The following is a 56,796-nucleotide window of genomic DNA, read 5'->3' as shown; positions in this document are numbered from 1 at the left end:
CAGCGCCTTGAAGCGTTGTGCCAGCCGGACCCGGTGCAGCAACTGCCGCGTCGGCGTTTCGTGCGTCAGGCCCTGGCTGCCTGTGTCGCGGTGTTGGCGTTGGGCCTGGGCTGGGGCGGCTGGCACTACCAGCAACTGAATCACCAAGGTAGCGTGCAGACCGCCTTCAATGAACGCCGCCAGGTCGAACTGCCGGATGGCTCCTTGCTCGATCTCAATGGCAGCACACAGCTGCAGGTCGATTTCAGCGCCGGCCAGCGGCATATCCGCCTGAGTGCCGGCGAGGTGATGTTCAACGTCGCCCACGACAGTGCCCGGCCGTTCGTGGTCGACACCGCCCAAGGCAGCGTGACGGTAACCGGTACCCGTTTTGACGTGCGCCAGGACCTGGCCAGCACCCGGGTGGCGGTGGAGCAGGGTTCGGTGCGTGTGCAAGGCAAGGGCGAGGCGCTGGCGCAGCTGACGGCCGGCCAGGGTTCGCATATAGATGCGCAAGGCCTGGTGACCGCCCCCTACGCCGTCAATACCGCTGCCGTTACTGCCTGGCGCCAGGGCAAGCTGGTGTTCGACAACGCCACCCTCGCCGAGGTGGTGGCCGAAGCCTCGCGTTACCGCAGCCAGCCGTTGCGGGTTGCCGCGGGCAAAGTCGCCCAGATGCGCCTGTCCAGCACCTTCAGTACCGATGACACCGACGCACTGTTGCGGGCCTTGCCGAGCATCCTGCCGGTGGCCATCAAGGCCCATGAAGACGGCTCTCGCGAAATAATTGCGAAATAGATTCAGGTTTTTTTTCGCTCGTTCGTCTTCCTCGCCAGCTGCAACTGCCAAGCATTTCCATTTGCACGCGGTTGGCGTTTATTCTGCATTCAGGAAGTTTCGACTACGTGAACAACAACAAGCCTTTCCCACCCTTGCGCGCCCTGGCGCTGGCCCTGGCGGTCAGTGCCCTGGCCATCGACAGCCAGGCCGCACAGGCCGGTAACGCCATCCAGATCCAGGCCCAACCGCTGGCTTCGGCACTGAACCAGCTGGGTCAGCAGACCAACCTGCAGCTGTTCTTCAGCCCCGAGCTGGTGGCTGGCAAACAGGCCCCGGCGGTGTCCGGCAACCTGGCGCCGGTGCAGGCGTTGCAACAGTTGCTGCAAGGCAGCGGGCTGACTTTCGAGATGTCCCAGGACACCGTCGTGGTAAAGCCGCTGCCGACTACCCTGGACCTGGGCAGCGGCAGCCTGGAGCTGGCGCCCACTGACATCAAGGTGGTCGGTGACTGGTTGGGCGATGCCCAGCAGAGCGTGGTGCAGAACCACCCCGGCGCGCGCACCGTCGTGCGCCGCGAGGCGATGGTGGAGAAGGGCGCGATGAACGTGCGCGACGTACTGCGCGGCATCCCGGGTGTGCAGGTGCAGGACTCCAACGGCACCGGCGGCAGTGACCTGTCGCTGAACGTGGGCGTGCGCGGCCTGACCTCGCGCCTGTCGCCGCGCTCCACCGTATTGATCGACGGCATCCCGGCCGCCTTCGCGCCGTATGGCCAGCCACAGCTGTCGATGGCGCCGATCTCGTCGGGCAACCTCGACAGCATCGACGTGGTGCGTGGGGCCGGCTCGGTGCGCTATGGCCCACAGAACGTGGGTGGGGTGATCAACTTCGTCACCCGGGCCATTCCGGAAAAGGCATCAGCGGAGCTGTCCACCACCCTGGAAACCTCCCAGCGCGGCGGCTGGAAGCACACCGAGTCGGCCTTCGTCGGCGGCACGGCAGACAACGGCATGGGGGTGGCGCTGCTGTACACCGGGGTGAACGGCAACGGTTACCGTGAAAGCAACAACGGCAACGACATCGACGACGTCATCCTCAAGACCCACTGGGCACCCACCGACGTCGATGAGTTCTGGCTGAATTTCCATTATTACGATGGCCGTGCCGACATGCCCGGTGGCCTGACTCAGGCGCAGTACGACAGCAATCCGTACCAGTCGCTGCGCGACTACGACTACTTCGCCGGTCGGCGCAAGGACGTGTCGTTCAAGTGGCAACGCCAACTCGACGATGCCACCCAGTTCGAAGTGCTGACCTACTACACCGACAGCTTCCGCGGCAGCGCCATCGCCTCGCGTGACATGAAGACCCTGTCGTCGTACCCGCGCAACTACCACACCTTCGCCATCGAACCACGGGTGTCGCGCATCTTCTTTGCCGGCCCCACCACCCAGGAAGTCAGCGTGGGTTATCGCTACCTGAAGGAAGCGATGCGCGAACAGTCGACCCGCCTGGCGCTGATCGACAACGTGCCGACCGTGACCCCGACCTCTGACGGCCACGTATTCCAGGACCGCAGCGGCGGTACCGAGGCCAGCGCCTACTACATTGACGACAAGATTGATGTCGGCAACTGGACCATCACCCCGGGCGTGCGCTTCGAGCACATCAATACCGACTGGCGCGACCGCCCGGTGCTGGACGCCAACAATCGCCCGGTGGCGGAGAAGAAGCGCAGCATCACCAGCAACGAGCCGCTGCCGGCGCTGAGCGTGATGTACCACCTCTCCGACGCGTGGAAAGTGTTCGCCAACTACGAAACCTCGTTTGGCAGCCTGCAGTACTTCCAGCTGGGCCAGGGCGGTACCGGCAACAGCACGGCCAACGGCCTGGAGCCGGAAAAGGCCAAGACTTACGAAATCGGCACGCGCTATGACGATGGCGGCTTTGCCGGTGAGCTGACCGCGTTCTACATCGACTTCGATGACGAGTTGCAGTACATCAGCAACGATGTGGGCTGGACCAACCTCGGGGCGACCAAGCACCAGGGCATCGAGGCCTCGGTGCGCTACGACCTGGCCGGGCTGGACCCGCGCCTGCAAGGGCTGTCGGTGAGTGGTGGGTACACCTTTACCCGCGCCACGTATGAAGGTGAGATTCCGGGCTTCAAGGGCCGTGACCTGCCGTTCTATTCACGTCAGGTGGCCACTGCCGGCGTGCGTTACGCGGTCAACCGCTGGACCTGGAACCTGGATGCCTACGCCCAATCCAAGCAGCGCGCGCCGGGCACCGGGATCAATGCCGATGGCAGCTTCAACGGCGACTACATCACCGAGCCTAGTGCGGATGGGCAGTATGGTGATATTCCGGGTTACGTGACCTGGCATGCCCGTGGCGGGTATGAGTTCGGGCCAGAAATGTCCAACCTGAAGCTGGCGGCGGGGGTGAAGAACCTGTTCGACAAGCAGTACTTTACCCGCTCCAGCGACAACAATGCCGGCATTTATGTGGGTGAACCGCGGACCTTCTATGTACAGGCCAGTGTAGGGTTCTGATCCCGCGTCGCCTGATTCGCGGGCAAGCCCGCTCCCACAGGATCGCGCAAAGCCTAGGGTAAGCGCGAACCCTGTGGGAGCGGGCTTGCCCGCGAAGAGGCCGGTTCAGGAAATCGCTGCCTCGGCCGGCGACACGATCGAGGTCTTGGCCCCGCGCGACCTACCCGAGCTCAGGTACGCCGCAATCGACTCCTGCGTCACCTCGCCCAAAAACACCTGCTCGGCATCCAGCACCGGCAACCACGCCCGGTTGAACTCGTACATGCGCGACAGCAGGATGCGCAAATGCTCATCGTGCGACGCCGTGGCATTGAACGGCCGCAGGAAGTCGCCACAGGTGCCTTGCTGGCGGTGCATGTCGCGCCGGCGCACATAGCCCAGCGCCTTGTTCTGTGCATCGGTCACCACTACATAGCGGCGGTCGTGCTCATCCAGCAGCTCCAGTGCATCGCTCACAGGCGTTTCCGGGCTCACCGACGGCGCGTTGTCCGCTGCATCCTCGGCACGCACCAGCAGCAGGCGCTTGAGGGTGCTGTCCTGGCCAACGAAGTTGCTGACAAAGTCATCCGCCGGGTGAGCCAGCAGCGTGTCCGGGTGGTCCAGCTGCAACAGTTTGCCGGCACGGAAGATGGCAATCTTGTCGCCCAGCTTGATGGCTTCGTCGATGTCGTGGCTGACCATGATCACGGTCTTGTTCAGCGCCCGCTGCATCTCGAAGAACTCGTTCTGGATCATTTCGCGGTTGATCGGGTCGACCGCGCCGAACGGCTCGTCCATCAGCAATACCGGTGCTTCGGCGGCAAGGGCACGGATCACGCCGATGCGCTGCTGCTGGCCACCGGACAGCTCGCGCGGGTAGCGCTGCAGGTACTGCTTGGGTTCGAGCTTGATCATGTGCATCAGCTCGCGGGCACGCTCGTGGCACTTTTGCTTGTCCCAGCCGAGCAGGCGCGGGACCACGGTGATGTTCTCTTCGATGGTCATGTTGGGGAACAGGCCGATCTGCTGGATCACATAGCCGATATGGCGGCGCAGGGTGACTTCGTCCAGCCCGGTGGTGTCCTCGCCATTGATGAACACCTGGCCCGAGGTAGGCGTGATCAGGCGGTTGATCATTTTCAGCGTGGTGCTCTTGCCGCAGCCCGAGGGGCCGAGGAACACGCAGATTTCCCCTTCGTTGACGGTGAGGTTTACCGCGTCGACGGCTTTCACGTCCTTGCCGTTGACGGTGAAGGTTTTGCTGAGGTTCTTGAGTTCGATCATGAGCGCAGTCCTTCTGGAGTCAGGGCACGTTGCAGGGTTTGCAGGAGCAGGTCGGCAATGATGGCCAGCAGGCTGACCAGCACGGCGCCGACCAGCAGCATCGACATGTCGCTGCGGCTGATGGAGGTGAGGATGAGCACGCCCAGGCCGCCGGCGCCGATGGTGGCGGCGATGGTCATGACGCCGATGTTCATGACCACGGCAGTGCGCACACCGGCGAGGATCACCGGTACCGCGATGGGCAGCTCGACCATGCGCAGGCGCTGGCCGAAGGTCATGCCGATGCCGCGTGCGGCTTCACGGATGCCGGGCTCGACATTGGTCAGGGCCAGGTAGGTGTTGCGCAGGATTGGCAGCAGCGAGTACAGGAATACCGCCGTGATCGCGGGTAGTGGGCCGAGGCCTTGGCCGAACTTGGAATAGAACGGCAGCAGCAGGCCGAACAGGGCGATCGACGGGATGGTCAGCAGCACCGTGGCGCTGGCTTGCAGCGGGCCGGCGAGGGCCGGGAAGCGGGTCATCAGGATGCCCAGCGGCACGCCAACAAGGATGGCCAGGCTCACGGCAATGCCCACCAGCATGATGTGCTGCCAGGTCAGTTGCAGCACCTGTGCCCAGTCCAGGTGGTTGAAGGTATCGATCAGGTTCATGGCTGGCCCTCGCTGTTCAGTGGGTGCTCACGCAGGAAGGCGGCGGCCACGGCGGTCGGGTTCTGGTGTTCGACGTCGACCTTGGCGTTGAGCTGGCGCATGGTTTCGTCATCCAGCTGCTCGGCCAGTGGCTTGAGCAGGCCGGCCAGTTGCGGGTTGGCGTCGAGCACGGCTTTGCGCACCACGGGCGCTGCGGTGTAGTCGGGGAAATAGTGCTTGTCGTCTTCCAGCAGCTTGAGGCTGAACGCACTCAGCCGGCCGTCGGTGGTGTACACCAGCCCGGCGAACACCTGGTTGTTGCGCATGGCGGTGTACACCAGGCCACCGTCCATCTGGCGAATGTTGTGCCGGTCCAGCGGCAGGCCGTACATCTCGCGCAGGCCGACCAGGCCGTCGGGGCGGTTGGCGAACTCGGTGTCCAGCGCCACCAGGTGGTTGCGCTGGCTTTCGTCGCGCAGCACCTGGTTGAGGTCGCTGATGGTGTTGACCTGCGGGTAGGCCTCGGCCACTTGCTTGGGCAGGCCCAGCGCGTAGGTGTTGCTGAACTTCGACGGGGCCAGCCAGATCAGGTCTTTCTTTGCATCCAGCGCTTTGACCCTGGCGAAGGTGGCTTCGGCACTGGGCATGCGCTCGTCGATGTGGTTGTACGACACCAGCGAAACGCCGGTGTATTCCCACATCAGGTCGAGCTGGCCGGTCTCCTGGGCCTGGCGCGCAATGTTGCTGCCAAGGCCGGTGGTGACGCGCACGTCGAAGCCGTTGGCACGCAGGTACTGCGCGGTGATTTCGGCGAGCACGGTCTGCTCGGTGAACACCCGCGCGCCGATGCGCACCAGCGGTTTTTCCACTGCCTGGGCAAATCCTGCGAACAGCAGGGCCGCGCCCAGCAGCAAGGCGATTCTCTTGTTCATACGTTCCCTATCCTTATTGGGCCAGGCCACGTTCCAGCCAGCGCTTGCTGGAGAAACTCACGGCGGCGTCCAGCACCAGGGCCAGCAGTGCGGTGCAGGCGGCACCCAGCAGCAGCTGTGGCTGGTTGTTCAGGGCGATGCCGGGGAAGATCAGGCTGCCCAGGCTGTTGGCGCCGATCAGGAATGCCAGCGGTGCGGTGCCCACGTTCAGTGCCAAGGCCACGCGTACACCACCGACGATGATCGGCACGGCATTCGGTAGCTCCACCTGCCAAAGTTGCTGGCGCGGGGTCATGCCGATGCCGGTGGCGGCTTCCTTGAGTGAGGCTGGGACGTTTTTCAGGCCCTCGTAGGTGTTGCGCACGATGGGCAGGAGGGAGGCGAGGAACAGCGCGAAGATCGCAGGCCCGGCGCCGATGCCCAGGATACTGAGCGCGATGGCCAGAACGGCCAGGGGAGGGATGGTGTTGCCAACGTTGAAGAACTGCATGAAGCGCTCGGCTTTGTCGACCCGGTGCGGTCGACTGAGGGCAATGCCAGCCGGGATGCCCACGGCCAACGCCGCCGCCATCGAAGCCAGCACCAGAACCAGGTGCGCTTGCAGGTAGAACCCAAGATCGTCGCGATAACGCGCGATCGTGTCGATGCCGATCCAGTGGATCAGCAGGGCCAGGATGACGAGCACGGTGGCGCATCCCAACAGCCCTTTACCGTAGCGTTTAGCCACAGGCGGACTCCTTGTGTTGTCGGCGAGCACACTTCTTTTTTGCCGGCCAGTCCTGGCGGCGGTTGGTGTGTTCGCGAGTAGCAGCGTGATGCACGCCGAAGGCTGCGATCAGGCCATGAGCCGAACCCCGTCGGGCCCGAAAATGCTGATGAAACCAGTCCCCAACCTAAGCGGGTTGCAGGGGAGTGGACGTCTCCGTGGGCGTAAAGGTTCCCATCTGAGGCGGCATTTGGCCAGCGTTAATCACTGGCAACAGCGAAATCTCGCACGAAAAAACAGCGATTTTTTTACGTGGAGGCGTTGAATTACCTGCTATCGGGCCATTTGTCTCGCCAAGCAATATCTGCTTTGGAATTCTCTCGATATCTTCTTGAGGGAATATTCTTTCGGAGGTATGTTTGTTGTGTGGTCTATAGGGATGTGCCCGGAATTCCAGGTCGAGTTCGGGGCGTTGGCAATGGAGGTTCAGGATGAACTGTTGGCTCAGCTACACCTGCTGGCATGCTGCGGCCCGGCGCTAGGTCGACCGCGTGTGGATACCTTGAAGGCAACGGCACCTTTTCAGAGGTTGAATTATGAAAACACTCAATGAGGTCATGAACGAGTTGTCGCCTGAGCGCAGGGCGAGGGTCGAAGCACGCGGTCGTGAATTGACCCGTGAAGAAATGACCTTGCAAGCCTTGCGCAGGCAGTTGGAAATCACCCAGGACGAGTTGGCGGAACGTCTCGATGTCCGTCAGGGCAATGTTTCGAAAGTGGAGAAGCGGAGTGACATGTTGATTTCCACCCTTCGCAGCTATGTCGAGGCCCTGGGTGGAACACTGGAGCTCGTTGCACATATGCCCGGCCGGCCGCCTGTCACGCTAGAAGGTTTTTGTGAGGATCAGGCGCAACGCGCGTGATTGACCAACGGACGGGGATCAAATTTTGGTCCCCGCTCAACTTCAGGTATGATATCGCCCCTTTTTGAATCCCCCAGTCAGGCGATTTCCCATGACCAACCAGGCCGCCGAAGTCGCGAAGCGCCGCACTTTCGCAATCATTTCCCACCCCGACGCCGGTAAGACCACCATCACCGAGAAGCTGCTGCTGATGGGCAAGGCCATTGCCGTCGCCGGTACCGTGAAGTCGCGCAAGTCCGACCGCCACGCCACCTCCGACTGGATGGAAATGGAGAAGCAGCGCGGCATCTCCATCACCACCTCGGTGATGCAGTTCCCGTACCGCGAGCACATGATCAACCTGCTCGACACCCCCGGCCACGAAGACTTCTCGGAAGACACCTACCGCACCCTGACCGCGGTGGACTCGGCGCTGATGGTGCTCGACGGCGGTAAAGGTGTAGAGCCGCGTACCATCGCCCTGATGGACGTGTGCCGCCTGCGCGATACGCCAATCGTCAGCTTCATCAACAAACTCGACCGTGACATCCGCGACCCGATCGAACTGCTCGACGAGATCGAAGCCGTTCTGAAGATCAAGGCTGCGCCGATCACCTGGCCGATTGGTTGCTACCGTGACTTCAAGGGTGTGTACCACCTGCAAGGTGACTACATCATCGTCTACACCCCGGGCCACGGCCATGAGCGTACCGAGGTGAAGATCATCGAGAAGCTCGACTCCGATGAAGCCCGCGCACACCTGGGTGACGAATATGATCGCTTCATCGAACAGCTTGAGCTGGTACAGGGTGCATGCCATGAGTTCGATCAGGACGAATTCATCAATGGCCAACTGACCCCGGTGTTCTTCGGTACGGCACTGGGCAACTTCGGTGTCGACCATGTGCTCGATGCTGTTGTCGACTGGGCGCCGCGCCCGCTGGCCCGTGTCGCCCACGAGCGCACCGTGGAGCCGGTGGAAGAGAAGTTCACAGGCTTCGTGTTCAAGATCCAGGCGAACATGGACCCGAAACACCGCGACCGTATCGCCTTCATGCGCATCTGCTCGGGCAAGTATGAGAAGGGCATGAAGATGCGCCACGTGCGTACCGGCAAGGACCTGCGCATCGGTGACGCGCTGACCTTCTTCTCCTCCGAGCGCGAGCAACTGGAAGAGGCCTTTGCCGGCGACATCATCGGCCTGCACAACCACGGCACCATCCAGATTGGCGACACCTTCACCGAAGGCGAAGCGCTGGGCTTCACAGGTATTCCGCACTTCGCCCCGGAGCTGTTCCGCCGCGTGCGCCTGAAGGACCCGCTCAAGTCCAAGCAGCTGCGCCAGGGCCTGCAGCAGCTGGCCGAAGAGGGTGCAACCCAGGTGTTCTTCCCGGAGCGCAGCAACGACATCATCCTTGGCGCGGTCGGTGTGCTGCAGTTCGATGTGGTCGCCAGCCGCCTGAAGGAAGAGTACAAGGTCGAATGCGCCTACGAGCCGATCACCGTGTGGTCGGCGCGCTGGATCAGCTGCGATGACAAGAAGAAGCTCGAGGAATTCCAGACCAAGGCCATGGAAAACCTGGCCATCGACGGTGGCGGGCACCTGACCTACCTGGCGCCGACCCGCGTCAACCTGGCGCTGATGGAAGAGCGCTGGCCGGACGTCAAGTTCCGCGCTACCCGCGAGCACCACTAACCCTCGAAGCCAGATCAGGATCTTGTGTTGTCTGATCTGGCCCTATCGCCGGCAAGCCAGCTCCCACAGGGATCTGCACAGTCCTGAAGGCTGGTGCAGTTCCTGTGGGAGCTGGCTTGCCGGCGATGAGGCCAGTGAAAACTACACGGGGCTCAGTTTCCGGCCTTGATGCTGGTCCAGATGCGGGTTCTGATGCGGTCGATCTTGGCCGGCATCGCTTCCAGCGCATACAACTTGCCCATCATGTCTTCGCTCGGGTAAATCATCGTATTGCCCTTCATGGCCGGCTCCACCAGGCCGTCCGCCTTCAGGTTGCCGTTGGCGTACTGCACATGGTTGCTGATGTTGGCCATCACCTCTGGCTGCAGCAGGTAGTTCATGTAGGCATACCCGGCTTTTTCGTCCGGTGCATCGGCCGGCATGGCCACCATGTCAAACCACATGGGCGCGCCTTCCTTGGGTATCGAATAGCCCACCTTCACCCCGTTCTTCGCCTCTTCGGCACGGTTTTTCGCTTGCAGCACATCCCCCGAGAAGCCCACCACCACACAGATATCGCCGTTGGCCAGGTCGCCGGTGTACTTCGATGAATGGAAGTAGCTGATGTACGGCCGCACCTGCATCAGCAGCGCCTTGGCCTTTTCGTAGTCCGCCGGGTTCTGGCTGTGGTGCGGCAGGCCCAGGTAGTGCAGGGCAATCGGCAGCAGCTCGGGGCCGTTGTCCAGCACGGCGACGCCACAGCTTTTCAGCTTGCTCATGTACTCGGGCTTGAAGATCAGGTCCCACGAATCCACCGGCGCGTTGTCGCCGAGCACCGCCTTGACCTTGTCGATGTTGTAGCCGATGCCGGTACTGCCCCACAGGTACGGAAAGCCGTACTGGTTGCCCGGGTCGTTCACCTCCAGTGCCTTGAGCAGCACCGGGTTGAGGTTCTGCCAGTTGGGCAGCTGCGACTTGTCCAGACGCTTCAGGGCCTTGCCCTGGATCTGCCGGGCCATGAAGTGGTTGGAGGGGAACACCACATCGTAGCCGGAGTTGCCGGTCATCAGCTTGCCGTCGAGGGTTTCGTTGCTGTCGTACACGTCGTAGGTGGGCACGATGCCGCTGGCTTGCTGGAAGTTCTTCAGCGTGTCGGGGGCGACGTAGCTGGACCAGTTGTAGATCTTCACCGTTTCGGCGGCGCCGGCCACACTGGCGGCCAGCATCAGGGGGGCGAGAAGGAGCGTGCGCATGTCGGGTTTACCTTGCTTTGTCTGTTGTTATCGAAGGCAGGCGATCAGCGGATCAGAAGATGAGTACGTAGGTCTTGCGCACGGTCTCCTGGATGTCCCAGGTGCCGGTGCTGTTGGCCGGTAGCATCAATGCGTCTCCGGCTTCTATGACCAGGGGCTCGCCACCGTCGGGGGTGAAGGTGCAGCGGCCCTTGATGAAATGGCAGAACTCCTGTTGCACGATCTGCCGCCGCCAGCGCCCCGGGGTGCACTCCCAGATGCCGGTTTCGACGCCATCACTGCGTTCCACGCAGGTGACAGACGTCACCGCCACGGGTTCGCCAAGCGGCACCGCGACCGGGTTGGAAGCCTCCAGCGCGACGCTGTGGGTGTTCTTGAACTGGGTAATGCTCATGACCGGTGGATCCTGTGTCGGGGAAAGGGAAGTCAGTGCATGAAGCCTTCCATGAAGTCCGCAAGGGAACTGGCCAGGCGCCGTCTCCAGGGCGCGCTGGCGGGGTTGGCGAGGGTCCGGTCCTCGTGGATGAAGCTTTGGATGATGGCGTTGTAGCCCAGCCAGCGGCAGGGCTCGGGCGGCCAGCTGGCCAGGCTGGAAACCGGGCGGTTGTCGAGTACCCAAGGCTGCGCGGTCAGCTCGTTATGCTGGTTGAGGATCAGCGCGGCCAGGGTGCGCCCACCCAGGTTGGTGGCGCCGACCCCTTCACCGCCGTAACCACCGGCCAAGGCGATGCCGCGCTGGCGGTCGCAGAGCATGTGCGGGCGGAAGCGCCGGGCCATGCCCAGGTTGCCGCCCCAGGAGTGGGTAATGCGCACGTGCTTGAGCTGAGGGAACAGTTCACTGAACAGGTAGCGGCGCAGCTCGATTTCGTGCGCGTCGAGGTTGAAGTTTTCGCGCAGGCGGCCACCGAAGCGGTAACCACCGCGTGCGCCGAATACCAGGCGGTTGTCGGCGGTGCGCTGGCCATAGGTGACCTGGCGGCTGCTCTCGCTGAAGGCCTGGCCCTGGCTCAGGCCGATCTGCTCCCAGGTCGATTCCGGCAGCGGTTCGGTGGCTACCAGCAAACTCTGTACCGGTAACTGGTGCTTGCCCAGCGGCGGCAGGCTGGCGGCGTAGCCTTCAACGGCGGGCACCATCCACTGGCAGCGAATCCGCGCCAGCGGGGTGCGCACCTCGCCGGGTTGCCAGTCGATGGCCGGGGTGTTCTCAAAGATCGGCACGCCCAGCGCTTCCACCGCACGCGCCAGGCCACGCACCAACTTGGCCGGCTGGATGGTCGCGGTGTGCGGGCTGTAGATGGCACCGAACGCATTACTGACCCGCAGCTGGTTTTCCAGTTGCTCGGGGCGCAGCCAGCGGTAGTCGTCCTCGGTCATGCCTTGGCGATACAAGTCGTCGAGGTAGGCGCGCAGGTTGCGCTCCTGCTCCGGGTAGCGCGCGGCGCAGTACAGCACGCCGCCCTTGCGGTAGTCGCAGTCGATGCCTTCGCGTTGCAACACACCCTGCACTTCATCGGGAATGCCGTGCAGCAGGTCGATGCTGGCGCGGCGCTGTTGTGGCGACAGGGTAGCGAGCAGGCGGTCTTCACCCAGCAGGTTGCCCATCAGCCAGCCGCCATTGCGCCCGGAGGCGCCGAAGCCGGCAATGTTGGCGTCGATCACCGCGATGTTCAGTTGCGGCGCCTGGCGCTTGAGGTAGTAGGCGGTCCACAGGCCGGTATAGCCGGCACCGATGATGCACACATCCGCTGCCAGGTCTTCGCGCAGCGCCGGGCGGGCGCACAGTGGCTCTTCGAGCTGGTCCATCCACAGGCTGAGCGTGCGCAGGGGTTGCATCGGGTTCGGCTCCACATCGGTCAAGGTCTGTGGGCGATCCTAGTGCTGTCAGCCAGCGGCTGTCTTACGTGCGTGCACGCAGAGAAATTTGCTTGAGGTAGGCCTTGGGGGTGAGCCCGGTGTGCTCGCGGAAGCACTTGTAGAACGCCGATAGCGAGTTGAAACCGGCGCTGAATGCCAGTTCGTCGATCGTCGCTTCGGCGCTTTCGTCGTCGAGGCTGGCCATCAGGTGCTGCAGGCGGGCCTGGTTGACGTAGCGGTAGAAGCTTTGCCCGAGCACCTGGTTAAGCAGGTAGGAGATCTGGTTGCGGCTGTAGCCACTCGCGTCGGCTACCTGCTGCAGGTCCAGCTCCGGGTCCAGGTAGGGGCGCTGGCGCTGGAAGTAGTGCTCCAGGTCCTGGGCCATGGTCGACAGCTGCCGCGGCGACAGGCCCAGGCGGCTGGTGGCCGGGCGCGGGCCGCCGCTGCCGTGCCCGCTGCCGTTCTGGCGAACCAGCGTGGCGTATTCGTTGACCCGCCAGATCAGCCCGTCCTTGACGGTGATCGCCTCGCTGGACTGGAACGCCACCAGGCCGTCACCGCCCTGGACCGTGACCTGGTACTGGATGAACGCGGTGCAGCCATCGACGCGGATGCGGTCGCTGTGAACGATGTCTTCGCCGGCTTCATGGGGCAGGCAGGCGCGCACGTAGTCGCGCAGCTCGACGTAGCCGAGCACGCGGTTCTGGAAGAAGTCGTGGTACTGGATGTCGGGGTGGTACAGCGCAATGACCCCGTCCAGGTCGCGGTGCTTCCAGCACAGGTGGTAGCGCAGCACGGTGTCGGCGGTAAGTGGGGTCTGGGCGGAGTCGTCAGGGAGCGTCATTGCCAGATCATGCCTCGCCGTTGTGAAGGCCACAATATTGCAGAACACCTGATGCAGGACGGCCACTCGCGCTTTTTGCACGATTCTTAAATCGCAGCCTTCGCTAACTATCTGATTTATATGTAAGTAATTTTTTGTAATGAATGGCACAGCCTCTGCAATGGTTACTGCGCGAATGGACTTCTCGCTAACAACATACATAGGCGCACACATCATGATCCCCTCTGCCGACTCCTCCGTTTTCGATACTCAAGGCCGCTCAGGTGTTTCCTGGGCGGCCATCTTTGCGGGTGCTGCTGCGGCGGCCGCGCTATCACTGATATTGGTGGTGCTCGGGGCGGGCCTGGGCTTTGCCGCCACCTCACCGTGGGCCAACGAGGGCGCAAGCGCGAAAGCGCTGGCTGTTTCCACCATCATCTGGCTATTGCTGACGCAGATCATCGCTTCTGGCCTGGGCGGCTATATCGCCGGCAGGCTGCGTGTGAAGTGGGCCAACCTGCATGGCGATGAGGTGTACTTCCGCGATACCGCCCATGGGTTCCTGTCCTGGGCAGTCGCGACATTGGTAGCCGCCATGCTGGTACTGGGTACGGCGGGCAACCTGGTAGGTGCCGGGGCCAGCGCGGCGACGCAAGTGGTCGGCATGAGTGCTGCTGCCGGTGGCGCGGCTGCTGCCAATGCCGATAAGAATTCGATGGGGTACTTCGTCGACAGCCTGTTCCGTGGTGACGGCCCTGCACCGGTGAGCGAGGACGCTGCCAATGGGGTAGCGGCGCGCATTCTGGCCAAGGGCCTGACAAGTGACGGTGCGCTTGCGCCTGAAGACCGCGTTTACCTCGCGCAGTTGGTGGCACAACGTACCCGCCTGACCCAGCCTGAGGCAGAGGCCCGCGTCGACCACGTGATGGCCCAGGTGCAACAGCTCAAGTTGCAGGCCAAGCAAGCCGCTGACACTGCCGCCAAGGTTGCTGCCTGGACCGCGCTGTGGACCTTCGTAGCGCTGCTGTGTGGCGCCTTCTTCGCCAGCCTTGCAGCGCTTTATGGTGGTCGCCGTCGTGACCAGGTGCAGTGGCTGGAAGGCGAATACGTCGCTCATCGCACTATTCAACGTTAAGCAAGGAGAACCGACATGCGCTCGATACTGCTCTGGATGCTTGGAGTACCGATTCCGATCATCATCCTGATCGCCATTTTCATGCATTGACCTAAGGGGGCCGCTCTGCGGCCCTATCGCGACACAAGGCCGCTCCTACAGGAGATCGCGGTACCCCTGCGATTACGATCCCTTGTAGGAGCGGCCTTGTGTCGCGATGGGCTGCAAAGCAGCCCCGGCTATCTAACGTTTAAAGAAACTGCTCGGCATAGTGGCAAGCCACCTGCCGGCTACTCACCTGCCGCAACGCCGGTACCTCCTTGGCACACCGCTCGGTCGCATACGGGCAACGCTTGTGAAACGCGCACCCATCCGGCGGATTCAGCGGGTTGGGCAGCTCCCCCACAATGCGAATCTTCGGCTTCAGCGGGTCGGGATGAATGGCTGGCGTCGCCGACAGCAGCGCCTGGGTATAGGGATGCAGCGGCTTCTCGTAGATATCCGCTTTAGGCCCCATTTCCACCGGGCGACCCAGGTACATCACCAGCACGTGATCGGCCACATGCCGCACCACCGCCAGGTTGTGCGAGATGAACACGTAGGCGGTGTTGAACTCCTTCTGCAAGTCCATGAACAGGTTCAGCACCTGCGCCTGGATCGACACGTCCAGCGCCGAGGTCGGCTCGTCCGCCACCAGCACTTTTGGCTGCAGCATCATCGCCCGGGCCAGGGCAATGCGCTGGCGCTGGCCACCGGAGAACATGTGCGGGTAACGCTGGTAGTGCTCGGGGCGCAGGCCCACCTGCTCCATCATTTTTTGTACTTTCTCGCGTCGCTCGGCCTTGCTCAGGGAGGTATTGATCACCAGCGGTTCTGCCAGCTGGTCACCAATTTTCTGCCGTGGGTTGAGCGAGGCGTAGGGGCTCTGGAACACCATCTGCACATCACGGCGCAGTTGCTTGCGCTGCGCCTTGCTGGCCCCTGTCACCTCTGTGCCGGCAATTTGCAGCGAGCCGGACGACGGCTCTTCGATCAGGGTCAGGGCGCGGGCCAGGGTCGACTTGCCGCACCCGGACTCGCCGACCACCGCCAGGGTCTTGCCGGCTTCCAGTTCGAACGACACGCCATTCAATGCGCGGACCAGGGCATGGCCTTTGAACAGCCCGCGGGAGACTTCGTAATGCCGGGTCAGATCCCGGGCAGATAGAACGACGGCCATCACGCCACCTCCTGGTTCAGCGGGTAGAAGCAACGCACCAGGCTGTGGGCCTGAGGATCGAGAGACGGGCGCTGGCGCCGGCAGTTGTCCTGCACGTACGGGCAGCGCGGCGACAGCAGGCAGCCGACGGGGCGGTCGTAGCGGCCGGGGACAATGCCCGGCAGGGTGGCCAGGCGCTCGGCGCCGATGCTGTGCTCGGGGATCGCCGCCAGCAAGGCTTCGCTGTAAGGGTGGGCGGGCACGTCGAACAGATCCGGCACCTGACCCACTTCGACGGCTTCGCCTGCGTACATCACGCATACCCGCCTGGCCGTTTCAGCGACCACGGCGAGGTCGTGGGTGATCAGGATGAGCGCCATGTTGCGCTCCTTCTGCAGGTTGACCAGCAGCTCCATGATCTGCGCCTGGATGGTCACGTCCAGCGCGGTGGTCGGTTCGTCGGCGATCAGCAGCTTGGGCTCGCCGGCAATGGCCATGGCAATCGCCACGCGCTGGCTCATGCCGCCAGACAACTGGTGCGGGTAGGCATCCAGGCGGCTTTCCGCTGCCGGGATCTCGACCTTCTTCAACAGCTCAAGGGCACGCTGGCGCGCGGCCTTGCCCTTCAGGCCCAGGTGCTGGCGCAGCACTTCTTCGATCTGGTAGCCCACGGTATAGCTGGGGTTGAGCGCGGTCATCGGGTCCTGGAAGACCATGGCGATGTCCTTGCCCACCACCTTGCGCCGCTGGCGGCCGCTGAGCTTGAGCATGTCGGTACCGTCGAAGCTGAGGGCGTCGGCGGTGATGCGCCCGGGTGCGTCGATCAGGCCCATCAAGGCCATCATGGTCACGGATTTGCCCGAGCCGGATTCGCCGACGATGGCCAGGATTTCACCGGCGTCCACCGACAGGTCCAGGCCATCGACCACGGGTACCGCATTGGCGTCGCCGAAGCGCACGTTCAGGTTTTTGATCTGCAACAGTGACATGGCGTTCTCCTCAGGCGGCGTTCTTGAGTTTCGGGTCCAGCGCATCGCGCAGGCCGTCGCCCATCAGGTTGATTGCCAGCACACTGAGCAGAATGGTCAGGCCGGGCAGGCTCACCACCCACCAGGCACGCTCGATGTAGTCACGGGCCGAAGCCAGCATGGTGCCCCACTCCGGGGTCGGTGGTTGTACGCCCAGGCCGAGGAAGCCCAGGGCTGCAGCGTCCAGGATCGCCGAAGAGAAACTGAGGGTGGCCTGCACGATCAGCGGCGCCATGCAGTTGGGCAGCACGGTGACGAACATCAGCCGTGGCAGCCCGGCACCGGCCAGGCGTGCGGCGGTGACGTAGTCGCGGTTCAGCTCGACCATCACTGCGGCCCGGGTCAGGCGCACGTAGGAGGGCAGGGAGACGATGGCGATGGCGATCACCGTGTTGATCAGGCCTGGGCCGAGGATGGCGACGATGGCCACGGCCAGCAGCAGCGATGGCAGGGCCAGCATCACGTCCATCAGGCGCATGATCGACGGGCCGAGAATTTGCGGGAAGAAGCCGGCCAGCAGGCCCAGCAGGATGCCCGGGATCAGTGACATCACCACCGACGACAGGCCGATCAGCAGCGACAGCCGCGCGCCCTGGATCAGCCGCGAAAGCAGGTCGCGGCCCAGTTCGTCGGTGCCAAGGATGAACTGCCAGGTGCCACCCTCCAGCCATACCGGCGGGGTCAGCAGGAAGTCGCGGTACTGTTCGCTCGGGTCATGCGGGGCGACCCATGGCGCGAACAGTGCGCAGAACACCACCAGGCACATGAAGGCCAGGCCCATTACGGCGCCTTTGTTGCGCGAGAAGGCTTGCCAGAATTCTTTGTACGGCGAGGGGTAGAGCAGGCTCTGGTCCACCGGGCTGGCCGGCGACACGGATTTTGCTATCGGGCTAGTCATGGCAAAGGCCTCAGCGCTGATGACGGATGCGTGGGTTGGCCAGGCCGTAGAGGATGTCCACGACGAAGTTGACCAGGATCACCAGGCAGGCGATCAACAGGATGCCGTTCTGGACCACGGGGTAGTCACGGGCACCGATGGCTTCGATCAGCCACTTGCCGATGCCCGGCCAGGAAAAGATGGTTTCGGTCAGCACCGCACCGGCCAGTAGCGTGCCGACCTGCAGGCCGAACACCGTCAGCACCGGAATCAGGGCGTTGCGCAGGCCATGCACGAACACCACCCGGGCGGGCGAAAGGCCCTTGGCACGGGCGGTGCGGATGTAGTCCTCGCGCAGCACTTCAAGCATCGACGAACGGGTCATGCGGGCGATTACCGCCAGCGGGATGGTGCCGAGCACGATGGCCGGCAATATCAGGTGCATCACCGCGTCCTTGAACGCGCCTTCTTCATCGCTGAGCAGGGTGTCGATGAGCATGAAACCGGTCTTCGGCTCAATGTCGTAAAGCAGGTCGATGCGCCCGGACACCGGGGTCCAGCCCAGGCTTACCGAGAAGAACATGATCAGGATCAGGCCCCACCAGAAGATCGGCATCGAGTAGCCTGCAAGGGAAATGCCCATCACCCCGTGGTCGAACAGTGAACCGCGCTTGAGCGCCGCGATCACCCCGGCCAGCAGGCCAAAGGTGCCGGCGAACAGCAGGGCGGCGAAGGCCAGCTCAAGGGTGGCCGGGAACAGCGTGAGGAACTCGGTCCACACGCTTTCGCGGGTGCGCAGCGATTCGCCGAGGTCACCCTGGGCGAGCTTGCCGACGTAGTCCAGGTACTGGGCCGGCAGTGGCTTGTTCAGGCCAAGGCGTTCCATGGCCTGGGCGTGCATTTCGGGGTCGACCCTGCGCTCGCCCATCATCACTTCCACCGGGTCGCCGGGAATCAGGCGTATGAGCGCAAAGGTCAGCAAGGTGATGCCGAAAAAGGTCGGTATCAGCAGGCCAAGGCGCCGGGCAATAAAACTCAACATTGTCGGGGTTACCTCATCAGACCGTAGGGCAATCAGCCCGGTACGGCAGTGCCGCCGGTCCCCGTGTGGGTTGCCGGCGGTCGTTGTTGTTCTACTTCACCTTGGTGGTGGCGAAGTTATTGTTGGTCAGAGGGCTGATCACGTAGCCCTCCACGTTGTCACGCATGGCGGTGAACATCTTCGGATGGGCCATGCTGATCCAGGGTTGGTCGTCATCGTACACCTTCAATGCCTCGCTATAGAGCCTTGCGCGCTCGTCATTGTCGATCACCTCGCGGGCGCGGGTGATCAGTTCCTGGAAGTTCGAGTTGCACCAGCGGGCGTAGTTCTCGCCGGTCTTGGCGGCGTCGCAACTTAGCAGCGGGGTGAGGAAGTTGTCCGGGTCGCCGTTGTCGCCCGCCCATCCGGTGGACACCAGGTCGGCTTCGCCCTTCTTGGCGCGTCGCAGCATTTCGGCCCACTCCATCACGCGGATATCCAGCTGCAGGCCGATCTGTTTCAGGTCGGCCTGCAGCATCTCGGCGGACAAGCGCGGGTTAGGGTTGGTCATGCCGCCCCCATTGCGGGTGAACAAGGTGATTACCGTACCCTCCGGTACGCCAGCTTCCTTGAGCAGGGCGCGCGCTTTGTCGAGGTCGCGAGGTGGATTCTGGTTGGTGCTGTTATAGCCGATCATGGTCGGTGGGTACGGGTTCACACCCACCAGCGCGTTGCCTTTGCCAAACAGCTGGTCGACGTGGGTCTGACGGTCGAAAGCCATATTGATGGCTTTGCGCACGCGTACGTCGCTGAGGTATTTGTGCTCGGTATTCATGGCGATGTAGCCGGTGACCAGCGCTTCGATCTCGGCGACCTTGAGCTTCGGGTCGGCCTTGATCGATGGCACGTCATCCGGCTTGGGGTACAACGCGACCTGGCATTCGTTGGCGCGCAGCTTCTGCAGGCGCACATTGCTGTCGGTGGTAATGGCGAACACCAGGGCCTCGGCCGGCGGTTTGCCGCGGAAGTAGTCCGGGTTGGGTTTGAAGCGGACCTGCGCGTCCTTGTTGTAGCGCTGGAAAATGAACGGGCCGGTGCCGATCGGCTTGCTGTTCAGCTCGGCGGTTTTACCAGCCTTGAGCAACTGGTCGCCGTACTCGGCGGAGTAGATCGAGGTAAAACCCATGGCCATGTCATGCAGGAAGGGCGCTTCCGGGCGGGCAAGGGTGATCACCACGGTACGCTCGTCGGTCTTTTTCACCGACTTGAGCAGCTCTTTGAAGGCCATGCTTTCAAAATACGGGTAGCCGACACTGGTCTTGTCGTGCCACGGGTGGTTCGGGTCCAGCTGGCGGTTGAGGCTCCACAGCACGTCGTCGGCGTTGAAATCGCGGGTTGGCTTGAAGTAGTCGGTGGTGTGGAACTTCACCCCTTGGCGCAGGTGGAAGGTGTAGGTCAGGCCGTCTGGCGAGATATCCCAGCGCTCGGCCAGGGCTGGCTGGATGTCAGTGGTGCCGGGCTTGAAGTCGACCAGCCGGTTGAAGAGCGTCTCTGCCGAAGCATCAAAGGTGACGGCGGTGGTGTACTGGGCAACGTCGAACCCTTCCGGGCTGGCCTCGGTGCACACCACCAGCGGTTTGGCGGCCAGCTGCGTGGCGCTGCCCAGCACCAGCGCGGCCAGGGCCAGGCGTAGCGGTAGCGACTTGATGAAAGCTCTCTGCATGGGTTGAAGGCTCCCTGCTTTTGCATTGATTCCAGCGTAGCCGCCACGGCCCGCCACGAAGGGGGCCGGGGCGCCAGCGGTCAAAGAATGTTGAATGGAATGGTGGTGACCACGCGGAACTCGTCCAGGCTGCCGTCAGCCTGGGCCTTGCTGGCGCGGTGGGTGGTGTAAGTGGCGCGGATGCTGGTGTCTTTCAGCGGCCCGCTCTGCAACGCATAGCTGGTGCCGATGCCCCACTCGTAGTGGGTTTCGCCGTTCAGGCCTTTCACGTCGTAGGCGGTGCCGCGGTAGTGGGTGCCGTCGATGCCCCAGCCGCGGGCGTTGTACAGGTTGAACTTCAGGCCCGGCACGCCGTAGGGCGCCATGTTCAGTACGTAGGAGATCTTCAGCGATTTTTCGTTGGGGCCGTTGAAGTCCGACAGCAGCGAGTTGGCCAGGTAGATGCCGTTGGTTTCGTGCAGGTAGTCGAAGTATTCGTTGCCGTTGACCTGCTGCCAGGAGGCACCGAGGGTGTGGGCCTGGTGGGTCAGGTCGAGCGACAGGCTGTAGGTGTCGTTGTCGATCTTGCCCATTTTCTGGCTGCCGGCATCGACGGTCTTGTAGTAGTTCAGGCCGGTGCTCAGGCTGAGCACCGCGCTGTCGCCGAGCACGTGGTTGGCGCCGAAGTAGTACTGGTTCCAGAAATCGTCGACCTGGGTGGCGTACAGGCTGGTGCTCAGGCTCTTGAATGGCTGGTAGTTGATGCCGGCGGTGCTGGCGCGGTCGGTTTCCACACCCGTGGCGCCGTATTCGCTGCGGAACTTGCTCAGGCTTTGTTCGGTACGTGGCGAGACACGGTCGAAGGTGCCCAGGTCGAAGCTCAGGTTGTCGAACTCGGCGCTGTGCAGGAACGCGCCCTGAAAGCTCGATGGCAAGGCGCGGTTGCCGATGTAGGCGATCATCGGCGTGTCCACCGACTGACGGCCGAGGGTAAGGGTGGTGTTGGACACACGCGCCTTGATATTGCCCAGGCCCAGTTTGCTCCACTGGCCGATGGGGTCGCCATCGCTGTGGGTCAGGGTGCGGTTGTTGGGGCCTGCGACCGCCTGGCGGTTCTGTTGCAGGGCGATGGCATTGTAGGCAGCGGCCTCGACGGCGATGCCCACGGTGCCTTGGGTGAAACCGGAGCTGTAGTTGAGGATGGTGCCCTGCAGCCAGTTTTCCCGGCTGTGGGTAGGGTGGCGGGTGCCGTCGCCCTTGTAGTAGCGCCACAGCGGTGCGCGTGCGGCACGTTCGCGGGCGTACCAGTTGCGGGTGGTGCCGGACAGGCTCTGGCCGTCGATGAAGCCGCTGGCTTGTGCCTGCTCGCTGCTGTCTTTGAGGGTGATGGGGATGAAGTCCTGGCTTTGGGTGTTGGCCTGGGCGACGCTGGAAAAGGCACTGATGGATAAGGCCAGTGCGGTCAGGGTGAATACTCTCAAGGTTGAAGCTCCCATTTTTTTCTAGTTATTGCCGGCCTTGTGGGCCGGGTTTTTTGCTGCGGTGTTGCCAGAGTTGCCCGGGGTTGCCGGGCTAAATCGGGGAGTCGTGTTGACTGTGCCGGCCTTTTCGCGGGCTCGCCCGCTCCCACAGGTAGGGCGCAAGGTCCGAACCTGTAGAGATCCTGTGGGAGCGGGCTTGCCCGCGAAGAGGCCGGTACTGGCTAACGCTTAATCAACACTTACACCGGAGAAATCATTGCGCCCAAACGGGCTGACCTTGAACCCGGAAACCTTGACGCTGAGCGGCTGGTTCACCGTGGAATGCGCCACCGGGGTAATCGGCACCTGCTGCTTGAGCCGCTGCTGGGCCTGCTGGTACAGGGCGCTGCGCTGCGCCTGGTCGGTGACCTGCTTGGCCTGCTTGACCAGGCTGTCGTACTGCGGGTCGCACCACAGCGAGTAGTTGTTGCTGCCGATGGCATCGCAGCTGTAGAGGGTGCCCAGCCAGTTGTCCGGGTCGCCGTTGTCGCCGGTCCAGCCAATCAGGGCGATGTCGTGCTCGCCGCTTTTCATGCGCTTGAGATACTCGCCCCATTCGTAGCTGACGATGCGCACCTTGAACCCGAGCTTGTTCCAGTCGGCCTGGAGCATTTCGGCCATCAGCTTGGCGTTGGGGTTGTACGGGCGTTGCACCGGCATGGCCCACAGGGTGACTTCGGTGCCAGGTTTGACGCCGGCCTGCTGGAGCAATTGTTTGGCCTTTTCCGGGTCGTAGGGTGCGTCCTTGAGGCTCTCGTCATAGGACCACTGGGTCGGTGGCATGGCGTTGACCGCCAATTGACCCGAGTCCTGATACACCGCCTGGAGGATGGCTTTCTTGTTCACTGCCATATCCATCGCCTGGCGCACTTCCAGGCGGTCGAACGGTGGGTGCTGGGTGTTGTAGGCGATATAGCCGAGGTTGAAGCCCGGTTGCTGCAGCACCTGCAGCGTACTGTCGGCCTTGAGCGCCGGCAGGTCGGCCGGGCGCGGGTGCAGGGTGACCTGGCATTCGTTGCGGCGCAGCTTCTGGATACGTACCGAAGGGTCGATGTTGATCGAGAACACCAGGTTGTCGATCTTCACTTCATCCGGCGCCCAATAAGCCTTGTTGCCCTTGTAGCGGATCTGCGAGTCCTTCTGATAACGCTGGAACACGAACGGCCCGGTGCCGATGGGCTGCTGGTTGATGTCGCTCGGTTTTCCGCTGGCCATCAGGTGTTCGGCGTATTCGGCGGAAAGAATGGAGGCGAAGCTCATGGCCAGGTTCTGGATGAACGCGGCATCGACCGTGTTCAGGGTGAATGCCACGGTCAGCGGGTCGATTTTTTCGACGCGGGCGATGTTCTTGTCCAGGCCCATGCTGATGAAGTAGGGGAACTCGGTGGGGTAGGCCTGGCGGAACGGGTGGCCTTTGTCGAGCATGCGGTTGAAGGTGAACAGCACATCGTCGGCGTTGAAGTCGCGGCCAGGGGAAAAGGCTTTGTTGCTGTGGAACTTCACCCCTTCGCGCAGGTGAAAGGTGTAGCGCAGGCCATCGTCGGACACCTCCCAGCGGGTCGCCAGGGCAGGGTGCACGGCGGTACCGCCGCGCTCGAACTCGACCAGGCGGTTGTAGACCGGTTCGGCGGCGTCGTTGTCGGTGGCGCTGGTGTACTGGGCGGTGTCGAAACCGGCGGGGCTGCCTTCGGAGCAGAACACCAGGTTGTTGGCCAGCAGGGCCGGGGACTGGCTGATCAGGCCCAGGGCCAGCAGGGTGGATAGGCAAGTGGTGTGGCGCATGGCGAGTCCTTTTTCATCTGTTTGCGCCGCCTCGGGGTACGAATGGCGGCAACAGTTCGCCGACCCCGCGGCGGATAGCTGCGGGACGACATGAAGAGGTGGTGAGGGGGAAAGGCACCCGCTATTCAGCAGGTGCCGCAGCTACCCTATTTGTCCACGCTGACACCGTAGAAGGCGTTCAGCGCAAACGGGCTGATCTTGAAGTCCTTCACCTTGGCGCTCATGGGCTGGTACACGGTGGAGTGGGCGATCGGGGTGATCGGCACCTGCTCCTTCAGGATGTGCTGCGCCTGCTGGTACAGCTCGGTGCGCTTGGCCTGGTCGGAGGTGGCCTTGGCCTGTTTGATCAGGTCGTCGTAGGGCTTGTAGCACCACTTGGAGAAGTTGTTGCCGTCGACGGCATCGCAGCCGTAGAGGGTGCCCAGCCAGTTGTCCGGGTCACCGTTGTCGCCGCTCCAGCCAATCAGCATGGCGCCCTGTTCGCCACCTTTGGAGCGTTTGATGTATTCGCCCCATTCATAGCTGACGATCTTCGCCTTGATACCGATCTTGGCCCAGTCGGACTGGAGCATTTCGGCCATCAGCTTGGCGTTGGGGTTGTACGGGCGTTGCACGGGCATGGCCCACAGGGTGATCTCGGTGCCTTCCTTGATGCCGGCTTCCTTGAGCAGCTGTTTGGCCTTTTCGGGGTCGAATGCGGCGTCCTTGATGCTGTCGTCATACGACCACTGGGTTGGCGGCATGCCGTTGACTGCCAACTGGCCGGCGCCCTGGTAGACCGACTCGATGATCTTTTTCTTGTCCACGGCCATGTCCAGCGCCTGGCGCACTTTCAGCTGGGCCATGGGGTTGGGCTCGTTGCTGCCCTTGATCTTGTCCATCACGTTGTAGGCGATGTAGCCGAGGTTGAAACCGGCTTGGTCAGGCATTTTCAGCTTGGGGTCTTTCTTTAGCGGCTCGATATCCGCCGGGCGTGGGAAGAGGGTGACCTGGCACTCGTTCTTCTTGAGCTTCTGCATGCGCACTGAGGCATCGGTGGTGATGGCGAAGATCAGGTTGTCGATCTTCACGTCATCGGGCTTCCAGTAGTCCTTGTTGCCCTTGAAACGGATCTGCGCGTCCTTCTGGTACTTGCTGAACACGAACGGGCCGGTGCCGATCGGCTTCTGGTTGATGTCGGCGGCCTTGCCGTTCTTGAGCAACTGGTCGGCGTATTCGGCCGACTGGATGGAAGCAAAACTCATGGCCAGGTTCTGGATGAAGGCTGCGTCGACCTCGTTGAGGGTGAACTTCACCTTGTGCTCGTCGAGCTTGTCCACCTTGGCGATGTTCTTGTCCATGCCCATGTCGGTGAAGTACGGGAACTCGGTGGGGTAGGCCTTACGGAACGGGTTGTCCTTGTCGAGCATGCGGTTGAAGGTGAACAGCACGTCGTCGGCGTTGAAGGGGCGGCTGGGCTTGAAGTAGTCGGTGGTATGGAACTTGACCCCTTCGCGCAGGTGGAAGGTGTAGGTCTTGCCGTCGTCGGACACTTCCCATTTGCTCGCCAGGCCCGGGATGACCGCAGTGCCGCCGCGTTCGAACTGGGTCAGGCGGTTGAACACGGTCTCTGCCGAGGCGTCGAAGTCGGTCCCGGTGGTGTACTGCCCCGGGTCGAAACCGGCCGGGCTGCCTTCTGAGCAGAACACCAGGTTGGACGCGGCCAGGGCCGACGGTGCACCGGTGAGCAAGCCTGCGCCAAGCAGGAACGGAATGACTGCGTGTTTGAGCATGGTGGCCTCATTGTTGTCATTTTTTGGATGAGGTGGCCTCGTGAGCCGACCTGAGGATACTTATGCAGGGGGTGTTCCCAATGCAACAGGTAGAAGGATAGTTGGCGCCGGAAAAGTGGTACGACCGTACATGGATGTCGCATCGGTATAACTTTCGACGAAGTTAAACGTTTGCGCAGGCAAAATGATGGCATTTTGCGAGATGTTTCTAGGCGGGGGGAGACGTAGGGCGCACCTTGGTGGTGCGTAGGAAAGGTCTGAATCGGTTAAAATGGGGCTGCTTTGCAGCCCATCGGGACGCGAGGCCGCTCCCACAAGGGAAAGTGTTCGCTGCTGTTTATGGGAGCGGCCTTGGCGGGCTCCGGACCCCGGAAAGGGGCGCAAAGCGCCCCCGGCAATCTCAGGGCATCTGCACTTCGATCAGGCCATCGGCATTCATGCTCACTTCACTGGTGCCCGCCTCGATATCCGGTGCCGGCGCTGCTTCATCAGCCCCCATGGCTTTCATTGCCATCGGCGCACTGCGCAGGTACGGGCGCGGGTAACCGCTGCTGTTGAGGTTCAGGCTGACCACTTTGTAGCCCTTGCCGCCCAGCGCTTCGGTGGCCAGTTGTGCGCGCGCCTTGAAGGCATCGACCGCGTCCTTGAGCAGTGCATCCTCGCTGGACTTGCGCGTGGCCGGGGCGATGGAGAAGTCCATGCCGCCCATTTTCAGCTCTTGCAGCAGGTCGGCAGTGAGCTGGGACAGGGCCGGGAAGTTGTCGCTTTCCAGGCGCAGCTCGGCGCGCTCGCGCCAGCCGGTGATCTTCTGGCCCTTGCTGTCATAGACCGGGTAGCTGTTGCGGCTGCCCTGGCTGATCTTCACGTCCTTGACCTGGCGCGACTGCTGCACGGCCTTGTTCATGGTTTCGGTGATCTGCTTGGCAAGCTTGCCCGGGTCGGTGTTCTGCGCTTCGCTGTACAGGGTCACGACCATCAGGTCGCGCGCCACTTCCTTGCTCACTTCGGCACGCAGCGATACCTGGTTGTAACGTGGCTCATCGCCAGCCTGCGCCGGCAGGCTGGCGAGCAAGCCGCAAGACAGGATCAGGGCGGCGCCGCGACGTGGGATTTGCATGTGGTACTCCTTGGCAATAAAAGGCGTGGGGTCTGGTCATCCATTCCACGCATGGCCCATCAGACCGGCAACAGTGTAGTGGGTTCAAAAGTGCCATCATCAACCTGTGACAAAGTGTGGCGCTTTGCCGCATCGCTGCAGTGAGGCGCCCGGCTTCGGTATACTCCAGCCGATTTTCTGGAGCACTCATCAGGAGAGCTCATGCTCGCTGCCGTACAACCGCTGTCCGCTACCCGCCAGAACCTGTGGCGTCTGACCGTCATTCGGGTCCTGGTCCTGGCTGCCCAGGCCGGCTCCGTGGGCGTCGCCTACTGGACCGAACTGCTGCCGTTGCCGTGGCTTTCGCTGGCTGGCACCTTGGCGTTGTCCTCGCTGCTGTGTGCCTTCACGGCGCTGCGCCTGCGCCTGTCGCTGCCGGTCACCGAAATGGAGTACGCCCTGCAGCTGGCCTGCGACCTGCTGATCCACAGTGCCTTGCTGTACTACTCCGGCGGCTCGACCAACCCGTTTGTGTCGTATTACCTGGTACCGCTGGCGATTGCCGCGGTGACCTTGCCGTGGCTGTATTCGCTGATTCTTTCGGGTATCGCCCTGACCGCCTACAGCCTGCTGCTGGTGCAGTTCTACCCGCTTGAAGGCCTGCCCATGGCGCGGGACAAGATGCAGGTCTACGGCATGTGGCTGAGCATTGCCCTGGCTGCGGCGGTGATTACCTTCTTTGCCGCGCGCATGGCCGAAGAGCTGCGCCGCCAGGAGCAGCTGCGCTCGGAGCGGCGTGAAGAAAGCCTGCGCGACGAGCAATTGTTGGCCGTGGCCACCCAGGCCGCCGGTGCCGCCCATGAGCTTGGCACGCCGTTGGCGACCATGAGCGTGCTGATCAACGAAATGCGCCAGGACCACACCGACCCGCTGCTGCAGGAAGACCTGCAGATCCTCCAGGACCAGGTAAAGCTGTGCAAGGAAACCCTGCAACAGCTGGTGCGCGCCGCCGAAGCCAACCGCCGCCTGGCAATCGTGGAGCAGGATGTGACCGCCTGGCTGGACGAGGCGCTCAACCGTTGGCACCTGATGCGCCCGGAAGCCAGCTACCGCTTCCAGCGCCTGCGCGATGGCAAGGTACCGCAGCTGACGCCGCCGCCAGACCTGACCCAGGCGCTGCTGAACCTGTTGAACAATGCCGCCGATGCCTGCCCCGATGACCTGGAAGTGCGCCTGGACTGGGACGCCCAGGACATCGTCATCAGCATCCGCGACCATGGCCCTGGCGTGCCGCCGGCCATTGCCGAAGCCATCGGCAAGCCCTTTATTACCACCAAAGGCAAAGGCTTCGGCCTGGGCCTGTTCTTGAGCAAGGCCAGCGTGACCCGTGCGGGCGGTTCGGTAAAACTCTATAGTCATGAACAGGGTGGCACCCTGACCGAATTGCGCCTGCCCTATGGCAAGCGAGGAGATGAATGATGAGCGAAGAAAACCAGGTCGAAAGCGAAGAGCTGCCGCACCTGCTGTTGGTGGATGACGATGCCACCTTCACCCGGGTCATGGCCCGGGCCATGAGCCGTCGCGGTTTCCGCGTGAGCACCGCCAGTTCTGCCGAGGAAGGCTTGATCCTGGCCCAGCAGGACCTGCCGGACTACGCCACGCTGGACCTGAAGATGGACGGTGATTCCGGCCTTGTGCTGCTGCCCAAGCTGCTGGAACTGGACCCGGAAATGCGCGTGGTGATCCTGACCGGTTACTCGAGCATTGCCACTGCTGTTGAAGCGGTGAAGCGCGGCGCCTGCAACTACCTGTGCAAGCCGGCCGACGCCGATGATGTGCTGGCAGCGCTGCTGTCGGAGCACACCGACCTGGATACCTTGGTGCCGGAAAACCCGATGTCGGTCGACCGCCTGCAGTGGGAACACATCCAGCGCGTGCTGAACGAGCACGAGGGCAACATTTCGGCCACCGCACGGGCGCTGGGCATGCACCGGCGGACCTTGCAGCGCAAGCTGCAGAAGCGCCCCGTCCGGCGCTGATCCCAGCGGGTCTTGTACCGGCCCTTTCGCGGGCTTGCCCCCTCCCACAGGCATTTCACAGGTTTCAACACCTGCGCAGTTCCTGTGGGAGCGGGCAAGCCCGCGAAGAGGCCATAACTGACAGAACCTTCTCTTTATCACCCCGCGATCCCCGCAAATCCCAGCCGTTGGCGTATCATTAGCCCCCTAACGGCAACCCTGGCAGGATCGCTGCGCATGCTCGCCCTTCTCATCCAGACGCTGAACATCACGGCACCTGTCTTCGCCATGCTGTTCATGGGCGTGCTGCTCAAGCGCATCCACCTGATCGACGACAATTTTAACCGTGTCGCCTCGCAGCTGGTGTTCAACGTCTGCATGCCGGCACTGCTGTTCCTCGGCATCTACCACGCCGACCTGGCTGCTGCGGTAAAGCCCGGTGTCATCCTCTACTTCACCGTCGCCACCCTGGTTGGCTTCGCCGTCGCCTGGGGCATGGCCATCTGGCGCAGCCCACCGGCGGACCGGGGCATCTATACCCAGGGCGCGTTCCGCGGCAACAACGGTGTGATCGGCCTGGCCCTGGCCGCCAGCCTGTACGGCGACTACGGTATTTCGTTGGGGGCGGTGCTCGCCGGCCTGGTCATCCTCCTGTACAACTCGCTGTCGGCCGTAGTGCTGGCGGTGTACAGCCCTGATTTGAAGTCCGACCCGTGGAGCATCTGCAAGAGCATCTTCAGCAACCCGCTGATCATCAGCGTTCTGGTCGCTACACCCATGGCTTACGGCCAGGTGCCGCTACCCAATTGGCTGCTGACTTCGGGGGATTACCTGGCGCAGATGACGCTGCCGCTGGCGTTGATGTGTATTGGCGGCACCCTGTCGCTGGCGGCATTGCGCGACAGCGGCAGGCTGGCCATCGACGCCAGCCTGGTGAAGATGGTCTGGCTACCGCTGGTCGGCACCCTCGGCGCCTGGCTGTGCGGCTTTCGCGGGGCCGAACTGGGCATCCTGTTTCTGTACATCGGCAGCCCGACCGCAGCAGCCAGTTACGTCATGGCGCGGGCGGCTAACGGCAACCATGAGCTGGCTGCGTCGATCATCGTCATTACTACGTTAATGGCGGCAATCACCACCAATATCGGCATTTTCATCTTGCAGTGGGGCGGATGGATCTAGATCCTTGACTGCAAACAACACAAAAAACACGCCTCACTGAGCTAAAGGACACTTCATGCAAGACCAGAGCACGCCCGAGCTAAAGCGCGGGCTGAAGAATCGCCATATCCAGCTGATCGCGCTGGGCGGGGCCATCGGTACCGGCTTGTTCCTGGGCATCGCCCAGACCATCCAGCTGGCCGGCCCTTCCGTATTGCTGGGGTATGCCGTCGCTGGCCTGATGGCCTTCCTGATCATGCGCCAGCTGGGCGAAATGGTGGTGGAAGAGCCGGTGGCCGGCAGCTTTAGCCACTTTGCCCACCAGTACTGGAGCGAGTTTGCAGGCTTCGTGTCGGGCTGGAACTACTGGGTGGTGTATGTGCTGGTGGGCATGGCCGAGCTGACGGCGGTGGGTATCTACGTGCAGTACTGGTGGCCGGATTTCCCCACCTGGGCCACGGCAGCGATCTTCTTCGTGGTGATCAACCTGATCAACCTGACCCAGGTGAAGGTCTACGGCGAAATGGAATTCTGGTTCGCCCTGATCAAGGTAGTGGCCATCGTCAGCATGATCGGCTTCGGCGCCTGGTTGCTGAGCAGTGGCCATGGCGGCCCGGATGCCAGCGTGGCCAACCTGTGGCAGTACGGTGGCTTCTTCCCTAACGGTGTCAGCGGCCTGGTGATGGCGCTGGCGGTGATCATGTTCTCGTTCGGTGGCCTGGAGCTGGTGGGTATCACCGCTGCCGAGGCCGACAACCCACGCGAAAGCATCCCCAAGGCCACCAACCAGGTGGTGTACCGCATCCTGATTTTCTACATCGGTGCCCTGGCGGTGCTGTTGTCGCTGTACCCGTGGCAGAAGGTGGTGCAGGGCGGCAGCCCGTTCGTGATGATTTTCCACGAGCTGGACAGCGACCTGGTGGCGACCATTCTCAATATCGTGGTGCTGACGGCCGCGCTTTCGGTCTACAACAGCTGCGTTTACGCCAACAGCCGCATGCTGTTTGGTCTGGCCAGCCAGGGCGACGCACCGCGCCAGTTGCTGAAAGTGAGCCGCAGCGGCGTGCCGCTGACAGCGCTGGGCGTGTCGGCCTTCGCGACCGGGCTGTGCGTGGTGATCAACTACCTGATGCCGGGTGAGGCCTTTGGCTTGCTGATGGCCCTGGCGGTGTCGGCGCTGGTGATCAACTGGGCGAGCATCAGCATTACCCACCTGAAGTTCCGCAAGGCCAAGCTGGCCGCCGGGATTACCCCGTTCTACAAGAGCCTGGGGCACCCGCTGACCAACTACCTGTGCCTGGCGTTCATCGTGCTGATCCTGGTGGTGATGTACCTGACCCCGCCGATTCGCATCTCGGTGATGCTGATCCCGGCATGGATTGCCGTGCTGTGGGTGGCCTTCAAGCTTAAAAAGGCTCGCCAGGCCAAGTAGGTAAGGCAGTACCGGCCTCTTCGCGGGCTTGCCCGCTCCCACAGGTACTGCACAGGCTTCAAGGCCTGTGGGGTCTCTGTGGGAGCGGGCAAGCCCGCGAAGAGGCCGGTACAGGCGATCTATTGGTAACTGTCGATCACTTCCTGCGCCGCACGGAAAGCATCAATCGCCGCCGGCACCCCCGCATACACTGCACAGTGCAGCAGTGCTTCGCGAATCTCTTCTACCGTACAGCCATTATTCAACGCGCCACGCACATGCCCCTTGAGCTCTTGCGGGCACTTGAGTGCCGTCAGCGTGGCCAGGGTAATCAGGCTGCGGGTCTTCAATGGCAGCCCCTCACGGGCCCACACGCTGCCCCAGGCATGTTCATTGACGAAGTCCTGCAACGGCTGGGTGAAGTCGGTGGCATTGCCCAGCGCGCGATCTACGAATGCATCGCCCATTACCTGGCGGCGAATCTGCTCACCGGTCTGGTTGTTATCGGCCATGTAGGTTCCCTTAGTGTTGGCGGCGCCAGGCGCGCACGGTGGTGTACAACAGCACCACGGCAAGCACGGGCAGCACATAGAACAGCATCAACCGCTCAAGGCGCCCGGCCAGCGGCATGCCCATGGTGAACGCCGCCACGTGCAGCCCGTAGGCCAGGTACAGGCAGAGGAACACCAGGCCTTCGGCGCGGGTGATCCGGTAACCGGAATAGAACACCGGCAGGCTCAGCACGGCAACCCCGAGCATCACCGGCAGGTCGAACGCCAGGGCGTTGGGCGAAATCGACAGCGGCTCAGGGGTGATCAGGGCGGTCAGGCCCAGCACGGCCAGCAGGTTGAACAGGTTGCTGCCGATCACGGTGCCGACGGCAATTTCCCGTTCACCGCGCAGGGCCGCGATCAGCGCGGCGGCGAGCTCTGGCAGGGATGTACAGATGGCGACAACGGTCAGGCCGATGATGCGCTCGGACAGCCCCAGGTCGGTGGCAACCTCCACGGCGGCTTCCAGCAGCAGGTGCCCCGCCAGGCTCAGCAGGGCAAGGCCGGCCAACACCTGCAGCAGCGTGCCTGACCAGAAGCGCCTGGCGCTGGATTTGGCCGTTTCCGGCGCGGGGTAGGTGCGTGCGTAGTGGCGCGACTGGTGCCAGAGCATTACCAGGTAGCCGACCAGGCCAAGCAGCAGCAGCCCCCCTTCAGCCCGGCCCAGGTAACCGTTGGCGCACAGGGCATAGACCAGGCCGCTGGCGACGATCATCAGCGGAATGTCCAGGCGTACCAGCTGGCGAGACACGCGCAAGGGGATGATCAGCGCGGCCAGGCCGAGAATGACCAGTACGTTGAAGATGTTGCTGCCGATCACGCTGCCCACCGCCACATCCGGCGCGCCCTGGTAGGCGGCCTGCAGGCTGACGGTAAGTTGTGGCGCGGTACTGCCGAAGGCCACCAGGCTCAGGCCGATGATCAACGGCCGAACATGAAGGCGTTGTGCCAGGCGCAGCGCTGCGCGCACCAGCAATTCGGCGCCGCCGACCAGCAGCAGCAGGGCAATGCCCAGTTGCAACAGGCTGAAGGTGGGAAGGGTGGCCAGGTCGAAAATGGTCGGACTCCTGTCGCGTCAGTCGCTAAGCCCTTGTACTCGCACGCGCGCTGTTCCGCTACGGAGCATGCCGATTTTTTCTGCTGCGGCGCGAGACAGGTCGATCAAGCGGCCGCGGGTGTGCGGGCCACGGTCGTTGATGCGTACTACCACACTGCGCTGGTTGGCCGTGTTGGTGACCCGTACGCGGGTGCCGAACGGCAGGCTGCGGTGGGCGGCGGTAAGGCCATGCTGGTTGAACGGTTCGCCGCTGGCGGTGCGTTTGCCGTGGTGGCGCGAGCCGTAATAGGAAGCGGTGCCCGTCTGGTCGTAACCGCGCGGGTCGATGTCGTGGCTGGCGCAGCCGGCCAGGAAAGAGAAGAGGGCCAGGGTGCCGAGGGATCTTTTTAGCAAGTTATTGCTCCGATGCTGCAATTGGGGCCGCTGTGCGGCCCATCGCCGGCAAGCCAGCTCCCACAGGTACATTACCGCCCTCAAGAGCGGCGCTGTACCTGTGGGAGCTGGCCTGCCGGCGAACGAGGGCAAGGCCCTCGCCGCTTTTTCAGCTCACCCTTCGAGCTTGGCCTTGAGCAATTGGTTCACTTGCCCAGGGTTAGCCTTGCCCTTCGACGCCTTCATTGCCTGGCCGACGAAGAAGCCGAACATCTTGCCACGCTTGGCCTCGTCGGCGGCGCGGTACTGTTCGACCTGCTCGGCGTTGGCCGCCAGCATTTCGTCGAGCATCTTGTCGATCGCACCGGTGTCGGTAACCTGCTTCAGGCCTTTGCTTTCGATGATGCTGTCGGCATCGCCTTCACCGGCAGCCATGGCCTCGAACACGGTCTTGGCGATCTTGCCGCTGATGGTGTTGTCGCGGATGCGCAACAGCATCCCACCCAGGTGCGCGGCGCTGACCGGTGCCTGGTCGATCTCGATGCCCAGCTTGTTAAGCAGGCTGCCCAGCTCGACCATGACCCAGTTGGCCGCCAGCTTGGCGTCGCCGCCGATTTTCACCACTTCCTCGAAGTAGTCCGCCTGTTCGCGGCTGGAAGCCAGCACGTTGGCGTCGTAGGCCGACAGGCCGTACTGGCTCTGGAAGCGTTCGACCTTCTGCGGCGGCAGCTCTGGCAGGCCGGCGCGGATGGTTTCGAGGAAGCTGTCCTCGATCACCACCGGCAGCAGGTCCGGGTCGGGGAAGTAACGGTAGTCGTTGGCTTCTTCCTTGCTGCGCATGGAGCGGGTTTCGTCTTTGTTCGGGTCGTACAGGCGGGTTTCCTGCACCACCTTGCCGCCGTCTTCGATCAGGTCGATCTGGCGCTGGATTTCGCTGTTGATCGCGCGCTCGATGAAGCGGAACGAGTTGACGTTCTTGATCTCGCAGCGGGTGCCGAACTCGACCTGGCCTTTCGGGCGGATCGACACGTTGCAGTCGCAACGCAGCGAGCCCTCGGCCATGTTGCCGTCGCAGATGCCCAGGTAGCGCACCAGTGCGTGAACCGCCTTGACGTAGGCCACGGCTTCCTTGGCACTGCGCATGTCAGGCTCGGAGACGATTTCCAGCAGCGGGGTGCCGGCACGGTTGAGGTCGATGCCGGTGGAGCCGCTGAAGTCTTCGTGCAGGCTTTTGCCGGCGTCTTCTTCCAGGTGCGCGCGGGTTACCCCGATGCGCTTGATGGTGCCGTCTTCCAGGGCGATATCCAGGTGGCCCTTGCCGACGATCGGCAGGTCCATCTGGCTGATCTGGTAGCCCTTGGGCAGGTCCGGGTAGAAGTAGTTCTTGCGCGCGAACACGTTGCGCTTGCCGATTTCGGCATCGATGGCCAGGCCGAACATGCACGCCATGCGCACGGCTTCCTGGTTCAGCACCGGCAGTACGCCGGGCATCCCCAGGTCAACCAGGCTGGCCTGGGTGTTCGGCTCGGAACCGAAGGTGGTGGCGCTGCCGGAGAAGATCTTCGACTGGGTGGCGAGCTGAGTGTGGATTTCCAGCCCGATCACAACTTCCCATTGCATGTGTGAACTCCTCAGAAGCCGTTGGGGGCACGGGTGTGCCAGTCGGTCACTTGCTGGTAGCGGTGCGCGACGTTGAGCAGGCGGCCTTCCTGGAAGTACGGCGCCAGCAGCTGCACGCCGACCGGCAGGCCGTCGACGAAGCCGGCCGGCATCGACAGGCCCGGCAGGCCCGCCAGGTTGGCAGTGATGGTGTAGACGTCTTCCAGGTAGGCGGCGACCGGGTCGCTGCTCTTGGCGCCAAGCTTCCAGGCCGGGTTCGGCGTGGTCGGGCCGAGGATCAGGTCGACATCGTTGAAGGCGGCCATGAAGTCGTTCTTGATCAGGCGGCGGATCTGCTGCGCCTTCACGTAGTAGGCGTCGTAGTAGCCGGCCGACAGAGCATAGGTGCCGACCATGATGCGGCGCTGCACTTCAACGCCGAAGCCTTCGCCACGGGAACGCTTGTACAGGTCGGTGAGGTCTTTCGGGGCTTCGCAGCGGTAGCCGAAGCGCACGCCGTCAAAGCGCGACAGGTTGGAAGAGGCTTCAGCCGGGGCGATCACGTAGTAGGCCGGGATGGCGTGCTGCATGTTCGGCAGGCTGATTTCCTTGACCACCGCGCCGAGCTTTTCCAGCTCTTTGACGCTGGCCTGGACCAGGTCGGCGATACGCGGGTCAAGGCCTGCACCGAAGTACTCTTTCGGCAGGCCGATGCGCAGGCCCTGCAGCGAACCGTTGAGGTTGGCGCTGTAGTCTGGCACCGGCTCTTCGATGCTGGTGGAGTCCTTGGCGTCGAAACCGGCCATGCCTTGCAGCAGCAGGGCGCAGTCCTCGGCAGTGCGGGCCAGCGGGCCGCCCTGGTCGAGGCTGGAGGCGTAGGCGATCATGCCCCAGCGGGAAACACGACCGTACGTCGGTTTGAGGCCGGTGAGGTTGGTCAGTGCCGCTGGCTGGCGGATCGAGCCGCCGGTGTCGGTGCCGGTGCTGGCCGGCAGCAGGCGCGCGGCCACGGCAGCGGCCGAACCGCCCGACGAACCGCCTGGGACGTGTTCGAGGTTCCACGGGTTCTTCACCGCGCCGTAGTGGCTGGATTCGTTGGCCGAACCCATGGCGAACTCGTCCATGTTGGTCTTGCCCAGGGTGACCATGCCGGCTTCAGCCAGCTTGGCAACCACGGTGGCGTCGTACGGTGCCTTGAAGTTGTCGAGCATCTTCGAGCCGCAACTGGTGCGTACGCCGTTGGTGCAGAACAGGTCCTTGTGGGCGATGGGTGCACCCAGCAGCGCGCCGGTTTCGCCTGCGGCGCGACGGGCGTCGGCGGCACGCGCCTGGCCCAGGGCCAGGTCTTCGGTGACGCTGATGAAGCTGTTGATTTGCGGGTCGAGGTGCTTGATGCGCGCCAACAGGGCGCCGGTCAGCTCTTCGGAGGAAAACGACTTGTCGGCGAGTCCGCGGGCGATCTCGGCCAGGGTCAATTGATGCATGGCAGTCTCTATCCCTTACTCGATGACTTTGGGAACCAGGTACAGACCGCTTTCGGTCGACGGCGCGATAGCCTGGTAGGCGTCGCGCTGGTTGCTTTCGGTGACCTGGTCGGGGCGCAGGCGCTGGCTGGCTTCCAGCGGGTGGGCCAGGGGCTCGATGCCAGTGGTATCGACCGCTTGCATCTGGTCGACCAGCCCGAGGATGCTGTTCAGGGCATCGGTAATGCGTGGCAGTTCGCCATCATTCAGCCCCAGACGGGCCAGATGGGCGATCTTTTCCACGTCGCAGCGTTCAAGCGCCATGAAGATCTCCAAGGGAAACAAAGAACGGAATTTGGGTCCGCGATGAGGAACATGTCAGCTTTCTGGCGGTCCAACGGCCGCGATCATCGGCTGGCATGCTCGGAAAAACAGCCAATTTAACATATTGGCTCCTTGCCCAAAATCCCTGCCATTGTTAGAGTTTGCCGCACTTTTTTACCCACGCTTTCCCCAGGGTCACTTTCCCATGTTCAAGAAACTGCGTGGCATGTTTTCCAGCGATCTTTCCATCGACCTGGGTACTGCCAACACCCTTATTTACGTGCGTGAGCGCGGTATCGTCCTGAATGAGCCCTCGGTTGTTGCCATCCGTACCCATGGCAATCAGAAAAGCGTCGTCGCCGTCGGTACCGAAGCCAAACGCATGCTGGGCCGTACGCCTGGCAACATTGCTGCCATTCGTCCGATGAAGGACGGCGTCATCGCCGACTTCAGCGTTTGCGAAAAAATGTTGCAATATTTTATCAACAAGGTTCACGAGAACAGCTTCCTGCAGCCAAGCCCGCGCGTGCTGATCTGCGTGCCGTGCAAGTCGACCCAGGTAGAGCGCCGCGCCATTCGCGAGTCGGCCCTGGGTGCCGGTGCCCGTGAAGTGTTCCTGATCGAAGAGCCAATGGCTGCTGCCATCGGTGCTGGCTTGCCGGTTGAAGAGGCTCGCGGTTCGATGGTCGTCGATATCGGTGGTGGTACCACTGAAATCGCACTGATCTCCCTGAACGGCGTGGTCTATGCCGAATCCGTCCGCGTTGGCGGCGACCGCTTCGACGAAGCCATCGTCACCTACGTGCGCCGCAACTACGGCAGCCTGATCGGCGAGTCCACCGCCGAGCGCATCAAGCAGGAAATCGGTACCGCCTACCCGGGCGGCGAAGTGCGCGAAGTCGATGTACGTGGCCGCAACCTGGCCGAGGGCGTACCGCGTGCCTTCACCCTGAACTCCAACGAAGTGCTCGAAGCGCTGCAGGAATCGCTGGCGACCATCGTCCAGGCGGTCAAGAGCGCCCTGGAGCAGTCGCCGCCCGAACTGGCTTCGGACATCGCCGAGCGTGGCCTGGTGCTGACCGGTGGTGGTGCGCTGCTGCGTGACCTCGACAAGCTGCTGGCCCAGGAAACCGGCCTGCCGGTGATCGTCGCCGAGGACCCGCTGACCTGTGTCGCCCGTGGCGGCGGTCGCGCCCTGGAGATGATGGACAAGCACGCGATGGACCTGCTCTCCAGCGAGTGATCCCACTCGCTGTTCACGAGCGCCCGGTTTACAGGTAGCACGCACAGTGCTACCTGTATGTGCTGGGCTGGCGCCCGTCAAGGGCGCCGTATCCGTCAACCCGCAACCAGGCTGGTGCGTTGTTCCATGTCCAATGACCTCCTGAGTCGTCCACGAGGAACGGCCCATTAAACCGCTTTTCTCCAAGGGCCCTTCGCTGGGCGTTCGCCTGCTCGTTCTGGTGGTGATGTCGGTCGCGTTGATGGTTGTCGACGCGCGCTTCGACGTGCTCAAACCCGTGCGCAGCCAGATGGGCCTGGTGCTGATGGAGTCGTACTGGATCACCGACCTGCCGCAACGTGCGTGGCAAGGCGTGGCTGGCCAGTTCGGCAGCCGCACTGAACTGATCGCCGAAAACGAAAAGCTCAAGACCGAAGCCCTGCTGTTGCAGGGGCGCCTGCAGAAGCTGGCGGCCCTGACCGAGCAGAACGTGCGCCTGCGCGAATTGCTGAACTCTTCGGCGCTGGTCAACGAAAAGGTCGAAGTGGCCGAGCTGATCGGTGTCGACCCCAACCCGTTCACCCACCGCATCCTGATCAACAAGGGCGAGCGTGACGGCGTGTTCCTCGGCCAGCCGGTGCTCGATGCGCGCGGCCTGATGGGCCAGGTCGTCGAGCTGATGCCCTACACCTCGCGGGTGCTGTTGCTGACCGATACCACCCATAGCATTCCGGTGCAGGTCAACCGCAACGGCCTGCGTGCCATCGCCAGCGGCACCGGCAACCCGGAACGCCTTGAACTGCGCCATGTGGCCGACACCGCCGACGTGAAGGAAGGCGACCTGTTGGTCAGCTCCGGCATGGGCCAGCGCTTCCCGGCGGGCTACCCGGTGGCCACGGTCAACGAGGTGATCCACGATTCCGGGCAGCCGTTCGCCATCGTGCGCGCCATCCCTACCGCCGCGCTCAATCGCAGCCGTTACATGCTGCTGGTATTCAGTGACCGGCGTACCCCGGAGCAGCGCGCTACCGACGCCGCCATCGCCCAGGAAGAGGCTGACCGCAAGGGCACCTCGGCCCCCGGCCAGCCGGCGGGCACGGGCGAGCAGGGCACACCTGCCAGCGGTACGCCTGTGGCGCCAACCACACCCGCAGCGCCGACAGTGCCGGCCGCCCAGCCTGCCGTCCCGGCGGCGACCCCTGTCACGCCTGCCGCAGCGCCTGCCGCACCCGCACATACCCGGAGACAATGATGGCTGCTTCACGCCGCAACAACGGCTGGGTCATCTGGCTGACTTTCGCCATCGGCCTGCTGCTCAGCGTCTCGCCCATGCCGCAGTTCATGGAAGTGTTCCGGCCCATGTGGCTGGCTTTGCTGGTGTCGTTCTGGACCCTGGCGGTGCCAAGCAAGGTCGGCATGACCACAGCGTTCGTGCTGGGCCTGGCCGAGGACGTGTTATACGGTACCCTGCTGGGCCAGAACGCGTTGATCCTTACCCTCATCACCTTCCTGGTGTTGTCCCTGCAGCAGCGCTTGCGCATGTTCCCCATGTGGCAGCAGAGCCTGGTGATCCTGGTCATATTCGGCATCGCCCAGCTCATCCAGCTATGGCTCAGTGCTCTGACCGGCAACCGCCTGCCGACCCTGGCGCTGGTCTGGTCGGCGGTAATCAGTGCCTTGCTCTGGCCATGGATCAGTTTCGCCCTGCGCGACCTGCGCCGACGCTTGCATATCAACTGACGGCGACGTCGCAACTGACAGGGAGATGTCTGCATGAAACCGCTATACCTGGCCTCTGGCTCGCCCCGCCGTCGTGAACTGCTGACCCAGATCGGTGTGCCTTTCACCGTCGTCAGTGCACCCATCGATGAGTCTCCGCTGCCCAACGAAAGCGCTCCGGCCTACGTCGAACGCCTGGCCAGGGCCAAGGCTGCCGCCGGCCTGGCCAGTGTCGCAGGCCCGGCTGTGGTGCTGGGCGCCGACACCGCGGTGGTGCTCGATGGGCGTATTCTGGGTAAACCGGAAAACCGCGCAGATGCCCTGGCCATGCTGGCCGACCTGTCGGGCCGCGAGCACCAGGTATTGACTGCGGTTGCCCTCAGCGACGGCCTGCATACACAAAGCCTGTGCGTCACCAGCACGGTGCGCTTCCGGGCCATCGGCGCCGATGAAGCGCAACGCTACTGGGCCAGCGGCGAACCTGTGGACAAGGCGGGTGGTTACGCCATCCAGGGCCTGGGCGCAGTATTCGTCACCGGCCTTTCCGGCAGTTATTCGGCCGTGGTAGGCCTGCCCCTCAGTGAGACGGCCGAGTTGCTTGGCACGTTTGGTATCGCCTGTTGGCAATCGCCCGTGCATACGCCAGAGGTAACAAACCCGCGGTAGCCAGCACGGCATACGCCATCCATCATTACAAAAGACCTTTGACGAGAGCCGGCCATGAGTGAAGAGATCCTGATCAACATCACCCCGATGGAGTCACGCGTGGCGGTGGTGGAAAACGGGGTACTGCAGGAAGTGCACGTTGAGCGCACCCAGCGCCGTGGCATCGTAGGCAACATCTACAAGGGCAAGGTGGTGCGTGTGCTGCCGGGCATGCAGGCGGCCTTCGTCGACATCGGCCTGGAGCGTGCCGCGTTCATCCATGCGTCGGAAATTTCCCAGCGTGAAGGCTCGGCGGTCGAGACCATCACTGCGCTGGTGCACGAAGGCCAGGCCCTTGTGGTGCAGGTGACCAAGGACCCGATCGGCACCAAGGGCGCACGCCTGACCACCCAGCTGTCGATCCCTTCGCGCTACCTGGTGTACATGCCGCGCAGCAGCCATGTCGGCATTTCGCTGAAGATCGAAGACGAAGCCGAGCGTGACCGCCTCAAGCAGGTGGTCAGCAACTGCATGGAAAGCGAAAACATCAAGGATGCCGGTGGTTTCATTCTGCGCACCGCCGCCGAAGGCGCACGTGCCGAAGAGATCTTGCAGGACATCCGCTACCTGCGCCGGCTGTGGGAGCAGATTGGCGCCCAGATCAAGACCTGCGGCGCGCCGATGGTCATCTACGAAGATCTGGGCCTCGCCCTGCGAACCCTGCGTGACCTGGTCAACCCCAAGATCGAGAAGATCCGCATCGACTCGCGTGAAACCTTCCAGAAGACCACGCAGTTCGTCGGCGAACTGATGCCGGAGATCGCCGACCGCCTCGAACACTACCCGGGCGAACGGCCGATCTTTGACCTGTACGGTGTCGAAGACGAAATCCAGCGCGCCCTGGAGCGCAAGGTGCCGCTCAAGTCCGGCGGCTACCTGGTGGTCGACCCGGCCGAAGCGATGACCACCATTGACGTGAACACGGGTGCATTCGTCGGCCATCGCAATCTGGAAGAGACCATCTTCAAGACCAACCTGGAGGCTGCCACCGCCATCGCCCGGCAACTGCGCCTGCGCAATATCGGCGGCATCATCATCATCGACTTCATCGACATGGAAGATGAAGAACACCAGCGCCAGGTACTACGTACACTGGAAAAACAGCTGGAACGGGACCACGCAAAGACCAACATCATCGGCATCACCGAGCTGGGCCTGGTGCAGATGACCCGCAAGCGCACCCGTGAAAGCCTGGAGCAGGTGCTGTGCGAGCCGTGCCTGGGCTGTCAGGGCCGCGGCAAGCTGAAAACCCCCGAGACCATCTGTTACGAGATCTTCCGCGAGATCCTGCGCGAGGCCCGTGCCTATCAGGCCGAGGGCTACCGTGTACTGGCCAACCAGAAGGTGGTCGACCGCCTGCTGGATGAAGAGTCCGGCAACGTGGCAGAACTGGAGGCCTTTATCGGTCGAACCATTCGCTTCCAGGTCGAGTCGATGTATTCGCAGGAACAATACGACGTGGTGCTGCTCTGAGGTCTTCTCGAACGCACCACTGGATGGTCGGGCTGGCAAAACCGCCACTACCGGCCATCATGGATAAACGACTTGGAGGGCCATGGCCATGGGACGTCTGACCCGCGTTCTTGTCGCCTTGACCCGCTGGGGGCTGGGCTTTTGCGCCCTGCTGGCGGTATTGGTGGCGCTGTATGTCAGCCTCGGCCGTGAATTGGTGCCGCTGGTGGCCGAATACCGTGCCGATGTGGAACGCAAGGCTGAGCAGGCGCTGGGCCTGCCGGTGCATGTCGGTGCCCTTGAAGGGCGCTGGAGCGGGCTGGCACCGGTGCTGCGGGTACGTGACCTGCAACTGGGTGAAGGTGCAACGGCGCTGCGCCTGGACGACGTCAAGGTGGTGCCCGATGTCTGGGCCAGCCTCAGTGCCCGCGAAGTGCGCCTGGCGCGTATACAACTGGGTGGCCTGCAACTGATCCTGCGTGAGAACGAGCAGGGTGCCTGGCACCTTGAAGGCCTGCCGAAGAAGGACGATGCGCCACTTGACCCCGCCGAACTGCTGCAGCGCCTGCGCCAGCTGGGCCGCATTGATGTGTTCGACAGCCAGGTCACCTTGCACCCGTGGCAGCGTGACCCGCTCACCCTGACTTATGTTAGCGCCGGCCTGCAGGCGGGGGCTTCGCGCCAGGCCCTTGACCTGAGTGCGACCCTGCCCGATGGCCAGCCCCTGGCGCTGAACCTGCGTAGCCGTGCGTCGGCCAAGGCCTGGCGTGATGGCCAGGTAGATGCCTACCTGAGCCTGCCGCAGAGTGACTGGGCCCGATGGTTGCCCCCACGCCTGCTGGGCCAGTGGCATGCCGACGCGCTGCGAGCGGGCGGCGAGTTCTGGGTCGACTGGCGCGAAGGGCAATTGCAGCAGGCTGTGGTGCGGCTCAACGCACCTGAGCTGCAGGGCGGCTATGTCGGGCGCAAGGCCGCAACGCTGAACAACCTGGCCTTGGGCGCCTGGTTCCAGCGCCGGGATCAAGGCTTTGATGTGGTGGTCGACTCCCTGGCCATGGACATCGGCAAGACCCGTTGGGAGTCGCACCTGCAGTTGCAGCAGCGCCCCGGTGAAAGCGCTGCCGATGAACGCTGGAAAGTGCAGGCCGACCGGCTCAACCTTACGCCCTTGACCCCGCTGATCGAAGCCCTGGCACCGCTGCCTGACAATGTCATGGCTGTTGTCGACGGCCTGAAGGTAACCGGCGCGCTGCGCAACGTGCGGCTGGAGGTTCGGCCCAAGGCCGAGGGTGACCAGCGCCTGCAGTTCGAAGCCAACCTGGAGAAGGTCGGTTTCGATGCATACCACAGTGCCCCGGCTGCCGGTAACGTCAGCGGCAGCATCAGCGGCGACCTGGGCCACGGTGAGCTACGCCTGGATACCGATGCGTTCATGCTGCATCTGTACCCGATCTTCGCCAAACCCTGGCATTACCAGAAAGCCAACGCGCGCCTGACCTGGACGCTGGACAAGGAAGGCTTCACCCTGATCGCGCCTTACCTCAAAGTGTTGGGCGAGGAGGGCAAGGTTGCCGGTGACTTCCTTATTCGCCTGTTGTTCGAAGAAGGCCGCGAGGACTACATGGACCTGCGCGTTGGCCTGACCGAGGGCGATGGCCGCTACACCGCCAAGTACCTGCCCGAAGTGCTCAGCCCGGCCCTCGACGAATGGCTACGCAGCGCCATTGTCAAAGGCACGGTGGATGAAGGCTACTTCCAGTACCAGGGCTCGTTGAACCATGGCGCCGCGCCGGAGGCCCGCAGCATCAGCCTGTTTTTCAAGGTGCGTGACGCGGCCCTGGACTTCCAGCCTGGCTGGCCGCAGGTGCAGCACGTAGATGGCGATGTGTTCATCGAGGACAGCGGTGTGCGCATCAAGGCTCAGCGTGGCGTGTTGCTCGACACCAAGGTGAGCGATGTCAGCGTCGATATCCCGCATGTCGAGGGTAACCAGCACAGCCGCCTGTACCTGGATGGCGACTTCGACGGCAGCCTGGGCGATGGCCTGAAAATACTCAAGGAAGCGCCGATCGGCACAGGCGAGATCTTCGCCGGCTGGGAGGGCGAAGGGCCGTTGAAGGGCAAGGTCAAGCTCGACATCCCGCTGGCCCACGGGGAGCGACCGAAAGTAAAGGTGGACTTCGCCACCCGCGATGCGCGCCTGAAAGTTGCCCCTCCGAGCCTGGAGCTGAGCCGCTTGAAGGGTGATTTCAGCTTCGATTTCGATAAGGGCCTGAGTGGCAATGGCATCAGCCTGCAGGCGTTCGGCAAGCCGGTGACGGCGCAAATTACTGCCGAAGGCCAGCCGGGGCAGATGCAGACGCGCATCGACGCCAATGGCCAGGTTTCGCTCAAGGCACTGACCGACTGGCTGCAGTTCAAGCAGGCCTTGCCAGCGTCCGGCGACCTTCCTTACCAGTTGCAGCTCAGCCTGGGTAGCCGGGACAACCGGCTGAGCGTCAACTCGAACCTGAAGGGCTTGGCCATCGACCTGCCGGCGCCCTTCGGCAAAGCAGCGGCAGACGCCCGCGACAGCCGTTTCAGCATGAACCTGCAAGGCCAGGAGCGACGTTTCGATGCCGCTTACACCGACCTTGCACGCTTTGCCTACGCTGCACCGGTCGACAAGCTGATGCAGGGTCGTGGTGAATTGCTGCTGGGCACGGGTGACGCGCAAGTGCCCGCCGGCCAGGGCCTGCGGGTGCGCGGGCGCCTGGAGTCGCTGGACCTGGCGCCCTGGCAGGAGCAGGCGGCCCGCCTGGCCGGCGACGACCCGGGTGGCAGCGCGCGGCAGAACCTGCAAAGTGTCGACCTGAGCATTGGCCAGCTGAAAGCCTTCGGCATGGACCTGAACCAGGCCGTGGTACGCATGGCCCGTGGCGGCGCGGCCTGGGACTTGCGCCTGGACAGCAAGGAAGTGATTGGCAACGCCCGTGTGCCGGATGCCAAGGGTGCGCCCATGGTCGTGCGAATGCAGACCCTGCGCCTGCCTGCTGCCGACCCCGCCCAGGCTCAGGCCGAAGAGGGCCCGGACCCGTTGGCCTCGTTCGACCCGCGCAAGGTACCGGCGCTGGACTTGAGCATCGACAAGCTCTACCGCGGCGACGACCTGTTCGGCAGCGCGGCGATCAAATTGCGACCGACAGCGCGTGGCGTGAACGCCAGCGATATCGACCTCGACTTCAAAGGGCTGCGCATCGACGGCGGTGGCGGCTGGGAGGGTGAGCAGGGCAGCACCAGCAGCTGGTACAAAGGGCGCCTGGACGGCAAGAACCTGGCAGATGTGCTCAAGGCCTGGGGCTTCGCCCCGACGGTGACCAGCCGTGACTTCCGCCTGGACGTGGACGGCCGTTGGCCGGGTTCGCCTGCTGCGGTGGGCCTGAAGCGCTTCTCTGGCAGCATGGATGCGGCGCTGCGCACCGGCCAGTTCGTCGAAGTCGAAGGCAGTGCACAGGCACTGCGCGTGTTCGGCCTGCTCAACTTCAACTCCATAGGCCGGCGCCTGCGCCTGGACTTCTCCGACCTGTTCGAAAAGGGTCTGGCCTATGACCGGGTCAAAGGCCTGCTGGTGGCCAGTGACGGTGTCTATGTGACCCGCGAACCGATCAGTGTCACTGGCCCGTCGAGCAACTTCGAGCTGGAGGGCACCCTGGACATGGTGCGCGACCGGGTCGATGCCAACCTGCAGGTGAGCCTGCCGGTGACCAACAACCTGCCGCTGGCGGCACTGATTATCGGCGCACCAGCCGTAGGCGGCGCGCTGTTCCTGGTCGACCGGTTGATCGGTGACCGCGTGTCGCGCTTTGCCAGCGTGCACTACCGTGTCGAAGGGCCGTGGAAAGAGCCTAGAATCACATTTGTGAAACCTTTCGAGAAATCCCGCTAGGAGTGCCCATGAAGGCAGCGGTAATCCAGATGGTCAGCCAGGATGATGTGCTGGCCAACCTGCAGCGTGCCGGTGCCCTGTTGGAGCAGGCCGCATCTGGCGGCGCACGGCTGGCGGTACTGCCGGAAAACTTCGCCGCCATGGGCCGCAAGGACGCCGCTGCCATTGGCCGCGCCGAAGCATTGGGCGAAGGGCCGATCCTGCCATGGTTGAAACGCACCGCCCGCGACCTCAAGTTATGGATTGTCGCCGGTACTTTGCCCTTGCCTCCGGTCGGCCAGCCCGAGGCCAAGGCGCATGCCTGCTCGCTGCTGATCGACGAACACGGCGAGGTGGCGGCACGGTATGACAAGCTGCACCTGTTCGACGTGGACGTTGCCGACAACCGCGGTCGGTACCGTGAGTCGGACGACTACGCCCATGGCGGCCAGGTGGTGGTGGCTGACACGCCGGTTGGGCGGCTGGGGCTTAGCGTGTGCTACGACTTGCGCTTCCCAGAGTTGTACAGCGCGCTGCGTGCTGCCGGCGCGGAACTGATCACTGCCCCAGCGGCCTTCACTGCCGTGACAGGCGCGGCACATTGGGAGGTGCTGGTACGCGCCCGCGCGATCGAAACCCAGTGTTACCTGCTGGCTGCGGCGCAGGGCGGCATCCACCCAGGCCCTCGGGAAACCCATGGCCATGCGGCAATCGTCGACCCTTGGGGGCGCATCGTCGCAGAACAGGCGCAAGGCGAAGCGGTACTGCTTGCCGAGCGCGACATTGAAGAACAAGCGTCCATCCGGGCGCGCATGCCGGTGGTATCGCACCGGCGCTTTTTCTCGCAGGGCGCGTTGCGGCCTGCGCACACCTCGGAGTGACTATGAGCCAGATGTTATCCACCGTCAGTGAGCAGCTTTTGGCCCCAGGCGGCTTGACCCTGGACAGCCTGCAGAGCGTGCTCGGTGAGTTGGCCGGCCCCGGCATCGACGCCGCCGACCTGTATTTCCAGGGTCAGATCTCGGAAACCTGGGCGCTGGAAGACGGCATCGTCAAAGAGGGCAGCTTCAACCTGGACCAGGGCGTGGGCGTACGGGCCCAGTCCGGTGAAAAAACCGGCTTCGCCTACAGCAATGCGATCAACCTCGAGGCGTTGACCTCGGCGGCGCGTGCCGCCCGTTCGATTTCACGTGCCGGGCAAAACGGCACGGTCCAGGCCTTCCGCAGCCAGGAGGTGACTGCCCTGTATGCCGCAGACAACCCGCTGGATGTACTCAGCCGTGCCGAAAAGGTCGAGCTGCTCAAGCGTGTCGATGTCGCCACCCGCGCCCTGGACCCGCGCATCCAGCAGGTCAGCGTGAGCATGGCCGGGGTCTGGGAACGCATCCTGATCGCTGCGGCGGATGGCAGCCTGGCCGCCGACGTGCGACCGCTGGTGCGCTTCAACGTCAGCGTCATCGTCGAGCAGAACGGCCGTCGCGAGCGCGGCGGGCAGGGCGGTGGCGGGCGCACCGACTACCGCTTCTTCACCGAAGAACGGGTAATGGGCTATGCCCGCGAGGCATTGCGCCAGGCGCTGGTAAACCTGGAGGCGATCCCGGCACCCGCCGGCACCTTGCCGGTGGTACTGGGCTCGGGCTGGTCGGGCGTGTTGCTGCACGAGGCTGTGGGCCATGGCCTGGAAGGTGACTTCAACCGCAAGGGCAGTTCGGCGTTCAGCGGCCGCATTGGCGAGAAAGTGGCTTCGAGCCTGTGCACCATCGTTGACGATGGCACGCTCGAAGGGCGCCGTGGCTCGCTGAGCGTGGATGACGAAGGCACCCCGACCGAATGCACCACGCTGATCGAGAACGGTGTGCTCAAGGGTTACATGCAGGACAAGCTCAACGCACGCCTGATGGGCATGGCGGTGACCGGCAACGGCCGCCGCGAATCCTACGCGCACCTGCCGATGCCGCGCATGACCAATACCTACATGCGTGCCGGCGAAAGCGACCCGCAGGAAATCATCGCATCGGTGAAGAAAGGTATCTACTGCGCCAGCCTTGGCGGTGGCCAGGTGGACATCACCAGCGGCAAGTTCGTGTTCTCGACCAGTGAGGCCTACCTGATCGAAGACGGCAAGATTACTGCCCCCGTGAAGGGCGCGACCCTGATCGGCAATGGGCCGGAGGCGATGAGCCGGGTGTCGATGGTCGGTAACGACCTGGCGCTGGACAGCGGGGTAGGGACCTGCGGCAAGGATGGGCAGTCGGTACCCGTGGGAGTAGGGCAGCCGACTTTGAAGCTGGACGCGATTACCGTGGGCGGTACCGGGGCGTGATGGCCATCTGGGACCGCTTTGCGGTCCTTTCGCGACGCAAGGCCGCTCCCACAGGGACCGCGCCATACAGCAATGGCTGCGCGAATACTGTGGGAGCGGCCTTGTGTCGCGATTGGGCCGCACAGCGGCCCCAGGGACTCAGCGCAAACCGCGCTGCATCTCGTCGAGGTCGCGGATGTACTTGAACACCTTGCGCGCGGCAGCAGGCGGCTTGTTCCGCGCTTTTTCGTGCTGGGCATGTCGGATCAGCGAGCGCAGTTGCTGGCGATCGGTATCGGGGTATTCGTTGACGAAACGCTCGAGGTCCTCGTCATTACCGTCGATGAGCCGGTCGCGCCAGCGCTCCAGGCCGTGGAAGCGCTCGTTGTACTGGCGGGTCGAGCTGTCCATCTGCTCAAGCAAGGCGTGGATGGCATCCAGGTCCTGCACGCGCATCAGCTTGCCGACGAACGACATGTGGCGTTTACGGGCGCCGTGAGCGGTGTGCTTGGAAGCCTCGGCCAGCGCCTTGCGTAGCTCGTCGGTCAACGGCAGACGCGCCAGAGTGTCGGCCTTGAGCGTAGTGAGGCGCTCGCCGAGTTCAACCAGCTCATGCAGTTCGCGCTTGATCTGGGTTTTGCTTTTTTCGCCGTCGTAGGCGTCGTTTGAATCAACCATGGTGGCAGTCCGCTAGAAATCGCCGCCATGATAACCAGTCGGGGGCCGCTTGTCCGGCCCGGTCGTAGAATGACCCCAAGCCGTACGCAGAATTTTAGTGGAGAGAACCATGAGTGCAGTCCAGAGCGTAGGTCCGAAAGACCTGCCAGCATTGCAGGAGCAGGTCGAGGCGATCATTGCCGAGGCGCGCCGCCAGGGGGCCAGCGCCTGCGAAGTGGCGGTGTCGCTGGAGCAGGGCCTGTCCACCACGGTACGCCAGCGCGAGGTCGAAACGGTCGAGTTCAATCGCGACCAGGGCTTTGGTATCACCCTTTATGTGGGCCAGCGCAAAGGCTCGGCCAGCACCTCGGCCAGTGGCCCGGATGCGATTCGCGAAACTGTCGCGGCGGCCTTGGCCATTGCCAAGCATACCTCCGAGGACGAATGTTCAGGCCTGGCCGACGCGGCGCTGATGGCCCGCGAAATTCCGGATCTGGACCTTTACCACGACTGGGATATCGAGCCCGAAAAGGCCATCGAGATGGCCCTGGCCTGCGAGGCTGCGGCGTTCGATGCAGACCCGCGCATCCTCAACGCCGACGGCACCACGCTCAATACCCACCAAGGCTGCCGTGTGTATGGCAACAGCCACGGTTTTATTGGGAGTTACGCCTCGACCCGGCACAGCCTGAGCTGCGTGATGATCGCTGAAGGCGACGGGCAGATGCAGCGTGACTACTGGTACGACGTGAACCGGCAGGGCACCCTGCTGGCCGATCCGCGCAGCATCGGCGTGCGCGCTGCCCAGCGCGCAGCCAGCCGTTTGGGCGCGCGCCCGGTACCGACCTGCGAGGTGCCGGTGCTGTTCTCCGCCGAACTGGCCGGTGGCCTGTTCGGCAGCTTCCTCTCGGCCATTTCCGGCGGCAATCTTTACCGCAAGTCGTCGTTCCTTGAAGGGACCATTGGCCAACGCCTGTTCCCCTCCTGGCTGACCCTTGACGAGCGCCCCCATATTCCACGGGCACTGGGTAGCGCGGCATTCGACGGTGATGGCTTGGCGACCTATGCCAAGCCGTTCGTCGACAAAGGTGAACTGGTGTCGTACCTGCTGGGCACCTATTCCGGGCGCAAGCTGGGCTTGCCGAGCACGGCCAACTCCGGTGGCGTGCACAACCTGTTCGTCACTCACGGTGTCGAAGATCAGGCCGCGTTGATCCGCCGTATGGGGCGCGGGCTGCTGGTGACCGAGTTGATGGGGCATGGGCTGAACATGGTGACGGGGGATTACTCCCGTGGTGCGGCAGGCTTCTGGGTCGAAAATGGCGAGATTCAGCATGCGGTGCAGGAAGTGACCATTGCCGGCAATATGAAAGATATGTTCCAGCAAATCGTGGCGATTGGTAATGATCTTGAAACCCGCAGCAACATCCACACAGGCTCGGTGTTGATCGAGCGGATGACTGTTGCTGGTAGCTGATCTTTAGCCTGTACCGGCCTATTCGCGGGCTTGCCCGCTCCCACAAGTAACTGCGCCAGCTTAGGCCTGTGCGATCACTGTGGGAGCGGGCGAGCCCGCGAAGAGGCCGGTCCAGGCACTACAAAATTTTCAGTCCCACAGAAGACCCGGCCCCTGCGCCGGGTTTTTTTCATCACCTTTTTCTTGAAGTGATTCTGTTTATCACTTAATAATGAATATCATTATCCAGTAACCCGGCGATGATGTTCATGAAACCCGTCCTCCGCGAACTGCCCTACCTGGAAAACTGGCGCTGGCTCAGCCGGCGCATCCGCTGTGCGCTCGAGCCCGACGAGCCGCGCCTGATCGAGCATTACCTGGCCGAAGGCCGCTATCTGGTGTGCTGCACCGAGACCTCGTCATGGACGGTGGCCCTGACTTCTTTCCGCCTGCTGCTGGATACCGCCTGCGACCGCATGCTGCCCTGGCACTGGCGCTGCCTGTGCCTGGATCAGGCCTGGCGCCCGCTGCTGGACCTGCGCAACCTCGACCGCCACGAACAGAACCAGCGCTGGCAGCCCTACGCCCTGCAGTTGGCCAATTGCCGTCTGCTGCCGTCGATTTCTCCCGATGAACTGATGCAAGGATTTGATGATGAGTGATACCCGTATCGAGCGTGACAGCATGGGTGAACTGCAGGTGCCGGCCCAGGCCCTGTACGGTGCCCAGACCCAGCGCGCGGTCGACAACTTCCCGGTCAGTGGCCTGCGCATGCCGGCCCAGTTCATTCGTGCCTTGTTGCTGGCCAAAGCTGCTGCCGCCAAGGCCAACGTCGAGCTGGAGCAATTGTCTGCGGCGCAGGGCCAGGCCATCGTCAAGGCTGTCGAGCAATTGCTGGCCGAAGACTTCATCCAGCACTTCCCGGTGGATGTGTTCCAGACCGGCTCCGGCACCAGCTCGAACATGAACGCCAACGAGGTGATTGCCACCCTGGCCAGCCGCGTGCTGGGTGACGCGGTCAACGCCAACGACCACGTCAACTGTGGCCAGAGCAGCAACGACATCATCCCCACCACCATCCATGTCAGCGCTGCGCTGGCCTTGCACGAGCAGTTGCTGCCGGCGCTGAGCCACCTGGTACAGGTGATCGAGACCAAGTCGGCGCAAGTGCATCAGTATGTGAAGACTGGCCGCACCCATTTGATGGACGCCATGCCGGTGCGCATGAGCCAGGTGCTGGATGGCTGGGCAGCGCAGATCAACGCTGCCAAGGGGCACATCGAAGCGACCCTGCCGAGCCTGCAGGCGCTGGCCCAGGGCGGCACCGCCGTGGGTACTGGCATCAACGCCCACCCGCAGTTCGCTGCCGGTTTTGCCCGACAGCTCAGCGGCCTGACCCAGGTCGAGTTCACCCCAGGGCAGAACCTGTTCGCCCTGATCGGCTCGCAAGACACCGCCGTGGCGCTGTCCGGCCAGCTCAAGACCACCGCCGTGGCACTGATGAAGATCGCCAACGACCTGCGCTGGATGAACTCCGGCCCACTGGCCGGCCTGGGCGAAATCGAGCTGCAAGGCTTGCAGCCGGGCTCTTCGATCATGCCAGGCAAGGTCAACCCGGTGATCCCGGAGGCCACTGCCATGGTTGCCGCCCAAGTGATCGGTAACGACGCGACCATCGCTGTCGCTGGCCAGTCCGGCAATTTCGAGCTGAACGTGATGCTGCCGGTGATCGCCCGCAACCTGCTGGAGAGCATTGAGCTGATGGCCAACGTCAGCCGCTTGCTGGCCGACAAGGCCATCGCCAGCTTCAAGGTCAACGAGGCCAAGCTCAAGGAAGCCCTGGCGCGCAACCCGATCCTGGTCACCGCGCTGAACCCGATCATCGGTTACCTCAAGGCCGCCGAAATCGCCAAGACCGCCTACAAGCAGGGCCGCCCGGTCATCGATGTGGCGCTGGAGCACACCGACCTGTCGCGTGACCAGCTTGAAGCGCTGCTGGACCCGGAAAAACTCACCGCCGGCGGTATCTGACCCTGCGTCACCGCCCAGGAGACAAACCATGCAGCACTGGAAACGCACCACGGAAACCGCCAACCGCCTGTTCGAACAAGGCGAGCTGGTTGACGCCCGGGAACACTACCTACAAGCCCTGGCGCTGGCCCAGGTGCTGTTCGAGCGCTGGCATGACGTCGACGAAGCGGTGGCCATATTCGTCATCGCCCACCACAACCTGGCCGACCTGCACCTGCGCCTGAATCAGCCGCACGAGAGCGCCGACTACCTGTGCGCCGCCCACCAGCGGCTGCTGCAGGCCAGCCAGGAGGCGCGCTTGCCCCAGGCGCTGCGTGACGCAGCCCTGCGCCACAGTGGGCGAACCTACACCGAACTGCTGAATTTCATCGCCGAGTACGGCCAGTACCCGCGAACCGAGCGCCTGCTCAACCGCCACAATGCCGGGGCCAGCGAACTCGCTGCCCAGCCGGACGTGGCGCCCAGAACCCATGCCTACGGAATTCACTGACATGCCCCATACCTTGCCTGCTTTGCCTTACGCCTACGATGCACTGGAGCCGCACATCGACGCCCAGACCATGGAGATCCACCACAGCAAGCACCATCAGACCTACGTCAACGGCCTCAATGCCGCCATCGAGGGCACCGAGTGGGCCGAATGGCCGGTGGAAAAACTGGTCGGTGCGGTCAAGCAGCTGCCGGAAAACCTGCGTGGCGCGGTGACCAACCACGGCGGCGGCCACGCCAACCACAGCCTGTTCTGGACCGTGATGTCGCCGCAGGGCGGCGGTGAGCCGCAGGGCCAGCTGGCACAGGCCATCTCCTCGCAACTGGGCGGTTTCGACGCCTTCAAGGACGCCTTCACCAAAGCGGCGCTTACCCGCTTCGGCAGCGGCTGGGCCTGGCTCAGCGTGACCCCGCAGAAAACCCTGGTGGTAGAAAGCAGCGGTAACCAGGACAGCCCGCTGATGCACGGCAATACGCCGATCCTCGGCCTGGACGTGTGGGAGCATGCCTACTACCTGAAGTACCAGAACCGTCGTCCGGAATACATCGGTGCTTTCTACAACGTCATTGACTGGGCGGAAGTGGAACGTCGTTACGTTGAAGCCCTGAAGTGAGTCGGACCGGTATGCGCTCTGAAGTGATGTCTGTCAGCAGTGTGCGCCTGTTTCGCCTGGCGCTTGGGACTTTGCTTTTGCTGGCCGGCACCGCGCTGCTGGTAGCGCGCGGCCTTGCCTGGCTGGACCTGGAGCCACGTATGTTGCGCGCCCTGGAGGGCGGCGCATTGTGCGCACTGGGGACAGCGTTGGGGGCGGTACCGGTACTGGTCATTCGCAACATGCCGGTGGCGCTGGCCGACACACTGCTGGGCTTTGGCGCCGGGGTGATGCTGGCGGCCACCGCGTTTTCCCTGATTATTCCAGGGTTGGACGCGGCCCAGTCCATCGGTTTCAGCCCTTGGGGCGCGGGTGGCCTGATCAGCTTTGGCTTGCTGTTCGGTGCGCTGTGCCTGTTTCTGGTTGACCTCAAGGTGTCTGGCGCCTCGCCAGAAGCGCTGGTCGGCATCGACAACCAGCCGGTGATTGCTGCGCGCATCTGGCTGTTTGTCATCGCCATCATCGCTCACAACATCCCGGAAGGCATGGCCATCGGTGTATCGGCCGGTGGCGGCATGGCCGATGCCGACAGCCTGGCCATGGGCATTGCGTTGCAGGATGTGCCAGAGGGGCTGGTGATTGCGCTGGTGCTGGCCGGGGCGGGCATGTCGCGCTTCAAAGCCTTCCTGATTGGCGCAGCTTCAGGCCTGGTCGAGCCGGTGGCTGCAGTGATCTGCGCCTGGCTGGTGAACATCGCCGAACTGCTGCTGCCGCTGGGCCTGGCCTGCGCGGCGGGTGCGATGCTGCTAGTGGTGACCCAGGAGATCATCCCCGAATCGCGCAGCAACGGCCATCACCGCTTGGCCAGCCTGGGGCTGTGTATTGGCTTCTGCCTGATGATGGTGATGGATACTGCGATGTCCTGATCGTTCGTCAGGTCGGCGGGATACACACTGTGGGAGCGGCCTTGCGTCGCGATCGGGCTGCGCAGCAGACCCGGCGATCTTCAAGGTGTTCGAGATTGCCGGGGCCGCTGCGCGCCCCAATCGCGACACAAGGCCGCTCCCACATGGGCGGTGCAGGGCTGATGCTTCTACTCGCCTTCGTCGAAGAAGTTGTTGATCAGCTCGACCAGCGCATCCATGGCGTCGTTGTCCTGCTCGCCTTCGGTGTGCAGGTGCACCTGGGTGCCTTTGCCGGCCGCCAGCATCATCACCGCCATGATGCTTTTGCCATCCACCAGCTTGTCCGGCGCACGGCCAACCCGCACCTGGCAGGGGAAGCGGCCCGCCACGCCGACGAACTTGGCTGCCGCCCGGGCATGCAGGCCCAGCTTGTTGATGATGGTGATTTCGCGGGCGGGCATCGTGGGGTGGATCCTTGGGCTAGAGGTCGCGGTGGCGGACCTGGACGTTTTTCAGGGATTGCTGCAGCAACTGGCCAAGGCGCTCGGTGATGTACACCGAGCGGTGGTGGCCGCCGGTGCAGCCGATTGCAATGGTGACGTAGGCGCGGTTGCTGGCGGCGAAGCGGGGCAGCCACTTGAGCAGGTAGCTGGAAATGTCGCTGAACATGTCTTCGACATCCGGCTGTGCGGCCAGGTAGTCGATTACCGGTTGGTCGAGGCCGGAGTGCTCGCGCAGTTCTGGCTTCCAGTAAGGGTTGGGCAGGCAGCGCACATCGAACACCAGGTCTGCATCGACCGGCATGCCACGCTTGAAACCGAACGACTCGACCAGGAACGCGGTGCCAGGCTCGGGTTGATTGAGCAGGCGCAGCTTGATCGAATCACGCAGCTGATACAGGTTCAGGTTGGTGGTGTCGATCTTCAGGTCGGCCAGGTCGGCGATCGGGCCCAGAAGCTCGTTCTCGACGCGTATCGCTTCTGCCAGCGAGCGGTTGGCATTGGTCAGTGGGTGGCGTCGGCGGGTTTCCGAGAAGCGCTTGAGCAGCATGTCTTCGTCGGCATCCAGGAACAGCACATCGCACTGGATGTTGCGCGCGCGGGCTTCTTCGAGCAATTCGGGGAAGCGCGACAGGTGGCTGGGCAGGTTACGCGCATCGATCGACACGGCAACCTTCGGTTGCAGCAGTTCGGTGTTGATCAGCGCTTCTTCCGCCAGCTGCGGCAGCAGCCCGGCGGGCAGGTTGTCAATGCAGTAGAAACCGTTGTCTTCCAGTACATCGAGGGCGGTGCTCTTGCCGGAGCCGGAGCGGCCGCTGACAATGATCAGGCGCATGTTCAGTGCTCGTTCTGTACGTCCAGGACAACCTGGAACAGGGCCTCGTTACTGCTGGCGGCACGCAAGCGATCACGAACCTCCTTGCGATCGAGCATGCTGGCAATCTGGCGCAGCAGTTCCAAGTGGGCATCGGTAGCGGCTTCAGGCACCAGCAGGACGAACAGCAGGTCCACGGGCGCGCCATCGATGGCGTCGTAATCGATTGGGGCTTCAAGGTGCAGCAGGGCACTGACCGGGGCGGAACAGCCTTCAAGCCGGCAGTGCGGGATGGCGATGCCATTGCCGAAACCGGTCGAGCCGAGTTTTTCCCGGGCAACCAGTTTTTCGAAGACGTCTTGCATCTCCAGTTCTGGCACTTGGTCGGCGATGACGGTGGCGACCTTTTCCAGGGCGCGCTTCTTACTGCCGCCCGGCACGTTCACGAGGGAACGGCCGGGGGTCAGGATGGTTTCAAGTCGGATCATGGATGAGGGGGATCAGCGGGCAGCTGCACCTTGCAGCAGGCTTTGCTGTTTTTCCTTGTGTTTTTTCAGTTGGCGGTCGAGCTTGTCGGTCAATGCGTCGATTGCTGCATACATGTCTTCGTGTTCGGCGTTCGCTACCACTTCGCTGCCGGGAATCTGCAGGGTCGCTTCGACCTTCTGCTGCAGTTTCTCGACTTTCATGATGACCTGCACGTTGGTGATCTTGTCGAAGTGACCCTCCAGGCGTTTGAGCTTCTGCTCCACATAATCGCGCAGCGGTTGGGTGACTTCGACATGGTGTCCACTGATATTGACTTGCATACAGCTTCTCCTTTGTTGCCCGTGCATAAAGAGGCAGGTCTTGCACCTGCCCCACAAACGCTGTGGCACATCTCAGGGGCTACATCAGTCGCTTGCGCTCGCTCGACGGTGCGATGCCGAGGGACTCGCGGTACTTGGCGACGGTGCGACGGGCTACCTGGATGCCTTGTGCCTCCAGTAAACCAGCGATCTTGCTGTCACTCAATGGCTTTTTCTGATTTTCCGCCGCAACCAGTTTCTTGATGATCGCGCGAATCGCCGTGGACGAGCATTCTCCGCCTTCGGAGGTGCTGACGTGGCTGGAGAAAAAGTATTTCAATTCGTAGATGCCACGCGGGGTGTGCATGTACTTTTGCGTGGTAACCCGCGAAATGGTCGACTCGTGCATCCCCACCGCTTCGGCGATGTCGTGCAGCACCAGCGGCTTCATTGCTTCGTCGCCGTGGTCGAGGAAGCCGCGCTGGTGCTCGACGATCTGCGTGGCAACCTTCATCAGGGTTTCGTTGCGGCTTTGCAGGCTCTTGATGAACCAGCGCGCTTCCTGCAACTGGTTGCGCATGAAGGTGTTGTCGGCACTGGTGTCGGCGCGGCGCACGAAACCGGCGTATTGCGGGTTCACCCGCAGGCGCGGTATGGCTTCCTGGTTCAGCTCCACCAGCCAGCGGTCGGTGTCTTTGCGCACGATGACGTCGGGCACCACGTACTCGGGTTCGCTGGACTCGATCTGTGAACCAGGGCGCGGGTTGAGGCTTTGTACCAGTTCGATGACCTGGCGAAGCTCGTCTTCCTTGATTTTCATGCGCCGCATCAGCTGGCTGTAGTCG

52 protein-coding genes (2 of these 52 only partly in view) are annotated in these 56,796 nt (G+C 63.1%); 23 read left to right on the top strand and 29 right to left on the bottom strand.

Translation table 11 applies throughout. From position 1 onward, the window contains the following. On the top strand, positions 1–777 hold the 3' portion of the coding sequence (locus AK81_RS04135) for a FecR family protein (RefSeq protein WP_043196961.1). Its footprint begins 186 nt before the window's first position; the window shows 777 of its 963 coding nt (coding positions 187–963); its start codon lies beyond the left edge, outside the window; it ends in the stop codon at positions 775–777. A 107-nt stretch (positions 778–884) separates the two neighbouring features. Then, positions 885–3,314 (top strand): TonB-dependent siderophore receptor, encoded by a 2,430-nt coding sequence (locus AK81_RS04130; protein ID WP_043196959.1) that lies wholly within the window; start codon positions 885–887, stop codon positions 3,312–3,314. A gap of 105 nt (positions 3,315–3,419) precedes the next feature. Here AK81_RS04130 and AK81_RS04125 read toward each other — a convergent pair whose 3' ends face one another. From AK81_RS04125 to AK81_RS04110, 4 genes are read right to left on the bottom strand one after another with little or no spacing between them, the layout of a single operon-like run. Then, complete coding sequence (locus tag AK81_RS04125) at positions 3,420–4,577, bottom strand: betaine/proline/choline family ABC transporter ATP-binding protein (protein ID WP_043196958.1); 1,158 nt, start codon at positions 4,575–4,577, stop codon at positions 3,420–3,422. After that, the gene (locus tag AK81_RS04120) at positions 4,574–5,227 is read right to left on the bottom strand and encodes an ABC transporter permease (protein ID WP_043196957.1); all 654 of its coding nucleotides are present in this window, start codon (positions 5,225–5,227) and stop codon (positions 4,574–4,576) included. The genes AK81_RS04125 and AK81_RS04120 overlap by 4 nt, the downstream gene beginning before the upstream one ends. Next, complete coding sequence (locus AK81_RS04115) at positions 5,224–6,138, bottom strand: glycine betaine ABC transporter substrate-binding protein (protein WP_043196956.1); 915 nt, start codon at positions 6,136–6,138, stop codon at positions 5,224–5,226. Before AK81_RS04115 ends, AK81_RS04120 begins: the two co-directional genes overlap by 4 nt. A 13-nt stretch (positions 6,139–6,151) precedes the next feature. Beyond that, positions 6,152–6,865 (bottom strand): ABC transporter permease, encoded by a 714-nt coding sequence (locus AK81_RS04110; RefSeq protein WP_043196954.1) that lies wholly within the window; start codon positions 6,863–6,865, stop codon positions 6,152–6,154. Positions 6,866–7,437: 572 nt separating this feature from the next. On the opposite strand from AK81_RS04110, the gene AK81_RS04105 reads away from it, so the two are divergent. Next, positions 7,438–7,767, top strand: a complete 330-nt coding sequence (locus tag AK81_RS04105; protein ID WP_043196953.1) for an XRE family transcriptional regulator — start codon at positions 7,438–7,440, stop codon at positions 7,765–7,767. Positions 7,768–7,858: 91 nt separating this feature from the next. Beyond that, on the top strand, positions 7,859–9,442 hold the full coding sequence (locus AK81_RS04100) for a peptide chain release factor 3 (RefSeq protein WP_043196952.1): 1,584 nt from the start codon (positions 7,859–7,861) through the stop codon (positions 9,440–9,442). Positions 9,443–9,594: 152 nt separating this feature from the next. On the opposite strand, the gene AK81_RS04095 is transcribed toward AK81_RS04100, so the two are convergent. The 4 genes from AK81_RS04095 to AK81_RS04080 all read right to left on the bottom strand — a co-directional run bounded on the left by AK81_RS04095 (position 9,595) and on the right by AK81_RS04080 (position 13,372). Continuing rightward, the gene (locus tag AK81_RS04095) at positions 9,595–10,674 is read right to left on the bottom strand and encodes a polyamine ABC transporter substrate-binding protein (RefSeq protein WP_043196951.1); all 1,080 of its coding nucleotides are present in this window, start codon (positions 10,672–10,674) and stop codon (positions 9,595–9,597) included. 52 nt (positions 10,675–10,726) lie between these two features. Next, positions 10,727–11,068 carry a cupin domain-containing protein gene (locus AK81_RS04090; protein ID WP_043196949.1) on the bottom strand — a complete coding sequence of 114 codons (342 nt, stop codon included), beginning with the start codon at positions 11,066–11,068 and terminating at the stop codon, positions 10,727–10,729. 32 nt (positions 11,069–11,100) lie between these two features. After that, positions 11,101–12,507 (bottom strand): NAD(P)/FAD-dependent oxidoreductase, encoded by a 1,407-nt coding sequence (locus AK81_RS04085; protein WP_043196948.1) that lies wholly within the window; start codon positions 12,505–12,507, stop codon positions 11,101–11,103. Between the two features lie 64 nt (positions 12,508–12,571). Further along, positions 12,572–13,372, bottom strand: coding sequence for an AraC family transcriptional regulator (locus AK81_RS04080; RefSeq protein WP_043196946.1), 801 nt, complete (start codon positions 13,370–13,372; stop codon positions 12,572–12,574). 214 nt (positions 13,373–13,586) lie between these two features. Here AK81_RS04080 and AK81_RS04075 point away from each other — a divergent pair, with 214 nt between their 5' ends. Further along, on the top strand, positions 13,587–14,486 hold the full coding sequence (locus AK81_RS04075; protein ID WP_043196945.1) for a hypothetical protein: 900 nt from the start codon (positions 13,587–13,589) through the stop codon (positions 14,484–14,486). A gap of 229 nt (positions 14,487–14,715) precedes the next feature. Here the strand turns inward: AK81_RS04075 and AK81_RS04070 are convergent, their stop codons facing one another. The 9 genes from AK81_RS04070 to AK81_RS04030 all read right to left on the bottom strand — a co-directional run bounded on the left by AK81_RS04070 (position 14,716) and on the right by AK81_RS04030 (position 26,482). Beyond that, positions 14,716–15,684, bottom strand: coding sequence for a peptide ABC transporter ATP-binding protein (locus AK81_RS04070; RefSeq protein WP_043196944.1), 969 nt, complete (start codon positions 15,682–15,684; stop codon positions 14,716–14,718). Beyond that, positions 15,684–16,652: an ABC transporter ATP-binding protein gene (locus AK81_RS04065; RefSeq protein WP_043196943.1), complete on the bottom strand. Its 969-nt coding sequence runs from the start codon at positions 16,650–16,652 to the stop codon at positions 15,684–15,686. The genes AK81_RS04070 and AK81_RS04065 overlap by 1 nt, the downstream gene beginning before the upstream one ends. Before the next feature lie 10 nt (positions 16,653–16,662). After that, positions 16,663–17,589 carry an ABC transporter permease subunit gene (locus AK81_RS04060; RefSeq protein WP_043196942.1) on the bottom strand — a complete coding sequence of 309 codons (927 nt, stop codon included), beginning with the start codon at positions 17,587–17,589 and terminating at the stop codon, positions 16,663–16,665. A gap of 10 nt (positions 17,590–17,599) precedes the next feature. After that, the gene (locus AK81_RS04055; protein ID WP_043196941.1) at positions 17,600–18,610 is read right to left on the bottom strand and encodes an ABC transporter permease subunit; all 1,011 of its coding nucleotides are present in this window, start codon (positions 18,608–18,610) and stop codon (positions 17,600–17,602) included. A 91-nt stretch (positions 18,611–18,701) separates the two neighbouring features. Next, on the bottom strand, positions 18,702–20,312 hold the full coding sequence (locus AK81_RS04050) for an ABC transporter substrate-binding protein (protein WP_043196939.1): 1,611 nt from the start codon (positions 20,310–20,312) through the stop codon (positions 18,702–18,704). An 80-nt stretch (positions 20,313–20,392) separates the two neighbouring features. Continuing rightward, complete coding sequence (locus tag AK81_RS04045; protein WP_043196936.1) at positions 20,393–21,772, bottom strand: OprD family porin; 1,380 nt, start codon at positions 21,770–21,772, stop codon at positions 20,393–20,395. A gap of 228 nt (positions 21,773–22,000) precedes the next feature. Next, entirely contained in the window at positions 22,001–23,593 is a 1,593-nt protein-coding gene (locus AK81_RS04040) for an ABC transporter substrate-binding protein (protein ID WP_043196935.1), read from the bottom strand. 146 nt (positions 23,594–23,739) lie between these two features. Further along, complete coding sequence (locus tag AK81_RS04035) at positions 23,740–25,365, bottom strand: ABC transporter substrate-binding protein (protein WP_043196934.1); 1,626 nt, start codon at positions 25,363–25,365, stop codon at positions 23,740–23,742. Positions 25,366–25,765: 400 nt separating this feature from the next. After that, a complete protein-coding gene (locus tag AK81_RS04030; protein ID WP_043196933.1) occupies positions 25,766–26,482 on the bottom strand; it encodes an SIMPL domain-containing protein in 717 nt (238 codons plus the stop codon). 201 nt (positions 26,483–26,683) lie between these two features. On the opposite strand from AK81_RS04030, the gene AK81_RS04025 reads away from it, so the two are divergent. The 4 genes from AK81_RS04025 (at position 26,684) to AK81_RS04010 (ending at position 31,069) form a co-directional block, all read left to right on the top strand. Continuing rightward, positions 26,684–27,940, top strand: coding sequence for an ATP-binding protein (locus AK81_RS04025; RefSeq protein ID WP_043196931.1), 1,257 nt, complete (start codon positions 26,684–26,686; stop codon positions 27,938–27,940). Next, positions 27,940–28,500 carry a response regulator transcription factor gene (locus AK81_RS04020; RefSeq protein ID WP_003255244.1) on the top strand — a complete coding sequence of 187 codons (561 nt, stop codon included), beginning with the start codon at positions 27,940–27,942 and terminating at the stop codon, positions 28,498–28,500. The genes AK81_RS04025 and AK81_RS04020 overlap by 1 nt, the downstream gene beginning before the upstream one ends. A 216-nt stretch (positions 28,501–28,716) precedes the next feature. Then, positions 28,717–29,658 carry an AEC family transporter gene (locus AK81_RS04015; RefSeq protein WP_043196929.1) on the top strand — a complete coding sequence of 314 codons (942 nt, stop codon included), beginning with the start codon at positions 28,717–28,719 and terminating at the stop codon, positions 29,656–29,658. 55 nt (positions 29,659–29,713) lie between these two features. After that, complete coding sequence (locus AK81_RS04010; RefSeq protein ID WP_043196927.1) at positions 29,714–31,069, top strand: amino acid permease; 1,356 nt, start codon at positions 29,714–29,716, stop codon at positions 31,067–31,069. A 119-nt stretch (positions 31,070–31,188) separates the two neighbouring features. Here the strand turns inward: AK81_RS04010 and AK81_RS04005 are convergent, their stop codons facing one another. The 6 genes from AK81_RS04005 to gatC all read right to left on the bottom strand — a co-directional run bounded on the left by AK81_RS04005 (position 31,189) and on the right by gatC (position 36,414). Beyond that, positions 31,189–31,560, bottom strand: coding sequence for a carboxymuconolactone decarboxylase family protein (locus AK81_RS04005; RefSeq protein ID WP_043196926.1), 372 nt, complete (start codon positions 31,558–31,560; stop codon positions 31,189–31,191). 10 nt (positions 31,561–31,570) lie between these two features. After that, entirely contained in the window at positions 31,571–32,614 is a 1,044-nt protein-coding gene (locus tag AK81_RS04000; RefSeq protein WP_043197008.1) for a calcium/sodium antiporter, read from the bottom strand. A 60-nt stretch (positions 32,615–32,674) separates the two neighbouring features. After that, entirely contained in the window at positions 32,675–33,049 is a 375-nt protein-coding gene (locus AK81_RS03995) for a septal ring lytic transglycosylase RlpA family protein (protein WP_043197007.1), read from the bottom strand. 153 nt (positions 33,050–33,202) lie between these two features. Beyond that, complete coding sequence (gatB, locus tag AK81_RS03990) at positions 33,203–34,648, bottom strand: Asp-tRNA(Asn)/Glu-tRNA(Gln) amidotransferase subunit GatB (protein WP_043196925.1); 1,446 nt, start codon at positions 34,646–34,648, stop codon at positions 33,203–33,205. A gap of 11 nt (positions 34,649–34,659) precedes the next feature. Continuing rightward, positions 34,660–36,111 (bottom strand): Asp-tRNA(Asn)/Glu-tRNA(Gln) amidotransferase subunit GatA, encoded by a 1,452-nt coding sequence (gatA, locus tag AK81_RS03985; RefSeq protein WP_043196924.1) that lies wholly within the window; start codon positions 36,109–36,111, stop codon positions 34,660–34,662. A 15-nt stretch (positions 36,112–36,126) separates the two neighbouring features. Then, on the bottom strand, positions 36,127–36,414 hold the full coding sequence (gene gatC, locus AK81_RS03980; RefSeq protein WP_003255165.1) for an Asp-tRNA(Asn)/Glu-tRNA(Gln) amidotransferase subunit GatC: 288 nt from the start codon (positions 36,412–36,414) through the stop codon (positions 36,127–36,129). Positions 36,415–36,619: 205 nt separating this feature from the next. Between gatC and mreB the strand changes: the two genes are divergently transcribed. The 8 genes from mreB to tldD all read left to right on the top strand — a co-directional run bounded on the left by mreB (position 36,620) and on the right by tldD (position 47,739). Further along, complete coding sequence (mreB, locus tag AK81_RS03975) at positions 36,620–37,657, top strand: rod shape-determining protein MreB (RefSeq protein ID WP_003255163.1); 1,038 nt, start codon at positions 36,620–36,622, stop codon at positions 37,655–37,657. A gap of 196 nt (positions 37,658–37,853) precedes the next feature. Next, entirely contained in the window at positions 37,854–38,888 is a 1,035-nt protein-coding gene (gene mreC / locus AK81_RS03970) for a rod shape-determining protein MreC (protein WP_241496057.1), read from the top strand. Next, positions 38,888–39,376, top strand: a complete 489-nt coding sequence (mreD, locus tag AK81_RS03965) for a rod shape-determining protein MreD (protein ID WP_019473693.1) — start codon at positions 38,888–38,890, stop codon at positions 39,374–39,376. The genes mreC and mreD overlap by 1 nt, the downstream gene beginning before the upstream one ends. A 33-nt stretch (positions 39,377–39,409) precedes the next feature. Further along, positions 39,410–40,021, top strand: a complete 612-nt coding sequence (locus AK81_RS03960) for a Maf family protein (RefSeq protein WP_043196918.1) — start codon at positions 39,410–39,412, stop codon at positions 40,019–40,021. A 54-nt stretch (positions 40,022–40,075) separates the two neighbouring features. Beyond that, positions 40,076–41,533 carry a ribonuclease G gene (rng, locus tag AK81_RS03955; protein ID WP_043196917.1) on the top strand — a complete coding sequence of 486 codons (1,458 nt, stop codon included), beginning with the start codon at positions 40,076–40,078 and terminating at the stop codon, positions 41,531–41,533. An 82-nt stretch (positions 41,534–41,615) separates the two neighbouring features. After that, positions 41,616–45,437 (top strand): YhdP family protein, encoded by a 3,822-nt coding sequence (locus tag AK81_RS03950; RefSeq protein ID WP_043196915.1) that lies wholly within the window; start codon positions 41,616–41,618, stop codon positions 45,435–45,437. 8 nt (positions 45,438–45,445) lie between these two features. Further along, a complete protein-coding gene (locus tag AK81_RS03945) occupies positions 45,446–46,297 on the top strand; it encodes a carbon-nitrogen hydrolase family protein (RefSeq protein ID WP_043196914.1) in 852 nt (283 codons plus the stop codon). A gap of 2 nt (positions 46,298–46,299) precedes the next feature. Next, positions 46,300–47,739, top strand: coding sequence for a metalloprotease TldD (gene tldD, locus AK81_RS03940; protein WP_043196913.1), 1,440 nt, complete (start codon positions 46,300–46,302; stop codon positions 47,737–47,739). A 138-nt stretch (positions 47,740–47,877) separates the two neighbouring features. On the opposite strand, the gene yjgA is transcribed toward tldD, so the two are convergent. After that, a complete protein-coding gene (gene yjgA / locus AK81_RS03935; RefSeq protein ID WP_043196912.1) occupies positions 47,878–48,396 on the bottom strand; it encodes a ribosome biogenesis factor YjgA in 519 nt (172 codons plus the stop codon). A 109-nt stretch (positions 48,397–48,505) separates the two neighbouring features. On the opposite strand from yjgA, the gene pmbA reads away from it, so the two are divergent. The 6 genes from pmbA to AK81_RS03905 all read left to right on the top strand — a co-directional run bounded on the left by pmbA (position 48,506) and on the right by AK81_RS03905 (position 53,870). After that, positions 48,506–49,852, top strand: a complete 1,347-nt coding sequence (gene pmbA, locus AK81_RS03930) for a metalloprotease PmbA (RefSeq protein WP_043196911.1) — start codon at positions 48,506–48,508, stop codon at positions 49,850–49,852. Between the two features lie 239 nt (positions 49,853–50,091). Beyond that, complete coding sequence (locus tag AK81_RS03925; RefSeq protein WP_019471375.1) at positions 50,092–50,493, top strand: hypothetical protein; 402 nt, start codon at positions 50,092–50,094, stop codon at positions 50,491–50,493. Beyond that, on the top strand, positions 50,486–51,862 hold the full coding sequence (locus AK81_RS03920) for a class II fumarate hydratase (protein ID WP_043196908.1): 1,377 nt from the start codon (positions 50,486–50,488) through the stop codon (positions 51,860–51,862). Before AK81_RS03925 ends, AK81_RS03920 begins: the two co-directional genes overlap by 8 nt. A gap of 28 nt (positions 51,863–51,890) precedes the next feature. Next, the gene (locus tag AK81_RS03915) at positions 51,891–52,352 is read left to right on the top strand and encodes a DUF2753 family protein (protein ID WP_043196907.1); all 462 of its coding nucleotides are present in this window, start codon (positions 51,891–51,893) and stop codon (positions 52,350–52,352) included. Between the two features lies 1 nt (position 52,353). Then, positions 52,354–52,965, top strand: a complete 612-nt coding sequence (locus tag AK81_RS03910) for a superoxide dismutase (RefSeq protein WP_043196906.1) — start codon at positions 52,354–52,356, stop codon at positions 52,963–52,965. Positions 52,966–52,976: 11 nt separating this feature from the next. Next, a complete protein-coding gene (locus tag AK81_RS03905; RefSeq protein ID WP_043196905.1) occupies positions 52,977–53,870 on the top strand; it encodes a ZIP family metal transporter in 894 nt (297 codons plus the stop codon). 167 nt (positions 53,871–54,037) lie between these two features. Here AK81_RS03905 and AK81_RS03900 read toward each other — a convergent pair whose 3' ends face one another. The 5 genes from AK81_RS03900 to AK81_RS03880 form a co-directional block, all read right to left on the bottom strand. Continuing rightward, entirely contained in the window at positions 54,038–54,310 is a 273-nt protein-coding gene (locus AK81_RS03900; protein WP_003255140.1) for an HPr family phosphocarrier protein, read from the bottom strand. A 19-nt stretch (positions 54,311–54,329) separates the two neighbouring features. After that, positions 54,330–55,184 carry an RNase adapter RapZ gene (gene rapZ / locus AK81_RS03895; protein WP_043196902.1) on the bottom strand — a complete coding sequence of 285 codons (855 nt, stop codon included), beginning with the start codon at positions 55,182–55,184 and terminating at the stop codon, positions 54,330–54,332. 2 nt (positions 55,185–55,186) lie between these two features. Further along, positions 55,187–55,651 (bottom strand): PTS IIA-like nitrogen regulatory protein PtsN, encoded by a 465-nt coding sequence (ptsN, locus tag AK81_RS03890; RefSeq protein ID WP_016501337.1) that lies wholly within the window; start codon positions 55,649–55,651, stop codon positions 55,187–55,189. Positions 55,652–55,663: 12 nt separating this feature from the next. Next, complete coding sequence (hpf, locus tag AK81_RS03885) at positions 55,664–55,972, bottom strand: ribosome hibernation-promoting factor, HPF/YfiA family (protein ID WP_043196901.1); 309 nt, start codon at positions 55,970–55,972, stop codon at positions 55,664–55,666. Positions 55,973–56,051: 79 nt separating this feature from the next. Further along, a protein-coding gene (locus AK81_RS03880; RefSeq protein ID WP_043196900.1) for an RNA polymerase factor sigma-54 crosses the window boundary here: on the bottom strand, positions 56,052–56,796 show its 3' end. Its footprint extends 749 nt past the window's final position; 745 of the gene's 1,494 nt are visible here — the last part of the coding sequence; the start codon falls outside the window, past its right edge; it ends in the stop codon at positions 56,052–56,054.

It is taken from the genome of Pseudomonas putida W15Oct28 (assembly GCF_000708715.2).
Lineage (GTDB): Bacteria > Pseudomonadota > Gammaproteobacteria > Pseudomonadales > Pseudomonadaceae > Aquipseudomonas > Aquipseudomonas putida_R.
Note: the sequence above shows the minus strand (reverse complement) of the source record. Positions and strands in the feature narration are given on the sequence as shown.

What these genes read in the sequence shown, in the direction of transcription:
- AK81_RS04055 (WP_043196941.1), bottom strand. Translation starts at nt 18,610, where the DNA reads ATGTTGAGTTTTATTGCCCGGCGCCTTGGCCTGCTGATACCGACCTTT.
- ptsN (WP_016501337.1), bottom strand. Translation starts at nt 55,651, where the DNA reads ATGATCCGACTTGAAACCATCCTGACCCCCGGCCGTTCCCTCGTGAAC.
- mreD (WP_019473693.1), top strand. Translation starts at nt 38,888, where the DNA reads ATGGCTGCTTCACGCCGCAACAACGGCTGGGTCATCTGGCTGACTTTC.
- yjgA (WP_043196912.1), bottom strand. Translation starts at nt 48,396, where the DNA reads ATGGTTGATTCAAACGACGCCTACGACGGCGAAAAAAGCAAAACCCAG.
- AK81_RS03910 (WP_043196906.1), top strand. Translation starts at nt 52,354, where the DNA reads ATGCCCCATACCTTGCCTGCTTTGCCTTACGCCTACGATGCACTGGAG.
- gatC (WP_003255165.1), bottom strand. Translation starts at nt 36,414, where the DNA reads ATGGCGCTTGAACGCTGCGACGTGGAAAAGATCGCCCATCTGGCCCGT.
- AK81_RS04090 (WP_043196949.1), bottom strand. Translation starts at nt 11,068, where the DNA reads ATGAGCATTACCCAGTTCAAGAACACCCACAGCGTCGCGCTGGAGGCT.
- AK81_RS04040 (WP_043196935.1), bottom strand. Translation starts at nt 23,593, where the DNA reads ATGCGCCACACCACTTGCCTATCCACCCTGCTGGCCCTGGGCCTGATC.
- AK81_RS04115 (WP_043196956.1), bottom strand. Translation starts at nt 6,138, where the DNA reads ATGAACAAGAGAATCGCCTTGCTGCTGGGCGCGGCCCTGCTGTTCGCA.
- AK81_RS04060 (WP_043196942.1), bottom strand. Translation starts at nt 17,589, where the DNA reads ATGACTAGCCCGATAGCAAAATCCGTGTCGCCGGCCAGCCCGGTGGAC.
- AK81_RS04075 (WP_043196945.1), top strand. Translation starts at nt 13,587, where the DNA reads ATGATCCCCTCTGCCGACTCCTCCGTTTTCGATACTCAAGGCCGCTCA.
- mreB (WP_003255163.1), top strand. Translation starts at nt 36,620, where the DNA reads ATGTTCAAGAAACTGCGTGGCATGTTTTCCAGCGATCTTTCCATCGAC.
- AK81_RS03925 (WP_019471375.1), top strand. Translation starts at nt 50,092, where the DNA reads ATGATGTTCATGAAACCCGTCCTCCGCGAACTGCCCTACCTGGAAAAC.
- AK81_RS04005 (WP_043196926.1), bottom strand. Translation starts at nt 31,560, where the DNA reads ATGGCCGATAACAACCAGACCGGTGAGCAGATTCGCCGCCAGGTAATG.
- AK81_RS04085 (WP_043196948.1), bottom strand. Translation starts at nt 12,507, where the DNA reads ATGCAACCCCTGCGCACGCTCAGCCTGTGGATGGACCAGCTCGAAGAG.
- AK81_RS04025 (WP_043196931.1), top strand. Translation starts at nt 26,684, where the DNA reads ATGCTCGCTGCCGTACAACCGCTGTCCGCTACCCGCCAGAACCTGTGG.
- tldD (WP_043196913.1), top strand. Translation starts at nt 46,300, where the DNA reads ATGAGCCAGATGTTATCCACCGTCAGTGAGCAGCTTTTGGCCCCAGGC.
- AK81_RS04050 (WP_043196939.1), bottom strand. Translation starts at nt 20,312, where the DNA reads ATGCAGAGAGCTTTCATCAAGTCGCTACCGCTACGCCTGGCCCTGGCC.
- hpf (WP_043196901.1), bottom strand. Translation starts at nt 55,972, where the DNA reads ATGCAAGTCAATATCAGTGGACACCATGTCGAAGTCACCCAACCGCTG.
- AK81_RS04100 (WP_043196952.1), top strand. Translation starts at nt 7,859, where the DNA reads ATGACCAACCAGGCCGCCGAAGTCGCGAAGCGCCGCACTTTCGCAATC.
- AK81_RS03905 (WP_043196905.1), top strand. Translation starts at nt 52,977, where the DNA reads ATGCGCTCTGAAGTGATGTCTGTCAGCAGTGTGCGCCTGTTTCGCCTG.
- AK81_RS04065 (WP_043196943.1), bottom strand. Translation starts at nt 16,652, where the DNA reads ATGTCACTGTTGCAGATCAAAAACCTGAACGTGCGCTTCGGCGACGCC.
- gatA (WP_043196924.1), bottom strand. Translation starts at nt 36,111, where the DNA reads ATGCATCAATTGACCCTGGCCGAGATCGCCCGCGGACTCGCCGACAAG.
- rapZ (WP_043196902.1), bottom strand. Translation starts at nt 55,184, where the DNA reads ATGCGCCTGATCATTGTCAGCGGCCGCTCCGGCTCCGGCAAGAGCACC.
- AK81_RS03950 (WP_043196915.1), top strand. Translation starts at nt 41,616, where the DNA reads ATGGCCATGGGACGTCTGACCCGCGTTCTTGTCGCCTTGACCCGCTGG.
- AK81_RS04120 (WP_043196957.1), bottom strand. Translation starts at nt 5,227, where the DNA reads ATGAACCTGATCGATACCTTCAACCACCTGGACTGGGCACAGGTGCTG.
- AK81_RS03960 (WP_043196918.1), top strand. Translation starts at nt 39,410, where the DNA reads ATGAAACCGCTATACCTGGCCTCTGGCTCGCCCCGCCGTCGTGAACTG.
- AK81_RS04030 (WP_043196933.1), bottom strand. Translation starts at nt 26,482, where the DNA reads ATGCAAATCCCACGTCGCGGCGCCGCCCTGATCCTGTCTTGCGGCTTG.
- AK81_RS03915 (WP_043196907.1), top strand. Translation starts at nt 51,891, where the DNA reads ATGCAGCACTGGAAACGCACCACGGAAACCGCCAACCGCCTGTTCGAA.
- AK81_RS04035 (WP_043196934.1), bottom strand. Translation starts at nt 25,365, where the DNA reads ATGCTCAAACACGCAGTCATTCCGTTCCTGCTTGGCGCAGGCTTGCTC.
- AK81_RS03945 (WP_043196914.1), top strand. Translation starts at nt 45,446, where the DNA reads ATGAAGGCAGCGGTAATCCAGATGGTCAGCCAGGATGATGTGCTGGCC.
- AK81_RS04080 (WP_043196946.1), bottom strand. Translation starts at nt 13,372, where the DNA reads ATGACGCTCCCTGACGACTCCGCCCAGACCCCACTTACCGCCGACACC.
- AK81_RS04015 (WP_043196929.1), top strand. Translation starts at nt 28,717, where the DNA reads ATGCTCGCCCTTCTCATCCAGACGCTGAACATCACGGCACCTGTCTTC.
- AK81_RS04010 (WP_043196927.1), top strand. Translation starts at nt 29,714, where the DNA reads ATGCAAGACCAGAGCACGCCCGAGCTAAAGCGCGGGCTGAAGAATCGC.
- AK81_RS03900 (WP_003255140.1), bottom strand. Translation starts at nt 54,310, where the DNA reads ATGCCCGCCCGCGAAATCACCATCATCAACAAGCTGGGCCTGCATGCC.
- pmbA (WP_043196911.1), top strand. Translation starts at nt 48,506, where the DNA reads ATGAGTGCAGTCCAGAGCGTAGGTCCGAAAGACCTGCCAGCATTGCAG.
- AK81_RS04125 (WP_043196958.1), bottom strand. Translation starts at nt 4,577, where the DNA reads ATGATCGAACTCAAGAACCTCAGCAAAACCTTCACCGTCAACGGCAAG.
- rng (WP_043196917.1), top strand. Translation starts at nt 40,076, where the DNA reads ATGAGTGAAGAGATCCTGATCAACATCACCCCGATGGAGTCACGCGTG.
- AK81_RS04070 (WP_043196944.1), bottom strand. Translation starts at nt 15,684, where the DNA reads ATGGCCGTCGTTCTATCTGCCCGGGATCTGACCCGGCATTACGAAGTC.
- gatB (WP_043196925.1), bottom strand. Translation starts at nt 34,648, where the DNA reads ATGCAATGGGAAGTTGTGATCGGGCTGGAAATCCACACTCAGCTCGCC.
- AK81_RS04095 (WP_043196951.1), bottom strand. Translation starts at nt 10,674, where the DNA reads ATGCGCACGCTCCTTCTCGCCCCCCTGATGCTGGCCGCCAGTGTGGCC.
- AK81_RS04020 (WP_003255244.1), top strand. Translation starts at nt 27,940, where the DNA reads ATGAGCGAAGAAAACCAGGTCGAAAGCGAAGAGCTGCCGCACCTGCTG.
- AK81_RS03920 (WP_043196908.1), top strand. Translation starts at nt 50,486, where the DNA reads ATGAGTGATACCCGTATCGAGCGTGACAGCATGGGTGAACTGCAGGTG.